The following is a 54,875-nucleotide window of genomic DNA, read 5'->3' as shown; positions in this document are numbered from 1 at the left end:
CACTCACGAAGGAGACAGGATGACCACGCGCACCGCACAGGCCGACGATGGCAAGCACGGCGGACAGCCGTCCGACACGCCGTGGAAGCCGGACCCGGCTCCGGCTCCGTCCCCCGACGGCAGCCAGCCTCAGAAGCGCGCGCAGTGAGCACGGCACAGGAGACCGGTACGTACCCGGCCCTCGTCCAGGACCTCGCCAACCGCGGGCTGCTCGATACCCGCTGGCGGCAGGTCTGGGAGGCAGTACCCCGCAGCCAGTTCGTCCCGCCGGACATCTGGCGTCAGCTCCCCGACCGGTGCGAGCCGGTGGTAGGGACGGACGGCCGACTGGCCCTGGTGAACAGCGACGAGCCGGTAGTTACCCAGCTCGACGACGGGGCCGCGGAGGGGCCCGGCATCGCGACGTCGTCGAACTCGATGCCCTCAATGGTGGCCCGAATGCTCCAGCTCCTCGGCGTCGAGGACGGTCACCGGGTCCTCGAGATCGGCACCGGCGCCGGGTACGCAGCCGCGCTGCTCAGTGAGCGGCTCGGCGATAAGCACGTCTACAGCGTCGAGCTGGACCCTGTGCTCGCGCAGCAGGCTGCGGAGAACCTCGCCGAGGCGGGATACCGGCCGCACCTCCACGTCGGCGACGGTGCGGAGCTGATCCCCGGCATGGACCCGGTCGACCGGCTGATCGCCACGTGCGCGCTGCGGTACATCCCGTACGCGCTGGTCGGGCAGGTCCGGACCAGCGGGGTCATCGTCGCCCCGCTCGCCCGGGACTTCTGGTCGGGCGCCCTGGTCCAGCTCCACGTCCAGAAGGACGGAACCGCGGTCGGCCCGTTCTGCGGCTCGGCGATGTACATGCCGATGCGGTCGCACCGCCCGGTCCACCACGAGATCACGGGCAGCGGTCGGGCCCGGGCCGCAGGCCTGGACCCCGCGCGGATTCTCGACCTCGGGTTCGCCTTGTACGCGGGGGCCCGACTGCCCGGTGTCCGGGTCTCCGGCCACGAGACCGCCGACGGCGCCCGGGTCTGGGTGAGCAGCGCGAACGGGGCGGGAGTCATGGCCGCCACGGGCGGGGAGGTGCTGCAGTACGGGCCCGGCTTCCTGTGGGAGGAGATCGAACAGGCCTGGCGGGAGTACGGAGAGGCTGGCCGCCCCGACGTCGACCAGTTCGGGTTGACCGTGACGCCTCGAGGCCACCAGGTCTGGCTGCGCGATCCGCACCTGATCGTCCAGCCCAGCAGGGCGTAGGCACAGGTAGGCCCCCGGCCGAGCAGTTGGCCGGGGGCCTACCTGCGTACGAAGATCTCGAGCTCGACGCCCAGCGCGTCGGCGATTCTGATCAGCGTGTCGGTCCTGGGCGATGCGTGCCCCTGCTCGATCCGGTTGTAGCTGTCGAGCGAGATGCCTGCCCTGATGCTGGCCTCCTCCTGAATGTAGCCCGTGTAAATGCGGGCTGCGCGGATGTTGTCCGCGATCTGCAGGCGCCGGGCCCGGACGCGGTCGGGAGGCAGCGGCTCGTGCTACACCCGGTAACCACATCCGGGACCATGATCGATTGTCTTCAGGGTTGACCTTAAATCTGCCGATCAAGCACGCTGCAGAACCCAGCACGGAGGTACGGCGCAGTGTCCAGCGAGCACGGATGGCGAGCACGCACCAGCCAGCGCGTGATGGTGGACACCAGATCCGGGCAGGTCGGCCGGCTCGTCGGGAGGTGCTCCCCGCGCGAGCGGGGACCCCTGGGAGTCACGCCGTCCCGCCTCAGCGACGGGTGCTCCCCGCACGCAACGGCGTCCCTTCTCCTCGGCCCCCTCCATGGCCCACACTCCGCGAGTCGACAACGGATCCCGGCGACCGGACCCACCCATGATAGGCAAGTCACCACTTGCCTATCATGGGGTCATGGCGGAAGATGTCTTCAAGGCCCTGGCCGATCCCACGCGACGGCGCATCCTCGACGAGCTGGTGGAACGGAACGGCCAGACCCTGTTCGAGATATGCGCGCGGCTGGTGACCAGGCACGGCCTGGGCCTGTCCCGACAAGCGGTGAGCCAGCACCTGGCCGTCCTGGAGGCGGCGGGTCTGGTCGTCTCGCGCCGCGAGGGCCGCTACAAGTTCCACGACCTGAACACCGAACCCCTTGAGCACATCGTCAGTCGATGGCTCGGACCGAAGGCACCGGAGAGCGCCCCATGAGGATCAATCTGACCAGCGTCTTCGTCGAAGACCAGGAGAAGGCCCTGCGCTTCTACACCGACGTACTGGGCTTCCAGAAGAAGCACGACGTCCCGCTCGGCGGCGAGGACCGCTGGCTGACCGTGGTCTCGCGGGAGGACCCCGACGGCACCGAACTCCTCCTGGAGCCGAACAAGCACCCCGCCGTGAAGCCGTACACGACGGCCCTGGTCGAGGACGGCATCCCGGCCACCGCCTTCGCCGTGGACGACGTACGGGCGGAGTTCGACCGGCTGAGCAAGCTCGGCGTGCGGTTCACCCAGGAGCCGACGGAGATGGGACCCGTCACCACCGCCGTCCTGGACGACACCGTCGGCAACCTGATCCAGATCATGCACAGCGCGTAGCCGGACCGCCGAGACGCCTCAGGGGCCACCGGACTCACCCGTGGGCCGGACGGCCGCCACCTCCGCCCACACGGTCTTGCCGATCGGGTTCCGGGGCTCCCATCCCCACCGCGACGCCAGGCACTCCACCAGGAACAGGCCGCGCCCCGACTCCTGGTCGTCCGGCGGCAGCTCCGGATCCTCGGGCGTCCGGCCGAACACGGCGTCCGACACCTCGATACGGAAACGGCTCGCGGGGCCTTCGTAGTCCACCCGCACATGGAAGTCCCGCCCCCGGAGCCGCCCGTGACACACGGCGTTGGCAGCCAGCTCCGCCACCACCATGGCCACCGAGCACGCGGCGTCCGTCATCGGCCCGAACCCCCAGTGGCCCAACTGCCGCACCACGGTACGGCGGGCGAGCCGCGCACCCCGGGGCGTGGAGGGGAACTGCCGGGACAGGGAGCCGTAGCCGTTGGCGGTGAGCCCGAAGCCGCGTGGGACGGGCGGGGCCGCCTCCCGCCCGTCGGCCTTCATCGCCGTGGTCGTCCTCTTGCCGGTCATGCCGACCATCCGTTCGCTCGACGCTCCTCACGTCACCCACACGTGCGGGTTCCGTGACGTTCCGTACTCAAGAGTCGGCAGAGCGGCCTAGCCTCGGAAGGTGACAGCGCCTTACCTCGCAGGCCGTAAGAAACGGAAGTAGCGCCGTGGCCAAACCCATTGATCCGCAGTCCTCCATGGCCGCGCTCTTCGGATCGCGCGTACGCAAACTACGTACGGCGGCCGGGCTCACCCAGACCGACGTGGGCGCGCTCACGCATGTGGTCGGCAGCCGCATCGCCCAGATCGAGCGCGCCACCGGGGCGAAGCCGACCCTGGAGCTGACCAGGGCCCTCGACAAGGAGCTGGTGGCGGACGATCTGCTGATCGACCTCTGGCCGTACGTGTACCGGGAGGCGTATCCGGACTGGTCGCGGGCGTTCATCGCCCACGCCGGCCGAGCTGCGGTGATCCGGGAGTACACCTCCCACGCTATGCCCGGCCTGCTGCAAACCCCGGAGTACGCCAGGGCGTTGCTGAGCGTGGGCCACTCGCTGCGGGACGCCGAGCACTTGGAGGAACGCGTCGCGGCCCGACTCGACCGCCAGGTGCGGCTGACCGGCCCGGACCGGCCGGAGCTGTGGATCATCCTCGACGAGGCCGTGCTCCGACGGCCGGTCGGCGGAGCAGCGGTCATGCGCGGCCAGTTGCAGAAACTGCTGAGGATGGCCGAGGAGCCCAACATCACCATTCAGGTACTGCCGTTCGACCAGGGCGCGCACGGCGCACTGGCCGGTTCCCTCTCCGTGCTGGTGATGCCGGACGGCACCGAAGTGGCTTACACGGAAGGCGCGCACCACGGCCAGTTGACCGAGGAACCGGACGAGGTCGAGCGGTTCGTTCTCATCTACGATCACCTCAGGGCGATGGCTCTCCCGCCGCTGATGTCGCTCGACCTGATCCGATCCGTGCTGGAGGCTGATTACCGTGCAGCGAGTATCCCGTCTCGATCTGACCGCCGCCGCCTGGCGCAAGAGCAGCTACAGCAACGAGGAGGGCGGCAACTGCGTTCAGGTGGCGGACGGATTCCCCGGACTCGTCCCCGTCCGTGACAGCAAGAACCCCCACGGCCCCGCCCTGGTCCTGACCAGTACCGCTTGGACCGCGTTCGTCACCGGAGTCGTCGGCCGCTGACGCACCTTCCGGCCGGCCGTCCTGCGTGCGCTCGGGCGCTCGGGCGAGAACCGATGACCACCCCGTTTACTGGTGTCACCGCGCACTTACCGGTGCCATCCCGGAGCTACCGGTACCGCAGGGCCGGTCGAACGGTCCGGCAAGGTTTCCAGATTGACCGAAAAGAACTCCTCCGCGGGCGTCGTCTCCGCCTCGTGTTCTCCATCCGCGGCCGACCGGCGGGACGCAAACGCGCACACCAGGACCGCCCTCCGGTGGCCGGTGCCCGCCCCTGCGCCCACCATCGCGAACGCGCTCCTGCGCGAGTACCACAGCACCCAAGGGCAGCCGGTCACTTCTCGACAAATTCACTCTGCCTACGGACTGCGCCGCCGACCGGATCATCCGACTCGCAAGCATGTCTACGATGTGGTCAACCCCTGACAGGAAAGGCTGCTTCCGCTTTCCTCCGATGCACCAAGGTGAACTGCACCTTCTCGGAGCGGCCGCATACCTTCTGCCCGGTAGAACTGAGGGACCGCATCCATGCCGAAACCCGCACCAGCCAGTCAGCACCGGCCGACGAAAACGCCGAGAGTCGCGATAGCCCCGCTCGTGGCCGTGTTGTCGGCGAGTGCCGTCGCCGGAGCCGTGGCGGCGACTCTGGCGCCTTCGGAGGCGCGCGGCTGGGTGGTCGCGGTGGTTCTCACCGCCTGGGTGGTCCTGGCCGTCGCGCTCACCGTCGCTCACGGCGTCACGCGGCGGGCACGGCGCTCGGCCGCGTCCCGGCTCGCGGAGACCGAACGGCTCAAGGCCTCGCTGGCCGCACTCGAAACGGACACGGCGCACACCACCGACGTGGCGCTGCCCGCGTTGATCCAGCTGGTACGCGGCGGGGCGGGGGCCACCGACGCCCTCGGCCGGATCCCGCTGCCGCGCAGCCCGCGTCAGCGCAAGTTGCTGCACGTCCTCGCGACCACGGTCGAGGGGCAGACGCAGCAGACCCTCTCGCTGCGGGCGGAAAGCACCCGGGTCCACGACGAGCTGGGATCGGAGAACGTACGGCTCCGTGAGGAACTGCACGCGCTGACCTCCGAGGTGGAACGGTTCACCCGCGAGACGCTGCCGGGCGTGGTCGCCAGGCTCCGTGACGGCGAGTCCGGCACCACGGTGCAGGCCGAGGTGTACCTGCCGGAACAGCCGCTGCTGCGCGCGTCGATCGAGGCGGTGCTCCGGGAGCTCGCGCTCAGCGAGCGCCGTGCTCTCGCGGCGACGACCGCGTCGGCCAAGGCGCTCAGCCGTGTCCAGGCGAAATCCGTCAGCATGCTCGCCGACCTGCGGACCATGCAGGAACGTCACGGCGAAGAGGTGTTCGGAGATCTGCTGAAGCTGGACCACAGCACCTCGCAGCTCGGCCTGATGACGGACCGGCTGGCGCTGCTGATGGGCGGCCGGCCGAGCCGCGCATGGAACAGGCCGATCGTCATGGAGAGCATCCTGCGCGGCGCGGTCGGCCGCATCGCCGCCTACCAGCGCGTACGGCTGCACTGCGCCTCCGGCGTCTCCGTCTCCGGCTTCGCCGCCGAAGGCGTCATGCACCTGCTCGCCGAACTGATGGACAACGCGGCCAACTTCTCGCCGCCCATCGACGAGGTGCACGTCTACGTCGAGGAGCGCGGCACCGGCATCGTCGTCACCATCGAGGACAGCGGTCTGAAGATGGCCGACGCGGCGATGCGACGGGCGGCGGACTCCGTCGCCGGCCGGACGACCGACCTCGCGACCCTCCAGGGCACCCGGCTCGGCCTCGCCGTGGTGGGACGGCTCGCTCTCAAGCACCGGATCAGCGTCAACTACCGCCCGTCCTCACGCGGCGGCACCGGCGTGGTCGTCCTGCTGCCCCGGCACCTGATCGCACAGGAGCCGCGCGAGCACCACCCGGCCCCGGCCCACCGGACAGCCGCCGCGCCCGCGGCGACGCCGGCCGTGCCCACATCCGCGCTGCCGCCCACACCCGCGACGCCGACCGTGCCCACACCCGCGCTGCCGCCCACGCCCGCCTCCCCCACACCGCCGCTCGCACCCGCCTCCCCGGCACCGCCGCTCGCACCCGAGCCCGAATCCGCCCCCGCAGCGCCGTCACCGGTCTCCGCGACGCCGCCCGCCGCGCCCGCGCCCCTGACGCCCTCCGTGCCGGAAGCAGCCGCACCCCTCCCCGTAGCACCTCCGGCCCCGCTCCCCCGGCCGGCACCCGCGACGGCGGAGAACCACCTCGTGGTCGGTCCGCGCGAGCCCCGGCGGAAGGCCGCCGGCCCGGCGGCCGGCTCCACCCCCGGCGGCCTGCCCGTGCGCACGCCCGGCCGCACCATGGCGGAGGCGGACCGCGAGCGCGGCCGTCATCGCGGCTCGCCCGCGCCCGTCTCTCCCGGGGACCCGCGCGGCAGCACGCCGCGGAACTCGCCGCCACGGAGCGCGAGTCAGCAGTTCGGCGCCTTCCGGCGCGGTACCCAGCCCGGAGGCAAGGCCGGAGAACCCGACGGCAGGGCCGAAGGACCCGACGGCGGGGCCGTACCGCCGACCACCGCTCCGTAACCCGGAACGCCCATCCGTACGGTGTCCGGTCCACCGGACGCGCCCGCTCGAACATCCGAGATTGGAGGTACGGGCCCTTGCCGCTCCCTCAGCGCCACGGTCCCGTCACTCATCATGCAGACCACAGACAACAGCCTCACCTGGCTCCTGCAGAAGCTCCTCGAGCAGACCCCCGGAACGCGGCACGCCCTGGCCCTGTCACGCGACGGGCTCAAGCTCTGCTGGACCGAGCACCTCACCCTCGACCAGGCCGATCAACTGGCGGCCATCTGCTCGGGCATGCAGGCGCTCGCGCAGGGCGCCTCCATCGAGTTCGGCGACAGCACCGGAGGCGTCCGGCACTCGATGACCGAGTTCCACGGCGGCCTGCTCTTCATCGTCGAGGCCGGTGAGGGCGCGCATCTGGCCGTCGTCGCCACGGAGGAGGCCGACCCCAGTGTGGTCGGCCACCAGATGACGGAGATGGTCGAGCAGATCGGCGAGCACCTGCGCGCCGCACCACGCGGCGAGGGGCCGAGGAGCGCGTCATGACGCTCCGCCCCGTCGATACCGGAGCTCCCGACCGGCTCTACACGGTCACCGGCGGACGCAGCCGCTCCGCGGACTCCTTCGATCTGGTGACCCTCGTGGTCAGCGAGTGCCGGCCCACCGCCGGAATGCAGTCGGAGCACGCGCGGATCCTCGACCTGTGCCGCCACCCGACCGCCGTCGTCGAGATCGCCGCCGAACTCTCGCTTCCCGTCACCGTGGTGCGCATCCTGCTCGACGACCTCCACGACATGGGCCGTATCACCGCCCGCCACCCCCGCACAGCCGCCTCACCCAGCGCGCTCCTCGACTCCGACCTGCTGAAGGAGGTGCTTCATGGACTCCGAAAGCTATGAGCTGCCGGCCCAGCGCACGCCGCTGGCCGACGCCGCGGAGACCGGCCTGAAGATCGTGGTCGTCGGAGGGTTCGGCGTCGGCAAGACCACGCTCGTCCACTCGGTGAGCGAGATCCGACCGCTGAACACCGAAGAGGTCATGACACAGGCGGGCGTCGGCGTCGACGAGACGGACGGCGTCGACGCCAAGACGACCACCACGGTCGCCTTCGACTTCGGACGCATCAGCCTCAACGAGCGCATCGTGCTCTACCTGTTCGGCGCTCCGGGCCAGGAACGCTTCTGGTTCCTGTGGGACCGGCTGTTCTCCGGCACGCTCGGCGCCGTGGTCCTGGTGGACACCCGCCGGATGGACGACTCCTGGTACGCGATCGACCGGCTGGAACACCACGGCACACCGTTCGTCGTGGCGGTCAACCGCTTCGACGACGACCTCGCCCACTCCCTCGACGAGATCCGTCAGTCCCTGGCGCTGCCCGAGCACATCCCGATGATCGACTGCGACGCCCGGGTCCGGCGGTCCAGCAAGAACGTCCTGATCACGCTCGTCGACCATCTGCGCACCATGGCCATCGCCCGGGAGACGACACCATGAGCACCTCCAGCCCCTCCTTCGGTACCCAGGCCCCGTCCGGCTGCCCGGTCGGCGCCGGCGCCGGCGCGGTGCGCCTGTCCGGAGCCTCCTACCAGCAGACGCCCACGGAGCTCTACCGTTCGCTGCGGCGGGACCACGGGGCCGTGGCGCCGGTACTGCTGGACGGGGACGTTCCGGCCTGGCTGGTGCTCGGCTACGCCGAACTGTCCTACGTCCTCACCCACGACGAGCTGTTCGCGAGGGACTCGCGCCGCTGGAACCAGTGGGAGACCATTCCCCCGGACTGGCCGCTGATGCCGTTCGTCGGCTACCAGCCGTCGGTGCTCTTCACCGAGGGCGACGAGCACCGGCGCAGGGCCGGTGTCATCACCGAAGCCCTCGAAGGCATCGACCAGTTCGAGCTGGCACGCGACTGCCGGCGCATCGCCGACCGGCTCATCGCGGACTTCGCCGGAAGCGGCCGGACGGAACTGATGAGCAGTTACGTCCACGCCCTGCCGATGCGGGCCGTGGTCCAGATGTGCGGCATGCCGGTGTCGGGCTCCGACACCCAGCAGTTGGTGGACGACCTGCGCATCTCGCTCGACGCCGGCGAGGGCGACGATCCGGTGGCGGCCTACGGGCGTGTCGGCGACCGGCTGCGCCAACTGGTCAAGGACAAGCGCGCGGCCCCCGGCCCCGACGTCACCTCCCGCATGGTGACGCACGGGGCGGGCCTCACGGACGAGGAGATCGTCCAGGACCTGATCTCGGTGATCGCCGCGGCCCAGCAGCCCACCGCGAACTGGATCTGCAACACGCTGCGGCTGCTCCTGACGGACGAACGCTTCGCGGTGAACGTCTCGGGCGGCAGGCTCAGCGTCGGTGAGGCGCTCAACGAGGTGCTGTGGCTGGACACCCCGACGCAGAACTTCATCGGCCGCTGGGCCGTACGGGACACCCAGCTCGGCGGCCGGCACATCCGGGCGGGCGACTGCCTGGTCCTCGGGCTCGCCGCGGCCAACACCGACCCGGAGATCTGGCCGGAGAGTTACGTCGGCGCCGAGAACTCCGCGCACCTGTCGTTCAGCGGCGGCGAACACCGCTGCCCCTATCCCGCACCGCTGTTGGCCGACGTGATGGCCCGTACGGCGGTGGAGACGCTGCTGGAACAGCTGCCGGACCTGATGCTGGCGATCGACCCGAAGGAGCTCTCCTGGCGTCCTTCGATCTGGATGCGCGGGCTGTCGACGCTGCCGGTCCGGTTCAGCCCGATGGCGCGGTAGCGGCCCTCAACGGTGCCGGCCGCCGGTACGAACCAGCGGCGCGAACCAGCGGTACGAACCAGCGGTGCGAACCAGCGGTGCGGTGCGAGCGGCCGGAGTCCATGGATCCGGCCGCTCGGGAACGGTGCCGCGGTCAGCCGGAGACCGGCGTGAAGCGGACCGGCAGGCTCTGCGGTCCTCGGGTGAAGACACCACGCTCGACCGCGTCGAAGCCGTCGGCCAGCCGCAGGTCCGGCATCGCGTCGAGCAACTGGCCCACCCCGATCTCGACTTCGGCCTTGGCCAGCAGCGCACCGACGCAGAAGTGCCGGCCGAGTGCGAAGGCGAGATGGTCGGCCGCCGCCGAGAAGGCGTTCGTGGCGGTCAGGTCCTCGCGGAAGATGTCGAAGGCGTCGGGGTCCCGGTAGCGGTCCTCGTCACGGTTGGCGGCGCCGATCAGGCAGGTGACGGTGGAGCCCGCCGGTATGGTCCCACCGCTCAGCTCCACCTCGGTCGCCGACTGCCGCATGATCATGTGGACCGGCGGTGTGTAGCGCAGCGTCTCGGCGAAGGCCCGGGGTATCAGACCGTGATCGGCGCGGACCGCCTCCAACTGCTCCGGATGCCGCAGCAGATTGGCGAAGATACCGGCGATGGCCTTGTCGGTGGTCTCGCCCCCGGCGGCCAGCAGCAGACTGCAGAACGCCTTGATGTCCTCGTCGCCCATCCGGACGCCGTCGACCTCCGCGGTGCACAGGGTCGACAGCAGGTCGTCTCCCGGCGCTTCCCGGCGCTCGCGGATGATCGGCAGCATGTACTCGGCGAACTCGACACGCGTACGCTCACCGGCCCGCGCCACGTCCTGGTCTCCGGAGAGATTGCCGAGAAATGCTATGACGGCCGTGTACCAGCCGTGAAATCGCCCATAGTCGGACTTGTCCAGTCCCAGCATGTCGGCAATGACGTTGACAGGGAAACGGGTGGCGTAGTCGGCGACCAGATCGACGGAACCGGAATCGCGGAACCTGTCGATCAATTCGCGCGAATTACGCTCGATGACCGGCAAGAACTTCTCCCGCAGATCGCTGCCCCGGAAGGCCGGTGCGACCAGGGCCCGACGCACGGCATGCTCACGCCCGCTGAGCTGGAGTATCGTCCGCCCGTGCACGGGTTCGATCTGCCAGTCGTAGTTCTCCGTGGTGAATTCGCCTTCTTTGTCCTTGAAGACGCGCTCGACGTCCGCGTAACGCGAGACGATGTAACTTCCGGTGGCCTCGTGCCATATGAGAGGCGTGTCCTGACGCATCAGGCGATACGCCCGGTAGGGATCTCTCTCGAACTCCGGTGACAGAATGTCCGGCGCTGGGACCGACATGAACACTCCCTGCTGAACGGGGAACGGAAACGTGTGAACTGAACGCTCCCATCACCTCCCGAGAACACGCGTTCGTCAAGAGTTGCCACCCGTTGCGAGCTGCCAGGTCCCAGGTTCCAGGTCCCACCGTTGCGAGCTACCAGGTCCCAGGTCCCGGCACCCGCTCAGGCCTCCGGCCCGTCCGACCCCGACGCCACCCGCCCCGTCAGCGCCGCCAGCGAACTGCGCACATGCGCCATGTGCGCCTGGACCTCCTCACGGCCCTCCTCGTGCTCCCGCAGGATCCGCTCCGTCTCCCGCACCACCCGCTCCTCACGGACCCGGGCCCCGGCCAGCAGCTCCGCCGCCCGCGCCTCCGCGTCCTCCTGGCCGTGCCGGGCCGCCTCCTGCGTGGCGGCGAGGTCCCGGCCCGCCTCCGCCAGCAGCGCCTCGGCCCGCTCGGTCAGCCCCGCGAACCGGGTCTGCGACGCCGTCTCCCGGTCGGTCAGTGCGGCCTCGGCGGCCTTGAGGCGCTCCGCGTGCTCCTGCTCCTGGTGGGCCAGCACGCTCGCCGTACGGTCACGGGTCTGGGCCATCGCGGAAGCGGCATCCGCCCGCACCTCCCCGGCGTCCTGCCGGGCCGAGGCGAGTATGCCCTCCGCCTCCCGGACCGCCCCGGCCACCCGCTCATCGGCCGCCCGGTCCGCCGCCGCGCGCATCTCGCCGGCCGCCTCGCGCGCCGCGCCCCCGGCGGCCCGGCCCGCCGCCTCGGCCGCGTCCCGCAGCGCCTGGCCCGCCTCCGCCGCCGCGGCGTCCAGCGCCTGGGCCTCGCTCTCGGCCAGGGTCAGGATCCGCCGCGCCCGCTCCCCCAGCTCCGCGTAGTCCTGCACGGGCAGCGTCGCGACGGTCTCCGCCAGCCGGGCGGACTCGGCGAGCAGCTCCTGGACCCGGTCCCCCAGCCGCGCGAGCTCGTCGAGCGCTCCGTCCCGCTCGGCCATCAGGGTGACCGCCGCCCGGTCCACCTGATCCGGCCGGTAGCCACGCCCCCGTACCCCGACGACGTCGTACGCGGACACCGGTCCAGCACTCATCCCTGAAACCTCTCTCCAACCCACCGACACGCTCTGCCACGCTCTGCCACGCTCCGACGCCCGTACTACGTCAAGGATGCGGCAATTGGCGCCGGAAGTCGGAATCGATCAGCGGCATTCAGGCCGGAAGCGACCGGCATCACAGACCCGGGGGCGGACCGGCGATCACCGGCCATGATCCACGGGACACCCCGTGTCCGAGGCGCCCGGCCCCTTCCGGGTCCGGGCGCCTCGGACACGCTCGCCGCTCAGCCCCGCGTACGGCTCAGATCAGGCCGTCCCACATCTGTTCCAGCAGCACCGACCACCAGCTCTCGGGTGACGCCAGCGCCGCCGGGTCCAGCGCCACCAGCTGTGCCTGGAAGTCCACGGTCCAGCGGCCCGCCTGCTCCGGATTCAGCCCGAACCGCAGGCGCCACATCCGGCCCAGCAACGCCATCGACCGGACGAACTCCGGCAGCCCGGTGTTCACGAACTGCGGCGGCACCGACTGCCCGCCGGGACCCGCCTCCACCGGTACGGCCACGATGTTCGCCGTCCCGTACTGCACACAGATCGCCCGGCCGAAGTCCGTGCCCATCACCAGATACGACCCCGCGTCCGGCGCAGCCTGCACCTGACGCTGCGCCGCCAGCTCGCCCAGCGTCGGCACCACCGGCTGCCCCGGCTGCGCCCAGAAGAACGGCCCGAAATCGGCGGGCAGCCCCGCCCACACCAGGGTGTGCGCGACGATCTCCGGCACCCCCTGACGGGACACCGCACGCTGGTCGAACCGCAGGATGCCCTGCGGACCGAACGCCTGCGCCAGCTCCTCGGCCACCGCCTCCGGCGGCAGCGCGGGCGCGGGTGGCATCTGCGGCAGCGGCGCGCGCACCGGAGCGGGCCGCGCCGGGCCGTCCGCGACCTGGTGCAGCTCGCCCTGGTGCGTCAGCAGATGCCGCATGCCCTGCTGCCGGCTGGCGTGATCCGTGCCGTACGGGGCGACGCTGGTGATCCGCACCTGCGGCCAGGTCTCCCGGATCATCCGGGCGCAGTACCCGCCCGGCAGTTCACAGGACTCCAGCTCGGTGTGCAGCTCGATGACCTGCTGCGGCGGCACGTTCATCGCCCGCAGCTCGTGCAGCATCTGCCACTCGGGGTGCGGGGTGCCCGGCGCCGAGCGGCGGATCAGCTGCTGCTCGCTGCCGTCCGGAGCCCGGAACCGCAGCACGGCCTGATAGCCGGGGCCCACGGCCGGCCGGCCGGGGGGCTGCTGCGGATAGCCGTACGCCGGAGGCGGCGGGTTGTGCGCACCGGGCGGACCCGGCGGCTGCGGTACGAAACCGGGGGCCCCGCCCAGCGAGCCGCCGGGGGCCCCGGGCGGGCGGGGAGGACCGGGCGGCCCGGCCTGCCCCGGGCTCGCGAACATCGTCTGCTCGTGGTGCACCCCACCACCGGGGGGCGGCGTGGCACCCGGCGGCGGCCCCGGCGGACCGGGAGGCTGCGGCGCACCCGGAACACCGGGCGGACCGGGAGGCTGCGGGACTCCCGGAACACCGGGCGGACCCGCGACACCCGCGCCGATGCTGCTCCCGTCGGCGAACACCGTCGCGGCATGGTGCATCCCACCACCCGGAGGCGGCGTGGAACCAGGCGGCGGCCCGGGAGGCGGGGTGGAACCCGGCGGGGGCCCCGGAGGCGGAGCGGCACCGGGCGGGCCGAGCTGGGAGACGAGCTGCGTCGGGATGTAGCCGCCCGCCGGCACACCGGGCGCACCCGGACCCGAAGGCGGCGGCGTCGCACCGGGCGGCATCCCGGGAACCCCCGGAGCGCCGGGCGGCGGCGGGGCCGACGGACCGCCCCCGCGAGCCCCGCGCGGCGGCACGACGGCCTTGCTGGTGGCCGCGTCCGCGATGTCACCGGCCCCGCCCACAGGGCCCTGGTCCAACCGGAGCGGCTGCGCCACCTGCGTGAGCGGCAGCTGACTGCCCCCGGACATCAGGGCGGTGGGCGCCTCCGCCGGGACGACCGGCGGCGGGGCCCCCTCGTCGTCTGTGCCCGACAGCGGTGGCGCGAACACCGTCACGGGCAGCGGAACGGCCCCGTCGTCGGAGTCGGAGTTGGTGTCCGTACCCGCCCAGGGGGTCGCCCCGGCGGGCACGCCGTCGGAGGCCGTGGGCTCGTGGGCGTCGCCGCCGGCGGCGGGCCACGACGCGGCGGAAGAACCCCCGGCGGGAACGGGAGAGGGCGGCGGCGTGTCCGCGACAGCAAAGGACGCGGGGCCGGGCTCGGGCTCGGGAACAGGAGCGGCATCGGCAACGGCGACGGGCGCACCGGGCTCGGCCCCGGACGCTTCCGCCGACTCCCGCCGTTCAGCACGATGATCCGGAATTCCCAGCTTGTCCGCCGCCTCCTGGAGCCACTCCGGCGGGGTCAGCAGGAACGACGTCTGGTTCAGATCCACCCGCCGCGGCGGCTCGGGGGCGGCGACCGGCGCACCGGCCGGAGTCCCGTACTCCTCCTCGTACCGCCGGATCACCTCACCCACCGGCAGTCCCGGCCACAACGTGGCCTCACCGCTGTCCCGCGCGATCACCAGCCGCTGGCGGCCCCCGTCCGACACGGGGCCCTCCGACCGGTCCTCGGCCCACACCACGAAACCCAGCTCGAACTCACGGACCCGCACCTCACGGTGCTGGTACGCGGGCACGTCACCGTTGACCCACTCGTCCGCCCGCTCCTGCGCCTGCGCGAAAGTCACCACCGCGCTCACCCCTCCACCGGGACGGCGCGCGCGAAGCCGCCGTCCACCATCAGGTTCGCCACGGTCTCCAGCTCCGGCGGATTGCCCGCCAGCCGCTGGAGGAAGGCGTCGAAGTCCGCGCCGCAGGGCAGCAACAGCCGCTCCACACGCTCCTGGACACTCCAGCCGTCCTGGTCCCGGGCATCGTCGTACGGGCAGAACCACACCGAACCGGGGTCCTGGCCGCGCACCTTCACGGCGAGAATCCCGCCCTGGACGAACGCGACGCCCAGGAAGTCCTTGGTGAAGTGGTCCCGCAGACACTTGTTCACGTACACCAGATCATTCACCGCGGCCTCGTCACGCACCGTGAAGAACGGCTGGTCCACCAGCAGCCCCAACTCCGCGTCCAGCGCCGCACCCACCGGGGCCGAACCGCCCGCCGCCTTCAGGAACGAGCGGTACGCGCCGGGCAGCCGGTAGCCGAGGTCCTCCTCGACACCCTGGACCTGCTGCTCGCTCACCGCGGACGCGCCCCTGGGCAGCCGGAAGTGGGCCGGGCGGGTCTCCCGCAACGGGCGGGTGCCGCGCCGGTTCTGGTCCACGTCCGTACCCGCCAGACCGCCGTGATGACGCAGCAGTGCCTTCACCTCGACCGGCACCAGCTCCATCCGCCGGCCGCCCGGCACGTGGTGCCAGGTCCAGCCGTGCGGGGTCGCCACCGCGGGAATCGTGTCCCACAGGTCGTGACCGCTCGCCGCCATCGCCGCGTTCGCCGACACGTAGTCGGTGAGGCGCAGTTCATCGATGCCGAAGCCCGGGGGCGGATCGGCGATCTCGGCGGCGGCTCGCGCGTACGGCGAGAGAACCGGGTGGCCGCTCCGGTCCATTCGCACCCCTCGGGGGTGGCGGGACGCCCGGACCGGGTCCGGGAAGTTCACGACCTGCCCGGCGTAGGCGGCGTTCGGTGGCGCGGCTTGCTGCCCGAGCCGACCTGTCGTCATGGCTGTTGCCCCCTGCTGCGTCCGGTGTTGTGCACAGCCTAAGCGGTGGGGCAACAGCGGATCCCGTCCCGCCGGATCCATCACGAACGGTCACATTCGGGTGACGGTGAGGCGGTGGTGTCGCACCTTCGGGCGACACACGGTCGCGTTTCTCCGACCCAGCTTCCCCACCACCTGGCACATTTGGCAGGCTGTCCCCGCAACTCGGGGGATTGCAGGGAGGGACGTCAGCACGATGCATTCCACACAAACCGTCACATCAGGGGATCCGCGCCTCAGCTGGAGCAGCAACGAGTCCAGCCGTACGCCCCGACTGATCCACCGCCGCGACGGGATTCTCCCCGCCGTGGCCGCCGCGCTGTCCGTGCGCGGCGAGACGCTGACCTGCACCGCGGGCAAGGGGGACCAGCCACCGGTGCTGCACCCGCTCGTCCAGGACTTCCTCGACACCCTCACCAGCGGCCAGCGCGAACGCTTCACCGGCCGCTGCCCCGAAGCCATACTGCTCTCCCGCCAGCTCACCGCCGCCGAGAGCGGGCGCTCCAAACGCGCTCAGCGAAAGCCCCTGACCAACGGGGAAGCGCGCCGCGCGCTCAAGCACTCCCGGCTCACCGCCCGCCGTATCCGCGAGGACGGCGACCCCCTCCACGGCAGCTACGCACCGCCCTGCCGGTCCTGCTCCGCACTCCTGTCCCACTTCGGCGTACGCCCCGTCGATCTGACCTCCACCGGCGACGCGACCACCGCCGAGAAGGGCTGAGGGCCCACCGATGCACGACCGCCCGCAGCACTCCTCCACCCGGTTCCCCGTCGCCGTCGACGCCGCCCTGCGCGAAGCGGGGTGGCGGCCCGGGCGCTGGGACATCCGCCAGGCGGAGGAATGGGCCGACGCGCTGCGCGCCCACGCCTCCCCGGCCGGCCACCGGCACGCGGTGTTCCCGGCCGCGGTCGAGGCCTGGGCGGAGTTCGGCGGCCTCCGCATCACCGCGTCCGCACCCGGCCGCCACATCGCGCCCGCCGCGGTACGCATCGACCCCCTCAGCGGCCTCCACCTGGCCCGGACGCTCGGGGACCTCGGCCGCGCCCTGGAGACGGAGGTCAGTCCACTCGGGGCGGAGGGCGAGGAGCAGGCGGTCCTGGCCATCGACACGGAGGGGCGGGTGTACAGCATCGACCACACGGGTGACTGGTTCCTGGGCCAGGACATCGACGAGGCCCTGGCGACCCTGGTCACCGGCGTCCAGCCGGCCCGCCTGACATCCGCCTGACATCCGCCTGAAGCCCTTCGCGCCCAAGGACGGACCGGCACCGCCCCAGCCCGTCCGCCGCTCGAAGACGGAACCGGCCGCCTCGAGCGGGCGCACCGGGGCGGGCCGGCTTCAGACGTCGTCGCCCGAGCCGTCCGGAAGCACCGCCGAGACCCGGAAGCCCCCAGCGTCCGTCGGACCGGACACGAACACACCTCCCAGCGCCAGCACCCGCTCCCGCATCCCCACCAGCCCGTTGCCCCCGCTCGGCAGCCCCGCGTCCGCCGCCGCCGAGTCCGAGAGACCGTTCTCCACCTGCATCGCGACCTCGGCCTCCCGATGCGCGAGCCGTACCCATGTCTTCGCGCCCGCCGCGTGTTTGTGCACGTTCGTCAGCGCCTCCTGCACCACCCGGAACGCCGTCTGCTCGACCTCCGGCGGATACGGCCGCGGCTCACCGTCCACCGACAGCTCGACGATCATCCCCGCCTGCCGCGACTGCGCCACCAACGCCTCCAGCTCGTGCAGCCGGGGCCCGTCATCGGACGCGGTGGCGGCCGCGACGGCCGCCTTCCTCACCGACGCCAGCGGAACCGCGCCCGCGCCGGCCGGCGCGGTCAGCGCGTCCCCGGAACGCAGCACCCCCAGCATCTCGCGCAACTCCGTCAGCGCCTGCCGTCCCATGTCCCCGACCAGTGCCGCGTTACGCACGGCCTTCGCCGGATCCTTCGGCGCGACGGCCTGGAGGGCGGCGGCGTGGACCACCATCAGGCTCACCCGGTGGGCGACCACGTCGTGCATCTCCCGGGCGATCCGGGTCCGCTCCTCCGTACGTGCCCACTCGGCCCGCTCCTCGGCCCGGTCCGCGAGCAGCGACAGCTCCCGCTCCAGCGAATCGGCCCGTTCCCGGAGGCTCTCCATCAGGCGGCGTCTGGCTCCTATGTAGAGGCCGAGCAGCACGGACGGGGCCGTGAGCCCCACCGCCATGAAGGCGGACATCAGAGGGACGTACCAGTCCCCCGGCCCGAAGTCGGCCTGCTCCGCCACGCTCTGCCGCAGCCTTACCCAGGTGACGATGAACGTCCCCACCAACGCCATCCCCGCCAGCACGACGGTGATCCGGCGCGGCACCTCGGACGCGGCCAGGGTGTAGAGGCCCACGAGGGCCATCAGGAAGCCCATCTCGGCGGGCGTCATCGCGATCGTCACGAGCACCACGGCGATGGGCCACCGCCGGCGCACCAGCAGCACCGAACCCGCCAGCAGTCCGAACACCACGCCCACCGGCACCGGTATCCCGGTGCGCCGGGCGAACTCCACCCCCTCCAGTCCACACTCCAGCGCCGACACCAGCGCCAGTCCCACGTCCAGGGCGACACCGCGTCGCCGCTCCCACCACCAGTAGCCGCGGGTGGTCGATCCCGCCGCTTCCCGGTCTGCCCCCGTTGCGGTCATGGCATCCAGCGTACGGGCGGACGCACCTCGTTTTCGGGCGACCGGCAACAGCACGTTCCGCATGCGAACAAGCACGAAACGCATGCCGATCGCCTGAAATGGCGATCCGATCGCACTTTCGACCTGGACGTTCGCATTCCGGACGGCGATCGCTATGACGGAAACCACAGGCGAGTACGCCGGAACCACAGGCGAGTACGCCGGCTCCCTGAGGGTGACGCCCAAGAGGCACCACCGGAGGACCGACCGCGAGAACACCGGCGAGGCCTGTCGACGCCCGCCTCGTCATCCATGTGACCAAGAGCGCCGGGCTCTGTCGTCGCGTAGAAGGCGCTTGGTACGGCATAGTGTTGGGTGCTGATCCGGCGAACCGACACAATGTCCGGTTTAGTTGGAATTGATCCCCCATGGTGTAATCAGGCAGCACTGCGGTTTTTGGTACCGTATGTCCAGGTTCAAATCCTGGTGGGGGAGCTCCAGCGCGCGGGCCCCGACCACGCCGGTCGGGGCCCGCCCCCGTTTCCGGCGGAAACACCCCCGGTATCCTGCGGATGACCACCACCCGAAGCCGAAGGGCACATCCGTGAGCGCAACCAGCCCGGCAGCCGTCGTCGTCCTCGCAGCGGGTGAGGGCACCCGCATGAAGTCGAAGACCCCCAAGGTTCTGCACGAGATCTCCGGGCGCTCGCTCGTCGGACATGTCGTCGCCGCCGCCCGTGAGCTGGCCCCCCAGCACCTCGTCGTGGTCGTCGGCCACGCCGGCGAGCAGGTCACCGCGCACCTGAACGCCGCCGACGCCCCCGTGCGCACCGCGTTCCAGGCCGAGCAGAACGGCACCGGACATGCCGTCCGCATGGGGCTGGAGGAGCTCGGCGGGGCCGTCGAGGGCACCGTGATCGTCGTCTGCGGCGACACCCCGCTGCTGTCCGGTGAGACGCTCGGCGCGCTCGCCGCCACCCACGCCGCCGACGTCAACGCGGTCACCGTCCTGAGCGCCGAGGTCCCCGACTCCACCGGCTACGGGCGCATCGTGCGCGACTCCGCCACCGGCGCGGTCACCGCGATCGTGGAGCACAAGGACGCCAGCGACGAACAGCGGGCGATCCGCGAGATCAACTCCGGGGTGTTCGCGTTCGACGGGCGGCTGTTGGCCGACGCGCTGGGCAAGGTGCGCACCGACAACAGCCAGGGCGAGGAGTACCTCACCGACGTGCTGTCCATCCTCCGTGAGGCCGGACACCGCGTCGGGGCGTCGGTGGCGGGCGACCACCGGGAGATCCTCGGCATCAACAACCGGCTCCAGTTGGCCGAGGCGCGCCGGCTGCTGAACGAGCGGCTGCTGGAGCGGGCGATGCTCGCGGGAGTGACCGTGGTGGACCCGGCCTCCACGCTGATCGACGCGACGGTGACGTACGAGCGGGACGCGGTCGTGCACCCGGGGACCCAGCTGCTGGGGACCACGCACCTCGCGGAGGACAGCGAGGTGGGGCCGAACTCGCGGATCGAGAACACCGTCGTCGGGGCCGGCGCCCGGGTCGACAACTCCGTGACGGACTCGGCCGAGATCGGCGCCGGGGCGCTGGTCGGCCCGTACGCCTACCTGCGGCCGGGCACCCGGCTGGGGACGAAGGCCAAGGCCGGTACGTACGTGGAGATGAAGAACGCGACGATCGGCGAGGGGACGAAGGTCCCGCACCTGAGTTACGTCGGTGACGCGACGATCGGCGATCACACCAACATCGGTGCGGCGAGCGTCTTCGTGAACTACGACGGTGTCGCCAAGCACCACACGACGATCGGCTCCCACTGCCGTACCGGTTCGGACAATATGTTTGTGGCGCCCGTCACGGTCGGGGACGGGGTCTACACCGCCGCCGGGTCGGTCATCACCAAGGACGTGCCCGCCGGTTCGCTGGCCGTGGCACGGGGCCAGCAGCGGAATATCGAGGGCTGGGTGGCCCGGAAGCGGCCGGGCAGCGCCGCCGCGCAGGCCGCTCAGGCGTCACCGCAGGGGACCGACGGGTAAAGCTGACCGGAAACAGGCGCGCCGGTGACGGCGTACCGTGATAGATGCTCACCCATTTCGGCTGGCTCGTTGCACATCGGGACCTATGCGTGCGGCGCCAGATACACGTCCGAGGAGACTGTGCTGTGACCGGGATCAAGACGACCGGCGAGAAGAAACTGATGCTCTTCTCCGGCCGCGCCCACCCCGAGCTGGCCGAGGAGGTCGCCCATCAGCTGGGAGTCGGTCTCGTGCCGACGAAGGCGTTCGATTTCGCCAACGGTGAGATCTATGTGCGGTTCCAGGAGTCGGCACGTGGCGCGGACTGCTTCCTGATCCAGAGCCACACGGCTCCGATCAACAAGTGGATCATGGAGCAGTTGATCATGCTGGACGCGCTGAAGCGCGCTTCGGCCCGCTCCATCACGGTGATCGTGCCGTTCTACGGGTACGCCCGCCAGGACAAGAAGCACCGTGGCCGCGAGCCGATCTCGGCCCGCCTGGTGGCGGACCTGATGAAGACGGCGGGTGCGGACCGGATCCTCACCGTCGATCTGCACACGGACCAGATCCAGGGCTTCTTCGACGGCCCGGTGGACCACCTGTTCGCGCTGCCGATCCTGGCGGACTACGTGGGTGCGAAGGTCGACCGTTCCAAGCTGACGATCGTGTCGCCGGACGCGGGCCGCGTGCGGGTCGCCGACCGCTGGTGCGACCGGCTGGACGCGCCGCTGGCGATCGTGCACAAGCGCCGCGACAAGGACGTGCCGAACCAGGTCTCCGTCCACGAGGTCGTGGGCAACGTCGAGGGCCGGGTCTGTGTGCTGGTCGACGACATGATCGACACCGGTGGCACGATCTGCGCCGCCGCGGACGCGCTGTTCGCGCACGGTGCGGAGGACGTCATCGTGACGGCGACGCACGGGGTGCTGTCGGGTCCGGCGGCGGACCGGCTGAAGAACTCGAAGGTGAGCGAGTTCGTGTTCACGGACACGCTGCCGACCCCGGGTGAGCTGGAACTGGACAAGATCACGGTCCTCTCGATCGCGCCGACGATCGCGCGCGCGGTGCGCGAGGTGTTCGAGGACGGTTCGGTGACGAGCCTCTTCGAGGAGCAGGGCTGACCGCCTGAGGGCGGCCCCAGGGGCCCTGTGGAGATCCACTTTGGGGTGCGGCCTCCCCGCCGGGTAGACTCAGCGAGTTGCTCGGCGAGGGAGGCCGTACCTGTGTGTACGGCGGTCCGTTATCGACGCGCTCTTCGTAGCAGGCCTGTCGTGGGCCGGGTGACCGTTCGTGTTCCGTCTCCCGACGGCTCACCCACCTGACGAGGAGTGCAACCATGGCTGAGATCAAGCTCGCCACCGAGGTCCGTACCGAGTTCGGCAAGGGCGCTGCCCGCCGTGTGCGTCGCGCCAACCGTGTTCCCGCGGTCGTCTACGGCCACGGCGCCGAGCCGGTCCACGTCACGCTGCCGGGCCACGAGCTGCTGCTGGCGCTGCGTACGGCGAACGTCCTGATCGGTCTGGAGATCGACGGCAAGGACGCGCTGGTCATCCCCAAGGCCGTGCAGCGTCACCCCCTCCGCAGCACCATCGAGCACGTCGACCTGCTGACCGTGAAGCGCGGCGAGAAGGTCAACGTCGAGATCGCGGTGCACGCCGAGGGCGACCTGGCGCCGGGCTCCAACCTGCTCGAGTTCGTGCTGAACACGCTGCTCGTCGAGGCCGAGGCCACCCACATCCCCGAGTCCGTGACGGTCTCCGTCGCGGGTCTGGACGCCGGTGACTCGATCCAGGCCAAGGACATCACGCTGCCGAAGGGCTCCGTGCTCGCCGGTGACGAGGACGCCATCGTGATCCAGGTCGTCGCCGCACAGTCCGAGGAGCCGTCCGCGGACGAGGCCGGCGAGGGCTCCGAGGCCTGAGCCTCACCTCTCACCGTTCCACCTGCTTGACTGACGGGGTGGTGGTTCCCTTCCGGGAGCCGCCGCCCCGTTTGCCTGCCATCCCCCCTGCGTGCGAGGAGACCGAGCGCTGATGTCCGACGCCACCGACCCCTGGCTCATCGTGGGCCTGGGCAATCCCGGCCCCGACTACGCGGCGAACCGGCACAACGTCGGGTTCATGGTCGCCGATCTGCTGGCGACGCGGATCGGCGGGAAGTTCAAGCGGGCGCAGAAGGCGCAGGCGCAGGTCATGGAGGGGCGGATGGGCCCGCCGGGTCCGGCGAGCCGCCGGGTGGTCCTGGCGAAGCCGATGTCGTACATGAATCTCTCGGGCGGGCCGGTGACGGCGCTGCGGGATTTCTACAAGGTGCCGATGGATCATGTCGTGGCGGTCCACGACGAGTTGGACGTCGACTACGGGATGCTGAGGCTGAAGCTGGGCGGCGGCGACAACGGGCACAACGGGCTGAAGTCGATGACGAAGGCCCTGGGTCCTGACTATCACCGGGTGCGGTTCGGGATCGGGCGGCCGCCGGGTCGGACGCAGGTCGCGGATTTCGTGCTGAAGGACTTCTCCTCGACCGAGCGCAAGGAGCTGGAGTTCCTGGTGGACCGGTCGGCGGACGCGGTGGAGTGCCTGCTGGCGGAGGGGCTGGAGCGGGCGCAGAGCGCCTACAACTCCTGAGGGCCCGCTCGCCCCGCTGTGCGCGCCCCCGCCGGCTCCCCTGCCCGGCGGCTCACCCTGCGCCGACCGGTCCCCCGCCGCGTACAACTCCTGACATTCCTGGTGCTGATGGGACGTTTTCCGGCCACAGGTTGACCGGGGGTGCGGGTCTGGCCAAGGATCGGCCCCCATGAAGCGGAGCTCTTCCCAGCGTGCGGCGCTCGCGGGCCGTCGGGCGGCCATGGGGTTGGTCGTCCTGGTGCTGCTGGTCGCGGGTGCGTGGTCGTCGTGGAACACCGCGCACCACATCGTTCTGGCCAAGGGCCGTGATCACGGCACCGTGACGGTGACGGGGTGCGGCGAGGAGACGTGCACCGGTTCGTACGAGCCGGACGCGGCGTCGCGGGAGCGGCCGCGGGTGGGTATGGACCGGTCCGTGGCGGCGCGGACGGGGGATCGTTTCCCCGTGGTGGTGAAGCCCGGCACCGATGCGGTGGTCCGCGCGGGGGTGCCGGGCTTTCTGCACGCGTGGATGCCGCTGGGCGGGGCGATGGTGCTGGCCGCGTTCGTGATCGGCGGCGGGCTGCGGATGGCGCGGACGGCGTGGGGTGCCGGCCTGGTGGGGGCGGCCCTGCTGGTGGCGACGTTCGTCGCGCTGTAGCGGGACCGCCCCTTTCCGGCGTGCGTGCGGTCAGCCGGTGTTACGGAGTCCTGCCGCGACACCGTTGACGGTGAGCAGCAGGGCGCGGGCGAGCAGCGGGTCGGGCTCCTCACCGCGGGCCGCCGCCTGGCGCTGGCGGGCGAGCAGGGAGACCTGGAGGTAGGAGATCGGGTCCAGGTAGGCGTCGCGGATGGAGAAGGTCTGCTGGAGCACCGGGCTGGTGCCGAGCAGTTCGGTGGAGCCGGTGACCTTGAGGACTTCCCTGACGGTCAGCGCGTGCTCGGCCTCGATGGCGTCGAAGACGTGCTTCAGCTCGTCGGGGACGAGCGTGTCGACGTAGTGCCGGGCGATGCGCAGGTCGGTCTTGGCGAGCGTCATCTCCACGTTGGAGAGGAAGTTCCGGAAGAAGTGCCAGTGCTCGTGCATCTCGTCGAGGACGGTGTGGAGTCCGGCCTCGCGCAGGGCCTTGAGGCCGGAGCCGACGCCGAACCAGCCGGGGACGATCTGCCGCGACTGGGTCCAGCCGAAGACCCACGGGATGGCGCGCAGGCCGTCGAGCGAGACGCCCGAGCCGGGGCGGCGGGAGGGCCGCGAGCCCAGGTGCAGGTCGGCGAGCTGGTCCACCGGGGTGGAGGCGAGGAAGTACGCGGGCAGGTCGGGGTCCTCGACGAGCTTGCGGTAGGCGCCGTGGGCCGCGTCGGAGACGGTGTCCATCGCCGCGTCCCAGCGGGCGAGGGCTTCGTCGGACTGGCGGGGTGCGGTGTGCAGCGCGGAGGCCTGGAGGGTGGCCGCGACGGTCAGTTCCAGGTTCTCGCGCGCGAGGGCGGGGATGAGGTACTTGTCGGAGATGACCTCGCCCTGCTCGGTCACCTTGATCTCGCCCTCCAGGGTGCCCCAGGGCTGGGCGAGGATGGCGTCGTGGGAGGGGCCGCCGCCGCGGCCGACGGTGCCGCCGCGGCCGTGGAAGAGACGCAGGCGTACGCCGTAGCGGTGGGCGACGTCGCGGAGGCGGCGCTGGGCGCGGTGGATCTCCCACTGGGAGGTGGTGATCCCGCCGAACTTGGAGGAGTCGCTGTAGCCGAGCATGACCTCCTGGACGTCGCCGCGCAGGGAGACGAGGCGCCGGTAGGAGGGGTCGGCGAGCATCTCGTCGAGGATGACGTCGGCGGCCTTGAGCTCGTCGGTGGTCTCCAGGAGCGGGACGATGCCGATCTTGGCCCAGCCGGCGTGGAGGTCGAGGAGTCCGGCCTCGCGGGCGAGGACGGCGGCGGCGAAGACGTCGTCGGCTCCCTGGCACATCGAGATGATGTAGGACTCGATGACTTCGGGACCGAAGCGTTCGAAGGCCTGCTTGATGGTGTGGAAGACGCCGAGGGTCTTCTCGCCGGCCGCGTCGAGCGGGGCCGGGGTGGGGGCGAGCGGCCGGCGGGAGCGCAGTTCCTTGGCGAGGAGCTTCTGCCGGTACTCGCGGGGCATGTCGGTGTAGCGCCAGGACTCCTCGCCCAGCCGGTCGAAGAGCTGCCCGAGGGCGTGGTGGTGGGCGTCGGCGTGTTCGCGTACGTCCATGGTGGCGAGCTGGAGGCCGAACGCGCCGAGCGTGCGGATGGTGCGGTCCATCCGGCCGTCGGCGAAGAGGCCGCCCTTGTGCTCGCGCAGGGAGGTCTGGATGAGCTCCAGGTCGGCGATGAGCCCGGCGGTGCCGAGGTAGTCGCAGCCGGGGCGGTGGGGGGTGCCTTCGGCGAGGCGCTCGCGGGTGTTGACGAGCTTCTGCCGGATGCAGGTGGCCTTGAGGCGGTAGGGCTCCTCGGCGTTCAGCCGCTTGTAGCGGGGGCTGATTCCGGGGAGGCGTTCCAGGTCGGCCTGGAGGGAGCTGAGCAGTTCCTCGGTGGCTCCGGCGTAGCGGATGGAGTTGGAGAGGAGGCCGCGGAGGTAGTCGATGAGCTCCAGTGCGTCGGTGATGCCGTGCTCGTGCTGGAGGATCAGGACGTCCCAGGTGACGGCGGGCGTCACGTTGGGGTTGCCGTCGCGGTCGCCGCCGATCCAGGTGCCGAAGGTGAGGGGGCGGGTGCCGGCGGGCAGTTCGACGCCGACGCGTTCCAGCTCGGCGGCGAGGTCCTCCAGGACGTCGCCGACGGCGCCCGTGTGCAGCTCGTCGAGGTAGTAGATGGCGTTGCGGGCCTCGTCGGCGGGTTCCGGGCGGACGACGCGGAGTTCGTCGGTCTGCCAGATGAGGTCGATGTTCTCGGCGAGCCGGAGGTCCAGGCGGCGGCGGTCGGCCTCGATGACCGGCGTCTCCAGGAGTTCCGCGATGCGGCGCAGCTTGTTGAGCACCGAACGGCGGGCGGCCTCGGTGGGGTGCGCGGTGAAGACGGGCCGGACGTTGAGGTTCTTGACCGTCTCCCGAAGGTGCTCGGGGTCGGCGTCCTTGAGGCGGTCGGCGGTGCGGGCCAGCAGGCCGCCCTCGGCGGCGCGGCGATCGCGCATCTCGTGGGCGCGGTGGACCTGCTCGGTGACGTTGGCGAGGTGGAAGTAGGTGGAGAAGGCGCGCACGAGCTGTGCCGCCGTCTCCAGGTCCGTGTCGCCGAGGAGTTCGGCGGCGGCCTCGCCGTCGGTGCGGGTCAGGGCGCGGACCCGCTCGACGAGGTCGAGGAGCTCTTGGCCCTCCTGGCGTACGAGGGTCTCGCCGAGGAGGTCGCCGAGGCGGCGGATGTCGGCGCGCAGCGCGGGGCTGGCGGCAGGGGTCTGGTCGGCACTGCTCACAGTGTGCGGCTCCTTGCAGTGAATGAGGAGGTGCGTTCGCTTCGCCGTCCCCACATGGGTGGTGGTGGGGATGGGTGGCGGAGTCCGGGGCCCTGCGGCTGGCAGCGGTGCTGCGGCCGCGCCCCGACGAGCGGGTGCGGACCGCGCTGTCCGACCCTCTCAGGATAGGTGTCGTCGCAGGCGGTGTGTCCGCTGCCCCGGCGGGGGTGGCGGTCGCCGCGTGGGACACCTCTTAGCCCTTACCCCGGGGGCAGGTGGGCTACCGCGTGGGACGGGTGGGAGCGGCCTCTCGTGATGTGGGGCCCGTCACTGCCATACTTACCAAGCCGTAGGTTACGGAGCCGTAGCCACGGCTGTCCGCGTACCGCTCCCCCACCCTCCGAGGTGTCCCCCTATGCCGAGCACTCCCCATGCTCCCCATGTGATCGACGAGACCGAGCCTCCCGGGGCGGCCGGGGCTTCGCTGCCCACCGCCACGCTGGGTGGCGACAACAAGCGGTCGATCGAGCAGTTCGCGCTGCTGGCGTTCATCGTGGTGCCGTTCATGGCTCTGCTGGCGGCGGTACCGCTGGTGTGGGGGTGGGGGGTGAGCTGGCTGGACGTGGGGCTGCTGGTGGCGATGTACTTCATCGGCTGCCACGGGATCACGATCGGCTTCCACCGGTACTTCACGCACGGTTCGTTCAAGGCGAAGCGGCCGTTGCGGATCGCGCTGGCCGTGATGGGTTCGCTGGCGGTGGAGGGGCCCCTGGTGCGGTGGGTGGCCGATCACCGCAAGCACCACCGGTTCTCGGACGCGGAGGGTGATCCGCATTCGCCGTGGCGGTTCGGGGAGAGCCTACCGGCCCTGATGAAGGGGCTGTGGTGGGCACATATCGCATGGATGTTCGACGAGGAGCAGACGCCGCAGCAGAAGTACGCCCCCGATCTGATCAAGGACCCGGCGATCCGGGGCATCTCGCGCCACTTCCTCTCCTTCACGATCCTCTCGCTGTCGATTCCGCCGCTGGTCGGCGGTCTGGTGACGATGTCGTGGTGGGGTGCGGCGACGGCGTTCTTCTGGGGTTCGCTGGTGCGGGTGGCGCTGCTGCACCACGTGACCTGGTCGATCAACTCGATCTGTCACGCGGTGGGCAAGCGGCCCTTCAACTCCCGTGACCGGTCGGGGAACGTGTGGTGGCTGGCGGTGCTGTCCTGCGGCGAGTCGTGGCACAACCTGCACCACGCGGATCCGACGAGCGCCCGGCACGGTGTGATGCGGGGGCAGATCGACTCCAGCGCCCGGCTGATCCGCTGGTTCGAGATGCTGGGCTGGGCCACGGATGTGCGGTGGCCGGATGCCGGGCGTATCGAGTCCCGGCGCACGTCCGTACCGGCCGACGCGGCATGATTGACGACGTGGCGACCGACTCCAGCACGAGCAGCGAGAAGAGCAGGACCTCCCCCTCCCGCCGGGCCCGGCGGGTCCGGATGACGGGGAAGGAGCGCCGCGAGCAGCTGCTGGACATCGGGCGGGCCCTGTTCGCCGACAAGGGCTTCGAGGGCACGTCGGTGGAGGAGATCGCGGCGCGCGCCGGGGTGTCGAAGCCGGTGGTGTACGAGCACTTCGGCGGCAAGGAGGGCCTGTACGCGGTGGTGGTCGACCGCGAGATGCGTCGGCTGCTGGACATGGTGACGGGGGCGCTGACAGCGGGCCATCCGCGCGAGCTGCTGGAGCAGGCGGCGTTCGCGCTGCTGGACTACATCGAGTCGTACACGGACGGTTTCCGGATCCTGGTGCGGGATTCGCCGGTGGCGCAGTCGACGGGCACGTTCGCGTCGCTGATCAGTGATATCGCCACACAGGTGGAGGACATCCTGGGCCTGGAGTTCAAGGCCCGGGGGTTCGATCCGAAGCTGGCCCCGCTCTACGCGCAGGCGCTGGTGGGGATGGTGGCGCTGACGGGTCAGTGGTGGCTGGACGTGCGTAAGCCGAAGAAGGCCGAGGTGGCCGCCCATCTGGTGAATCTGTGCTGGCACGGGCTGGAGAACCTGGAGGCGAAGCCCCGGCTGATAGGGCACCGGAAGAACTGAGCGCGTCACCCTTCCACCGTTCGTCACCCGTTGTGATGACGGGTGCGGATCTCCCGCCGTAGGGTGGTCGGGAGGGCAGAGGATTCGTCCATGGGAGGAACCATGACCGCCGAGCCGACCACCGCGCACAGCTCCCGCTGGCCGGTGCCCCCGCAGGACGGATACACCGTGGACGATCTGTTCACGCTGCCCGATCTCCCGCCGCACACAGAGCTGATCGACGGGAGCCTGGTTTTCGTGAGTCCGCAGCGAGACTTTCACAGCACGATGATCGATCTGCTGGTGACGGGACTGCGCAGTACGGCCCCGCCGGAGGTGAGGGTCCGCCGCGAGATGACCGTGGTGCTGGACCGGCGGAACGCTCCGGAGCCGGACGTCTCCGTCGTACGGACCGAGGCGGTCACCGGGCTGGACGTGACGCGGTACCAGGCCGCCGACGTCCTCCTCGCCGTCGAGGTCGTCTCCCCCGACTCCGAGGCCCGCGACCGCGAGGCCAAGCCGCACAAGTACGCGACCGCCGGGATCCCGCACTTCTGGCTGGTGGAGATGGTCGGCACCGACCAGCACCCCGTCGTGCGGGTCTACGAGCTGGACCCGGTGACGAAGGCGTACGCGCTGACCGGGATCCACCACGACCGGTTGAAGACGGGTGTGCCGTTCCCGGTGGACATCGACGTCTCGGCGGAGGCGCTCGCGGCGCTGTAGAGCGGACCGGTTACGCGTCCGGCTCCAGGCACTCCGGTCGGTCGCCCACCGGGTCGTGGGCGGCGGGGCCCACCGGGGCGGTCATGGCTTCTCCTTGCGGGCGACCGCGAAGATGCGGCGGAACGGGAAGACCGTGCCGTAGGGGCCGGGCGGGTAGGCCTCGCGGAGCAGGTCGCGGTATGCGGTGAGGAACGCCTCGCGGGCCGCCGGGTCGTCGGCCAGGGCGGTGAGAACGGGGCGCAGGGCGGTGCCCTTGACCCAGTCGAGGACGGCGTCGTCGCCTTGCAGGGTCTGGAGGTAGGTGGTCTCCCAGACGTCCGCCGTGCAGCCCAGGTCCCGCAGCCGGGTGAGGTAGTCGGTGGGTTCCAGGACGGAGGCGGTGCGGTCGCCGATGCCGTGGAGCAGGGGGCGCCAGCGGTCGGATCCCCGGAGGCCGGCCAGGAGGGTGTGGCTGGGGGCGGTGAAGTTGCCGGGGACCTGGAAGGCGAGGGTGCCGCCGGGGGCGAGGGCGTCGAGCCAGCGGGTGAAGTGTTCGGCGTGGCCGGGGATCCACTGGAGTGCGGAGGTGGAGACGATCAGGCCGTACGTCTCGGTGGGCGCCCAGGTCGCGGCGTCGGCCTCGGCGAAGTCGAGCAGGGGCGGCCGGGCGTGGGCGGCGGCTTCGGCGAGCATCTCGCGCGAGGTGTCGTAGCCGGTGATCCGGGCGGCCGGCCAGCGGTCCGCGAGGAGGGCGGTGACGTTGCCCGCGCCGCAGCCGAGGTCGGCGATGCGGGGTGCGGGGTGGCCGGGGAGGTCGCCGATGCGGGCCAGGAGGTCGTGGAAGGGGCGGGTCCGGTGGTCCGCGTGGCGCAGGTACTGCTGCGGGTCCCAGGCCGGCCGGTCAGGTGCGGTCATGGGCCCAGGATCACGCCAGAAGTCTCTTGATGTCAAGACACTTGAATTCAAGAGACTTCATATCGAGGGACCCTCTACACTGATCGACATGGAGGACGAGGTCGACCGACTGGTCGCTGCATGGCGCCGAGAGCGCCCCGACCTCGACGTGGAACCACTCGAGGTACTCAGCCGCGTCTCCCGCCTGGCCCGCCACCTCGACCGGGCCCGCCGCACGGCCTTCTCCGAGCACAACCTGGAGCCGTGGGAATTCGACGTGCTGACGTCGCTGCGCCGGGCCGGCGCCCCCTATCAGCTCTCACCCGGGCAACTGCTCACCCAGACCCTGGTCACCTCGGGCACGATGACCAACCGTATCGACCGCCTGACCAAGAAGAACCTCGTCGAGCGGCTGCCCGACCCGAGCGACCGGCGCGGTGTCCTCGTCCGGCTCACGGCCGAGGGACGCGACAGGGCGGATCAGTCGCTGGCCGGACTGCTCGACCAGGAGCGCACCATCCTCGGCGAGCTCTCCCGCCACCAGCGCGGCGAACTGGCCGCACTACTGCGCCAGTTGACCGCCCCGTTCGACAACATCCCCTAGCGGGCCGGCGGGGCCGACCCCCGCCCGGCGAGCCAGCGCCACCGCCGCCAGCGTCGAGTGCACCCCGAGCTTGCCCAGCACGTTCTGCATATGGGTGCGCACCGTGTGCGGCGACAGGAACAGCCGCTCGGCGACCGCCTTGCGGCCAAGACCCGCCACCATGCAGCGCAGCACCTCGCGCTCCCGGGGGGTCAGCGACTCCACCAGCCGCTCGCTCTCGGAGCGGTGCTTGCGGGCGGCGGCCAGCTCGCGAAGCACACCGGTGAGCAGCGCGGGCGGCAGATGCGTCTCGTCGCGCAGCACGCCCCGTATCACCGCCAACAGCCGTTGCAGCGAGCAGTCCTTGGCCACCCAGCCCGAGGCCCCCGCCCGGAGCGCCCGTGCGGCGGTCCGCGGGTCGTCCTTCTCGGCGAGCACCACCGACCGTACGGTGGGCCGGCCCGAACTGACCCCGGCGACCAGGGAGATGCCGTCGACGACGCCCGCCTCCTCCTGCCGGGGCACGGGGACGGCGGGCGCGGCGCCGGTCGCCAGGGCGCCCAACTCGGCGTCCACCAGCAGCACGTCGTAACCGCGCCCCTCGGCGGCCGCACGCTCCAGGGCGCGCAGCGCGGCCGGTCCGCTGCCCGCCGCGGACACGTCGACGTCCGGCTCGGCCGCGAGGGCCGCCGCGAGCGACTCGGCGAAGATGCGATGGTCATCGACCACCAGAACCCGGATACGCGCCACAGAACCCCCATCGGTGGGGGCGGACAGCTGCGGGTACGACGCCCGGAGGCCTCGGCGCGGCCCACTGTGCTCCGGCCGCCGCCTTCGCACCGCCTGCCGCACCGCCCCCGGGCGCCGTACCCGGCTCTCTCGCTCCCCTGAATCGGCACCGGCCCCCACCGGTGCTGAGCATCAGAGTACGGGTGGGGGCCACAGGGGGAAGGCGATTCACCGAACTGGTCGCCCCGGGTGTCCGGACCCACCGGCGGTGCGGGGGTGAGGAAGCATCGCTGGGGGCGTGCGGTTGCGAGGCGGAGCATGGGGGCACGGCGGAGCCCTGGCGATGGACGAGGCCGCCGCGGACGCGCGTGCCCAGCCATCCGACGCCGCCCCCATCACCGGTGGGTCCTAGGGTGTGCTGCATGTTCCGTCTTGAGACAGAAGTAGACCGAGAACGTCGCATTCTGCTGAGCGGGCGTCTGCACGAGGACAACGTCGCGGCCTCCGCCGGCCTGCGCGCACTGCTCTCCACCTCCGCCGAGCACGAAGTCCCGCTGGAGGTCTGGGCGTTGGACGAGCACGGGGCACTGGCCGGTGGGCTGACCGGGCGGACCTGGGCGTACTGGCTGCATGTCGATCTGCTCTGGGTCGACGCCCCGCACCGGGGCTCCGGCCTCGGCGCGCGCCTGCTCGCCGAGGCCGAACGGACCGCCCGCACCGAGCACGCCTGCACCCGTTCACGACTGGAGACCTGGGACTTCCAGGCCCCCGGCTTCTACCGCGGACAGGGATACGAGGAGATCGGCCGGGTCGCGGACTACCCTCCGGGCGTCACCGAGTTCATCCTGGTCAAGGACTTGTGAGCGCGGTGCCCCGGGGGCTCACCGCAGTCGGCGCGCCCCGGCGGACGGGATGGCCTCGAAGACCCCCGGGGCCGCGAGTCCGGCCGCCGCGAACGCCTCGCTGACGGCCTTGGCCACGGTGCCGGCCACCGCCTGCTCCACCAGGACGACCGCCGAGCCGCCGAAGCCGCCGCCGGTCATCCGCGCACCGAGCGCCCCGGCCTCGTTCGCCGCCTCGACCGCCAGGTCCAGTTCGGGGCAGGAGACCCGCAGATCGTCCCGGAGCGAGCGGTGGCCCTCGTTCAGGACGGGGCCCGCGGCGCGGGCGTCGCCCGCGTCGAGCAGCGCGATGACCTGCTCGACCCGGCGGTCCTCGCCGACGACATGGGTGACGTAGCGGACGACGGACTCGTCCGCCCCGGCGTCGGCGAGCGTGGTGAGCGCCGCGGCGAGATTCTCGTGACGCAGGTCGCGCAGCATCGGTATGCCGAGCAGCCGGGCGCCCTCCTCGCAGCCGGCCCGGCGCTCCGCGTACGCCCCGTCGCCGAGCGCGTGCTTCACCCGGGTGTCGACGACCAGCAGCGTCAGTCCCTGGGCGGCCAGGTCGAAGGGGACCTGGCGCAGGGAGAGGTCGCGGGTGTCCAGGTGGAGGGCGTGGCCCTCGGTGCAGCAGGCCGAGGCCATCTGGTCCATGATCCCGCAGGGCACGCCCACGAAGTCGTTCTCGGCCCGGCGGCCGACGACAGCGAGTTCGGGCCCGGTGAGGCCGAGGTGGAAGAGGTCGTTGAGGGCCAGCGCTGTGACGACTTCGAGGGCGGCGGAGGAGGAGAGTCCGGCGCCCGTGGGCACGGTGGAGGTCAGCGCGATGTCCGCCCCGGTGACCGGGTGCCCGGCCTCGCGCAGCGCCCAGAGCACCCCGGCGGGGTAGGCGGCCCAGCCGTGGCCGGAGTGCGGGGCGAGTTCGTCGACGCGCAGCGGGACGACGCCCCCGGGGACATCGCAGGAGTAGAGGCGCAGGACGCCGTCGTCGCGGCGGGAGACGGCCGCGCGGGCGGTGTGCGGGAGGGCGAGCGGCAGGACGAAGCCGTCGTTGAAGTCGGTGTACTCGCCGATGAGGTTCACTCGTCCGGGTGCCGCCCAGATGCCGTCGGGCTCACCCCCGTACAGCTCGGAGAAGGTGGCGGCGGGGTCGGTCCCGGGCGCCTCGGGGGTCTCGGTCATGGGGTGGCCGTGTCCTCTCGGCGGGCGAACCGCCAGGCGTCGGCGATGATGCCGGCCAGGTCGGCGCGGGACGGCTGCCAGCCGAGGCGCTCCACGGCGGTGGCGGCGGAGGCGACGAGGACGGCCGGGTCGCCGCCGCGCCGGGGGGCGGCGGTCTCGGGGACGGGGTGGCCGGTGACCTTGCGGACGGTCTCGATGACCTCGCGGACCGAGAAGCCGTTGCCGTTGCCGAGGTTGCAGATCAGGTGCTCGCCGGGGGCGGCGGCCCGAAGGGCCAGCAGATGGGCGTCGGCGAGGTCGGCGACGTGGATGTAGTCGCGGACGCAGGTGCCGTCGGGGGTGGGGTAGTCGTCGCCGTACACGGAGATCGACTCGCGCTGCCCCAGGGCCACTTGGAGGACCAGTGGGATCAGGTGGGACTCGGGCGCGTGGCGTTCGCCGCAACTGCCGTAGGCCCCGGCCACGTTGAAGTAGCGCAGCGAGACGGCGGCCAGGCCGTGGGCCCTCGCCTCGCCGCTGATCATATGGTCGACGGCGAGTTTGGACGCGCCGTAGGGGCTGGTGGGGGCGGTGGGGTCGGTCTCGGTGATGGGGGTGGAGACCGGTTCGCCGTAGGTGGCCGCGGTGGAGGAGAAGACGAGGGTGCGCACACCGTGCTCGCGCATCGCGGAGAGCAGGGCGGTGGTGCCGCCGACGTTGTTGACCCAGTACTTCTCCGGGTCGGCGACGGATTCGCCGACCTGGGAGAAGGCGGCGAAGTGCAGGACGCCGTCGTAGGTGGGGTCCAGGTGACGGGCGGCGTCCTGGACGCGGCCCTCGATGAACACGGCGCCGGCCGGGACGCCCACGCGGAAGCCGGTGGAGAGGTCGTCCAGGACGGTCACCGTGTGCCCGGCCTCCAGCAGGTGCTGGGCGACGACGCTCCCGACGTAACCGGCACCGCCGGTGACCAGGTACTTCTTCGGGGGGTTGCTCGTGTTCCGGGGGTTGCTCACGTTCCGGGGGTTGCTCACTTGCTCGCTACCTCTCGCAGTCGCCGGGCCGCGGCTTCCGGCGGCACGTCGTTGATGAACACGCTCATGCCGGACTCGGACCCCGCGAGGAACTTCAGCTTGCCGGAGGTCCGGCGAATGGTGAAAAGCTCCAGGTGCACGGCGAAGTCCTGCCGTCCGGGGACCCCGAACGGCGCCTGGTGCCAGGCGGAGACGTACGGGGTCGGCGGCTCACCGGGTCCGAAGATCCGGTCGAAGCGCCTCAAGAGCTCCAGATAGACCTGCGGGAACTCCGTCCGCGCCTCCTCGTCCAGTTCCCGCAGGTCGGGGACGCGGCGGCGGGGGTGGAGGTGGACCTCGTAGGGCCAGTGCGCGGCGTAGGGGACGAAGGCGGTCCAGTGGCCGGTGGCGAGGACCACACGCGAGCCGTCCTTCTCCTCGCGGGCGACCACGTCGTCGAAGAGGTTGCGGCCGGTCTCCTCGCGGTGGCGGGCGGCGGAGCGGAGCATCAGCTCGGTGCGCGGGGTGACGAAGGGGTAGCCGTAGATCTGGCCATGCGGGTGACCGAGGGTGACGCCGATCTCCGCTCCCCGGTTCTCGAAGCAGAAGACCTGGGTGACCTGGTCGAGTTCGGCGAGTTCGGCGGTGCGGTCGGTCCAGGCGGCGAGGACGAGGGCGGCCTGTTCCTCGGTGAGGTCGGCGAAGGACGCGTCGTGGTCGGAGGTGAAGCAGACGACCTCGCAGCGACCGGAGTCGCCGGCGAGGGAGGGGAAGCGGTTCTCGAAGACGGCGACGTCGTAGTCGCTGTCGGGGATCTCGCCGACGCGTCCGTCGCGCGTGGGGCAGAGCGGGCAGGCGTCGGCCGGCGGGTGATAGGTGCGCGCCTGGCGGTGCGAGGCGATGGCGACCGCGTCACCGAGCAGCGGATCCCGGCGGATCTCGGACGAGGTCGAGACGGGATCCAGCGGGCGATGGTCGACGGCATCGTGGACGGCGTCGTCGGCGGAGTCGTAATAGATCAGCTCACGGCCGTCGGCGAGGGTCGTAACCGTCTTCTTCACCAGGGTCCTCCACCAGATCCTCCCAACATAATCGCACATAACAAATCACAAACAAACATACGCGTCAATGGCGAGAGGGCGGGAGGGAGTCTCGGAGCCAGAACCAGAGCGAGAGCCGGAGCCGGAGCCGGAGCGCGAGTCCTTGGCCTCGGCCCGCCTCTTCGACGTCCGGCGGACCAGGGGGGCCTGTTCGTGCGCTGCGGAGTGATCGTCACCGTCGCCGACGGCGGCCCGTCCGATGCCGGCCGGGAGAAGGCCGGGGGCGTCCACATCACCCTGTGGACGGGCCTCGCCGTGCCGGGCCTCGGCCTGTACTTCCCGGCCCGGATGAAGCCGGGCCGCCCGGCAAAGGCCCCGGCGGCCCCGAGCCGGAGCCCGCACCGGAGCCCGACGCGGGCCGACACGTCCTGGGGCGTCAGGGGCCGTATGTCACCCGCGCTGTCCGGGGATGTGCGGCCCCCGCGGCGTACCGTCGTTCCCCGCGGCCCTCTCCAGCAGTCCCGTACGGGCCGCGAGGGCGGCCGCCTCCAGGCGGGAGCCGACCCCGAGCTTCATCAGGACCCGCTGGACATGGGTGCGGGCGGTGCTCGGGGCGATGCCCATGCCGGCCGCGATCAGCCGGGTGCCCTCACCCTCGGCGACGCGCACCAGCACCTCCGCCTCGCGCGGGGTGAGCATCCGCAGTAGCCGCCGCCCCTCGTCGTCGGGCTGGGCGGCCGGGTTGAGCAGTTCGGCGAAAGCCGCCCGCAGCAGCTGCGGGGCGATGGCGCTCTCCCCCGCCCGCGCCTTGACCAGGGCCCGCTCGACGCCCTCGATGCGCTCGTCGTGCCGGACGTACCCCACGGCCCCGGCCGCGAACGCCGCGGCGATCCCGCGCGGGCTGGGCACCGGCCCGAGGACCACCACCGCCACCTGCGGGCGCTCCTGGCCGATGCGCGTGATCGGGTCGAAGACCCCGGGAGCGGCGGGCGATGCCGTACCGAACAGACAGACCTCCGGGGCCCTGCTGACCACCAGTTCCGCCGCCCCGGACGTCGGCGCCGCCGCCGCGAGCACCCGGTGCCCGCGCAGTTTCAGCGCCGAGGCGAGCGCCTCGGCGAGCAGCCGGTGATCGTCGACCACCATGAGCCGCACACCCACGCCCCTCACCCCCAAAACCCCTGTACGCCCGGCCCCCGGACTCCTGCCCCGGCAAGGTACACGCTTGCTCGACGCCGCGCGGCCCTTACGTGGGAGACGCCCCTCTGAATGCCGAATTCTGTGCCATTCACTCCTCGTTGACCTGCGTTCAGAGTTCGTTGACCGGCACTTCGCGATCGCTTCACGGGCGGAAAACGATCGGCCCCGCCGGTGAGGTGAACGACCGGCGGGGCCTGGCACTGCGAGACGCCCCCCGGGGGAGCGGGGTGATCAGCCGGTTCGGTAGGCGACGACGAGGTAGCGCTTCTCGTCGGGGTTGACGGTGCTGGGCTGGTGGACCGACCTGCCCGCCATGAACAACCGGCCCTCGGTGTAGAGGAGTTCGGCCGAGTCGACGGAGAACCGCTTCTCCGCCTCCCGGGCGGTCTCCTCGCTCGGGTTCTCCATCAGCAGGGTCTGCTCCAAGGTCTCGCCGTCGATGGAGACGACCTGGCCGCCCTTGTCGTACGGGCCCTCCTTGTAGGCGATGATGCTGGTGCCGTCCATCCGGAGCGGGGTCAGGGTGTGGCGGTCACCCGCGTCCGCCCGGCCGCCGAGGAGCTTTCCGGTGGCCAGGTCGAAGGCGACGACCTCGTTCGTGTCGCCGTACTCGCTGGTTCCGTCGTGCCTCTCGGTCGGCAGGTAGAGCCGGTTGTTGCCGACGGCCATGTGCTTGCACTGCTCGACCTCGGTGGAGCCGCAGCGTGCCGCGTACTTGTCCGCGTCGGCGGGAATGCGGACGATCAGCTTGCCGGTCGCCGCGTCGATCGAGAAGAGGTCGGAGATGCCGCTGCCGTCGCCGGCGGTGTCGCCGACGTCGGCCGCGACCACCAGCGGCTTGGTGGAGACGATGCTCGCGTAGTCGACGCCCGTGGGCATCTGGAACGACGACAGCGGCGCGCCGGTCGTCGGGTTCAGCGCCTGCACGGTGAGCTGCGGGCTCTCGGACGTACCGCACCTGCGGACCACGGCGAGGGCTTCGCCTCCCGCGTAGCCGCGGTCGTAGCAGCCGTCCGCACCGACCTTCGGCTTCCAGAGTTCGGCGCCGTCGGCCAGCTTGAAGGCCGCGCCGCCCGAGGTTCCGCCCGCGGCGACGGTGGTCCCGCTGAGCGTGACCTCGTCGAAGCGGATCGGCCTGTCACCGCCGGTGGCGGAGGTGACGCTCTTGCTCCACAGGAGCTTGCCGGCGCTCAGGTCGATCACACCGACCTGGTTGCACGACGGGTACTTGTTCTCCTTGGTCGGCTTCGTCTCCTGGAAGACGACGGCCGCCTTGTAGTCCTTGCTCATGTGCCGGGACACGGAGCAGATCTCGCCGGCCAGCGGGAAGGACCAGAGCTTGGTGCCCTTGTCGCGGTCGTAGCCGGTGACCTCGGCGATGCCGGACTTCACGTACGCCTTGTCGGTGACCCAGGAGCCCGCGACCGTGGTGATGTCGGTGACCACCGGCTCCGGGAACTGGAAGGCGACCTTGGACCTGGTGTTGGCGGGCGCCTTCTCCTCGCCACCGGCCAGAGGGCCCTCGCCGCCCTTGGCCCCGCCGGTGGCGCCGGACGAGGAGGCCTCGTCCGTGCCGCCCTTGTCGTCGCCGGCGGAGGAGTAGACGATCCCGCCGCCGACGATCAGCACCACGGCGACGGCCGCGGCGACGATGATCCGCATCTGGGTGGAGAACTTCCTTCCGCCGTCGCCGTCCGGCTGCGGGGCCCCGTACTGCGGCTGCATCGGCTGGGTCGGGTAGCCGTACCCCTGCTGGGGCATCCCGGGATGCCCGGCGGGCCCCTGCGGGTAGCCGTAACCCTGCTGCGGGGCCTGGGGGTAGCCGTAGCCGTTGGGCTGCGGCGCGGGCGGGGTGGGGTAGCCGCCCGCCGACGGGGGCGGGGTGCCGTAGCCCCCGGGGGGCGCGTCCTGCGGGGTGGCGGGCTGCTGCGGCGGCTGCTTGCCGAAGGGGTCCGCGGGCGGCGGGGCCGGTCGGCCGAACCCTCCCGGCGGCGGGTCCTGCGGAGCGCCGAACCCACCTGCGGGCGCTGCCGGGGGCGTGTTCGGCGGCTCGCTGGGCGGCTGCTGCGGTGGCTGGGGCGGCTGGGTCATGGCGTGCGTACCTCGGGAGACGAGTGGGTGTGGGGGCGCGTGGGGCCGGGAAGGGCCGGCTGCGGCCGGCTGCCGCGGCGAACCGTCACTTGGTGAACACGAGCATCGTCGACTGCTCCCGCTCTTCCTTGTCGTTGGTCGCGCTCACACGCTTGCTGAAGATGTAGGAGCGGCCGTCCTCGTAGAGGACCCTGGACGAGAAGAAGCCGTTCTCGATCCGGCCGGCCGACTCCGGGTGCTGGAGCAGCGTCCTGGGAGTGCCGCCGGTCGGCGGGAGGGTCACGAGCGCGCCGGCCGCGTCGTACTTCGGCCGCATGTAGAGCAGCACGTCGCCACCCTCCATACCCAGCGGCTTCAGCACGCGTTCGGCCGGGGCGGGCGCCTCCCACTTGGGCTTGCCGGTGTTCAGGTCGAAGGCGATGACCTTGTTCGTCCGGGCGGTCCCGCTGCTGTCGTCCTCGGTCCCGATGTAGAAGGTGTTGGCGTCGGCGGCGACGCCGCCGCACCCTTCGAGCTTCTGGCCGAAGACCGCGAAGCCGCTCCCGCAGTCGGCGGTGAGCTTGTCGCCCTTGGCGGGCGCGAGCTGGGAGCGGAGCTTGCCGTTCTCGGTGAGCGCGGCGATGGAGTACTGCTTCTTCTCTTCGTGTTCGAGCCTGACGACGAGCGGGCCGACCGAGTAGACCTTGCTGATCTCCCAGCCGCGCGGCGGCTGGTAGGTCCACCGGGGCTTGCCGGTGACCGGGTCCAGCTCCTGGACCTGGTGCTGCGGGTTCTTGACGTCGTCGGTGCGGCAGGCCGCCGCGGCGATCAGCTTCGCGCCGCCGGCGAAGGCGAAGGGCTTGCAGTCGCCCTCGGGGTTGCCGAACAACTCCTTGCCGTCGCTGACGCGGTAGGCGTCGGAGTTGCCGGTGCGCCCCACGGTGACGGTGTCGCCGCTGATCGCCAGACCGATGTCCGACAGGAAGTCCCAGGTGCCGTTCTTCTTGACCGCCTTCTTCCAGCCGGGCTTGCCGGTGTTGAGGTCGATCATCTGGAGGACGGAGCAGTCGGCCTTGTCCGTGGTGCCGTTCTCCACACCGATGACGATTCTTCCGTCGGCGGTCGGGGCGTTGGGAGCAGCGCACACGTCGGCGGGGAGCGGCACGGTCCACTTCTGCTTGCCGTCGGTGACCGAGTAGCCGGAGACGCCGCGGTACATGGCCTTGGCCACCACGTCGCCGGCGAACCAGGGGCCTTCGACGGACGCGCCGCCGCGCGGCAGGTCGACGTCGTTCTTCTGGAGCCAGGCGACCTTCGCCTCGCCCGGCTTGCGCCCGGCGTTGAGGTCGTCGTTCCCCTCGCGGCCGTCGCCGCTGCCGTCTCCCTCGTCGACCGTCGGCGACTCGCCGGGGGGGCCCGGGTCGTTGCCCGGGCCGGCGACGGGCTTCTTGGGGTCGCCCCCGCCGTCGCTCACGAGGAACCAGGTGCCCGCTCCGGCGACCAGGACGACGGCGAGCGCCGCCGCGACCACGATGCCGGTCCTGTTCCTGAGGAACCCGCCCCCACCGGAACCCGGTCCGCCGGAACCCGGTCCGCCGGGGGCGCCGGGGTGCTGCTGCGCCGGGTAGCCGTAGCCGGGCTGCGGCTGCTGACCGTACGGCCCCGGGGCCTGCTGACCGTAGGGGCCGGGCTGCTGGCCGTACGGTCCGGGGGCCTGCTGGCCGTACGGGCCGGAGGCCTGCTGACCGTACGGGCCGGAGGCCTGCTGGCCGTACGGGCCGGAGGCCTGGCCGGGCTGCTGCGGGTAGCCGTAGCCGGGCCCGGGCGGGGGCTGCTGCTGCTGCGGATAGCCGTACGCCGGAGTGCCCGGCGGGGGCGTCTGCGGCGGGCCGGCCGGGGGCGCCGGGGGCTGTGCGGGGGGCGGCCCCTGGGGCGGCTGACCGGGCGGCGTCCGCGGCGGCTTGGCCAGGTCCGGCTGGTCCCGGGGCTGCTGCGGAGCTCCGTTCGGCGGCTCCTGCGGAGCTCCGAAGCCTCCCTGCGGCGGTTGCTGGCTGGGCGGCTGGCTCATATCAGCACGTCCCCCTTCGTGCGGCCCGGTGCGCGAATCGGTCTCCCCCGCATTCCCAAGAGAGTCAATTCCCCTCGGAAAGGAGCGAATCGCGCATGGCTTCCGCGGTGTCACGACAGTCGGGCGGGGCTTCTTTCTACCACCCGCCCGCCACCGGACACCGTTTTGGGCCAACCTCTGTTCCCAAGGGAGAACCGCCTTGTGATGCCCCCGTTATGCCCCGGCGGGAGGTGATGGTCAGTCACCGAAAGCGATCATCGCCGGCAGCTCCATCTCCTCCTCGTCGGTGGCCCCGGAGACATGGGTGAGCGTGAGCAGCGAGCGTCCGCCGGCGTAGAGGACGAGCGGATCGGTGAAGGTGCGCTCGGTCGCCGCGGCCGACGCCGGGTGACGCAGGACAGGCTGCGGCGCACCGCCGTCCGGCCCGAGCGCCATGATGCCGCCGCCCGCGCCCTTGGCCTTCGGGCCGGGCGGGCCGAGGTACATCAGCACCTTGCCGCCTTCCACCCGCAGCGGCATCAGGGTCTGGCCGGAGGGTGCGGCGACCTTCCACTTCTTCTTGCCGGTGCTCATGTCGAAGGCGACGACGTCGTTGGTCAACGCCCCGTCCGTATGCCGGTGCTTCGTGGCGGTGTAGAGCGTGCCCGCGTCGGCGGCCACGCCGACGCAGGTGTCGAGGTTCGCGCCCACGTCCCGCCGCATGCCGGTGCACCGGGCCTCGGGGACGTCGTCGCCGGGGACGGGTCGGGAGCGGAAGGTTCCGTCGGCGTTCAGGACCACGGTCGCCCACTCGGCCTCCACCACCCCGCCCTTGCGCAGCGAGATCACCGGCGGGTCGACGGAGTGGAACGCGTCGATCAGCCAGCCCTTCTCGGGCTTGTACGTCCACACGGTCCGGCCGGTGACCGGGTCGATGCGCCGTACTTCCTCGACGGCCTCGCTCGCCCCGGCCTCGTCGGCCGGCCGCTCGCGGCAGCCGACAGCGGCGAGCAGGACGGCTCCGCCGGCGAGACCGTACGACTGGCAGGGGCCGGGCAGTTCGTCCCACAGGTGCTTGCCGTCACTGACCCGATAGGCATCGGTACGGCCGACGCGCCCGATCGTCAGGACGTCGCCGCTGATCGCCATGACGATGTTCGCGAGCCCGTCCTGCGTCGGCGCGCGTTCGAAGGTCGCGGACCAGCCCGCCTCACCGGTGGCCAGATCGATCATCTGGAGCTTGTCGCAGACCGAATCCTCCGTGGAGGTGTCGGTCATGAGCCCGATGACGATCTTCCCGTCCGCGGTCGGCAGGGTGGGTGCCGCGCAGACGTCCGAGGGCAGGCGCAGGCTCCACTTCCGCGATCCGTCCTGGAGGGAATAGCCGGACGCCGTGCGGTACATGGCCTTGGCCACGATGCCGCCGGCGGTCCAGGGGCCGAGGGCGGAGGCGCCGCCCCCCGGCAGGTCCACGCCGTTCTTCTGGACCCAGCGGACCTTGGCCTCGCCGTCCTTGCGGCCCTGGTTGAGCTGCTCGGCGCCCGGGGCCGGCTTCGCCGTCGGGCCCGGGTCGGCGCCGGGCTGTTCCGGTGCGGAGCTCCCCGCCGCGGCGGGCTTCTCGTCGTCGGAGCCGTCACCGCTCACCGCGAACCAGACGCCCGTCCCGATGACGAGGACCCCGGCGAGCGCGGCGGCGACGATCCCAGCGGCCCGGCCCCGCGAGCGCCCGCCGCCTCCGGGCCCGCCGGACGGCGAGGAGGGCGAGGGCACCTGGTGGCCGTACGGAACGGTGGGCTGCTGGTGCCGGGGCGGCACGGGTGCTCCGTACCCACCGGGCTGCGGCGGCACGGGGGGACCGTACCCACCGGGCTGCGGCGGCACGGGTGCTCCGTACCCACCGGGCTGCGGTTCGAACGGGGCGCCGAAGCCCGCCTGCTCCCCCGGCCCGCCCTGCGGCGGTTGCTGCGGCTGCTGCTGCGGCTGCTGCTGCGGCATCAGTGTGTGGTCCCCCTCCGAACGTACGGTCCCTGCCGCCCCGTTCTACCACCTGCCGCACCGGCCTCCGTCAGGCGGCCTCGGCCAGCTCCAGCCAGCGCATCTCCAACTCGTCGCGCTCGGTGACGAGTTCGCGCAGTTCGGCGTCGAGCCCCGCGACCTTCTCGAAGTCGGTGGCGTTGTCCGCGATCTGCTTGTGCAGCGCGGTCTCCCGGGTGGAGAGCTTGTCGAGCTGCCGCTCGACCTTCTGCAGTTCCTTCTTCGCGGCGCGGGCCTCCTGCGCCGAGACGGCCGGGGCCGCGGCGGACACGGTGGCCGTACGGGGCGCGGCAGCGGCGGAGGGGGTGGACTCCTCCTCCATCCTCTGCCGGCGCTCCAGGTACTCGTCGATCCCGCGCGGGAGCATCCGCAGGGCGCGGTCACCGAGGAGCGCCATGACCCGGTCGGTGGTCCGCTCGATGAAGAACCGGTCGTGGGAGATCACGATCATCGACCCGGGCCAGCTGTCGAGGAGGTCCTCCAGCTGGGTCAGGGTCTCGATGTCGAGGTCGTTGGTGGGCTCGTCGAGGAAGAGGACGTTCGGCTCGTCCATCAGCAGGCGCAGGATCTGGAGCCGGCGGCGCTCACCGCCGGAGAGGTCGCCGACGGGCGTCCACTGCTTCTCCTTGGTGAAGCCGAACTGCTCGCAGAGCTGACCGGCGGTCATCTCGCGGCCCTTGCCGAGGTCGACCCGGTCGCGCACCTGCTGGACGGCCTCCAGGACCCGGAGGTTCGGGTTGAGCTCGGTGACCTCCTGGGAGAGGTAGGCGAGCTTGACGGTCTTGCCGACGACGATCTTCCCGGCGGCGGGCTGCTCCTCGCCCTGGGTGCGGCAGGCCTCGGCGAGCGCGCGCAGCAGCGAGGTCTTGCCCGCGCCGTTGACGCCGACCAGACCGATACGGTCGCCGGGACCGAGCTGCCAGGTGAGGTGGGTGAGGAGGGTCTTGGGCCCGGCCTGGACGGTCACGTCCTCCAGGTCGAACACGGTCTTGCCGAGACGGGCGTTGGCGAACTTCATCAGCTCGCTGGTGTCGCGCGGCGGCGGCACGTCGGCGATGAGTTCGTTGGCGGCCTCGATGCGGTAGCGCGGCTTGGAGGTACGGGCGGGGGCGCCGCGGCGCAGCCAGGCCAGCTCCTTGCGCATGAGGTTCTGCCGCTTGGACTCCTCGGTGGCGGCGATGCGCTCCCGCTCGGCGCGGGAGAACACGTAGTCGCTGTAGCCGCCCTCGTACTCGTGGACGGTGCCGCGCTGGACGTCCCACATGCGGGTGCAGACCTGGTCGAGGAACCACCGGTCGTGGGTGACGCAGACGAGGGCGGAGCGCCGGGTCCGCAGGTGGCCGGCCAGCCAGGAGATGCCCTCGACGTCGAGGTGGTTGGTGGGCTCGTCGAGGACGATCAGGTCCTGCTCGTCGATGAGGAGCTTGGCCAGCGCGATACGGCGGCGCTCGCCACCGGAGAGCGGGGCGATGACGGTGTCGAGCCCGTGCTCGAAGCCGGGGAGGGCGAGGCCGCCGAAGAGCCCGGTGAGCACGTCGCGGATCTTGGCGCTGCCCGCCCACTCGTGGTCGGCGAGATCGCCGATGACCTCCTGGCGGATGGTCTTCGTCGGGTCCAGGGAGTCGTGCTGGGTCAGGACGCCCAGACGCAGCCCGCCGTTGTGGGTGACACGGCCGGTGTCCGCGTCCTCCAGCTTGGCGAGCATCCGGATGAGAGTGGTCTTGCCGTCGCCGTTGCGGCCCACAACACCGATCCGGTCGCCCTCGGACACCCCGAGGGATACGCCGTCGAGCAGGGCACGGGTGCCGTACACCTTGCTGACCTGCTCGACATTGACCAGATTGACGGCCATTTCACTCCTGCCTGGGGGGTTGATCGACCTTCCCAGGGTACGGCGCGGCGGAGGGGGTCCGGTCGTGCGGCCTCGACAACGGGAGAGTGCGATACAGCTTCCTGTACGTACAGGATCACGTACAGAGGATGTGCCATGCGGACGATGACGTACACCGAGTCCCGCGCCAAGTACGCCGAGACCCTGAGCTCGGTCGTGGACGACCGCGAGGAGGTCGTGGTCACGCGCGCCGGGCATGAGCCCGTGGTGATAGTGGCGCTCGATGAATACGAGTCCCTCAAGGAGACCGCGTACCAGCTCCGGAGCCCGGAGAACGCCCGTCGACTGCTCTCCTCGATCGACCGCCTGGAGAGCGGCGGCGGCACGGTGCGGGAGCTCGCGGAGTGAAGTTCGTATGGGACCAGTCGTCCTGGGACGACTACGTCTGGTGGCAGAACCAGGATCGCAAGATCCTCAAGAGGATCAACACCCTGCTCCAGGACATCGCCCGGAACGGCAACGAGGGAATGGGCAAGCCGGAGCCCCTGAAACACGGCTCCCAGGGGTACTGGTCGCGTCGCATCACCGACGAGCACCGGCTCATCCACAAGGTGGTCGACGACGAGGTCCGCGTCGCCGCCTGCCGCTATCACCACGGCCGCTGAATCACTACGGCCGCCGGCCCCCGGCCCGTACGCCGGTCCCCCGCCCCGCCCGCTCCACCAGCGAGCAGACGGAGTCCTCGGAGCCTGGGGAGGCGGGGCCCGGCAGCGCGGCCGTACTCAGATCCGGGGTGAGTACGCGGAGGGCGGGAGGGACAAGGGGGAGGTCAGATCGCCTTCGCGCCCGGCGCGGGCGACATCGCCGTGCGCGCCTCCCGGCACGTTCCTGAGGCCGTCAGCGCGTCGGCCACCTTGCGGGCCGCCGACCCGTCCTCCACCAGGAACGCCGTGGTCGGGCCGGAGCCGGAGACCAGGGCGGCCAAGGCCCCCGCCTCCGTGCCGGCCGCCAGGGTCCGTGCGAGGGAGGGGCGCAGGGAGAGCGCGGCGGGCTGGAGGTCGTTGCTCAGGGCCTTCGCGAGCGCGCCGGAGTCGCCGGAGCGCAGGGCGGCGAGGAGGGCGGGGGACGCGGTCGGCTCCGGGACCTCGGTGCCGGCCGTGAGACGGTCGAACTCCCCGTACACCGCGGGCGTGGAGAGGCCGCCGTCCGCCACCGCGAAGACCCAGTGGAAGGTTCCGCCGACCTCGATCGGGGTCAGCTTCTCGCCGCGTCCGGTGCCGAGCGCGGCCCCGCCGACCAGGCTGAACGGCACGTCGCTGCCCAGCTCCGCGCAGATGGCCAGGAGTTCGTCGCGGCTCGCGCCGGTCCCCCACAGGGCGTCGCAGGCGACGAGGGCGGCGGCCCCGTCGGCGCTGCCGCCCGCCATGCCGCCCGCGACCGGGATGTCCTTGGCGATGTGCAGGTGGACAGCGGGTGTGATGCCGTACCGCTCGGCCAGTGCGAGGGCGGCGCGGGCGGCGAGGTTGGTGGTGTCCAGCGGGACCTGGGCGGCGTCCGGGCCCGAGCAGGTGATGCGCAGCTCGTCGGCGGGGACCGCCGTGACCTCGTCGTAGAGGCCGACGGCGAGGAAGACGTTGGCCAGGTCGTGGAAACCGTCGGGGCGGGCCGCGCCCACGGCGAGCCGGACGTTGACCTTGGCGGGGACGCGGACGGTGACAGCCGTGCTCACAGGGCCGCCTCCGGCTTGTTCTCCGCGATCGCCGCGAACTCCTCCACCGTCAGCGCCTCGCCGCGCGCCTGCGGGGAGATCCCGGCGGCGACGAGCGCCGCCTCGGCGGCGGGCGCGGAGCCGGCCCAGCCGGAGAGCGCGGCACGCAGGGTCTTGCGGCGCTGGGCGAAGGCGGCGTCCACCACGGCGAAGACCTCGGCGCGGCTCGCGGTGGTGGCGATGGGCTCGGTGCGCCGGACCAGGGAGACGAGCCCGGAGTCGACGTTCGGGGCGGGCCAGAAGACGGTGCGGCCGATGGACCCGGCGCGCTTGACGTCCGCGTACCAGTTGGCCTTCACCGACGGCACACCGTAGACCTTGTTGCCGGGGCGGGCGGCCAGCCGGTCGGCGACCTCGGCCTGGACCATGACGAGGGTCCGCTCGATGCTGGGGAAGCGCTCCAGCATGGTCAGCAGGACGGGTACGGCCACGTTGTACGGGAGGTTCGCGACGAGCGCGGTCGGGGCCGCGCCCGGCAACTCGGTGACCAGCATCGCGTCGGAGTGGACCAGCGTGAAGCGGTCGGCGCGCTCCGGCATCCGGGCCTGGACCGTGGCGGGCAGCGCGGCGGCGAGCACGTCGTCGATCTCGACCGCGACGACGCGGTCCGCCGCCTCCAGCAGTGCCAGGGTCAGCGAGCCGAGTCCGGGGCCGACCTCGACGACGGTGTCGTCCGGGCGGACCTCGGCCGTGCGCACGATGCGGCGGACGGTGTTGGCGTCGATGACGAAGTTCTGACCGCGCTGCTTGGTGGGGCGTACGCCCAGCTTCGCGGCCAGGTCGCGGATGTCTGCGGGGCCCAGGAGGGCGTCGGGCTCTGTGCTGCTCACCCGGTAAGCCTACGGCCGCAGTGGGGCCACGGACTCGCCCCCCGCTGCACGTACAGCTTCTTCGCCCGGTGCGTCTGCTCGGCGGCGGGTGCGTCCTGGGGGCGGCCACTGCCGCCGAGGGACTGCCAGGTCCGGGTGTCGAACTGGTACAGCCCGCCGTAGGTGCCGCTCGCGTCCACCGCGCCGGGACGGCCGCCGGACTCGCAGGCGGCGAGCGCGGACCAGTTCAGCCCGTCCGCCCCGGCGACCGGGCCGGGACGCGGCCGGGTGCCGGTGCGCACGACGCGGCTCACCGGCCGGTGGACCAGTTCCTCGGCGGTCCTACGCGGTTTCTGCCGGACGCCGTTGACGGTCCGGACGGCGTACGTGACCCGGCGCACCCCGTTGTGGCCGGCCCGCTCGATGACCTCGGCGCCCCGGAACAGCTCGGGGTCCTCGCTCCGTTCGACGTCGTACGGGACGGTCTCCTCGTGCACCTCGTGGGTGTCGGTGATCCGCATGACGGAGATCGTCTGGCCGTCGCGCGGGAAGCTCCCGGGGGCGACGGAGGTGGTGTCGTGGGCGCCCAGGGTGATGCCCGCCTCGGCGAGGGCGTCGCGGACGGTGGCGGCGTTGGTCCGCAGGGCGCGTTCCTGGCCGTCGGCCATGAAGGTCACGGCGCGTTCGGTGCGGACGGTGAGGGTCAGGCCGGTGCGGGCGATCCGTGCGGAGCGGGAGGCGGAGAGGCACGCTCCCTCGGCCCGGATCCCGAGGGCGCGCAGGGCCCCCGCCACGGTGTCGGCGGTCGTCCAGACCTGGCGGCGGACGCCGTCGAGGGTGAGGGTGATCGGCCGCCCGTGGCGGACGACGACCTCGTCGCCGTGGCCGAGGCCGGTGCCGGGGGCCGGGGCGACGACGTCGTGCGCGCCGACGGTGACGCCTTCCTCCGCCAGGAGCCCCGTGACGTCGTCGGCGAAGGTGTGCAGGGTCCGGGGTGTGCCGTCGACGCTCAGGCGGACGGCCTTGTCATGGGCGAGGAACGCGGTGGTGCCGCCGGCCAGGAAGGCGACGACGAGAGCCTTCGGGACGAGGCGCCGCAGGCTCTCGGGGTGCGCGACGAGCGCCCGGCGCCGCTTGGCGGCCCGTCGGGCGTCGGCCCGGGTGGGGCCCTGCCGGGGCACCACGGGCGGCGGCCCGGCGTGCGGGGTGCCGACCGCCGTCGGAGCGTGGGCGGGCCGGCCTTCCGCGCGGAGCCCGTCGGCCACGGCCGGCTGCTCGTGGAACGCTCCGGGGAGCGCCACCGGCAGCGGGGCGGCGTACGGGGACGGGGACGGGGCGGCCGGGAACGCGCACGGGACCGGGGAGGGAGGAGGCGGCGCCACCGCCGTACGCCGTCCGCCGCGCGCCGCCCGGTGACTGCCCTGCGAAGTGCTCACGCCGCTCCCGAAGATCCGCCCGCTGTCGCCCCGTCGTGCGCGGGGACGATAGCGGAGCTCCGGTGACTCTCCAAAGCGACACAGCTGCACAGCGTGGACGCGAAGCCCCGGCGCCGACGGCCGAAGAAGGCCCGGCCGGCGGTCAGAAATCAAACGCGCGCGCGGTGTTGTCGTAGATCGCGGCGGCCAGCACGTCCTCGTCCAGACCCTTCACCTCGGCCATGGCGCGGAGCGTGACCGGAATGAGGTACGGCGCGTTGGGCCGTCCGCGGTACGGGGCGGGGGTGAGGAAAGGGGCGTCCGTCTCGACGAGGACCAGCTCGGTCGGGGCGACGGCCAGGGCGTCCCGCAGCGGCTGGGCGTTCTTGAAGGTCACGTTGCCCGCGAAGGACATGAAGTACCCGGCCCGCGCGCAGATCCGGGCCATGTCGGCGTCGCCGGAGTAGCAGTGGAACACGGTCCGCTCCGGCGCGCCCGCGTCGAGCAGGACCCGCAGGACGTCCTCGTGCGCGTCGCGGTCGTGGATGACCAGGGCCTTGCCGTGCCGCTTGGCGATCTCGATGTGGGCCCGGAAGGACTCCTCCTGGGCGGCGACGCCCTCGGGTCCGGTGCGGAAGAAGTCCAGGCCCGTCTCGCCCACCCCGCGCACGTGGTCGAGGGCGGCCAGCGCGTCGATCTCCGCCAGTGCCTCGTCCAGCGCCGCCCTGCCGCCGGGCTCCCTCGCCCCCTGCCGCGCGGTGCCGCCGGTGCCCTCGACGTACCCGTGGACGATGCGCGGGGCCTCGTTGGGGTGCAGGGCGACCGAGGCGTGGACGGCGGGGTGGGCGGCCGCGGTGTCGGCGGCCCAGCGGGAGCCGGCCACGTCGCAGCCGACCTGGACGACGGCGCTCACGTTGACCGCGGCGGCCCGGGCGAGGGCCTCCTCGACGGTGGTGTCCTGCATGTCCAGGTGGGTGTGGGAGTCGGCGACCGGAACCCGCAGGGGCTCGGGCAGCGGCGGGGCTTCGGTACGGCTCATGCCGACGATCGTACGAGGGCCCCACCCTCGTACGATCGTCGGCTGCGGAAGCCACCCGGGTACGTCATCCGCGTCGGAGGGCCCACCCCATCCGCGCCGAAGGATCACGTCACCCGCAGTGGTCGGTCGGTGCCGGCCGCGGTCGTCGGTCCATGTCACCCGCGGTGGCTGATCGGTGTCACACCTTGGTGGCAGGAGCGGCTCATCCGCGGTGGCCGGTCGGTGTCACCTGCGGTGGAAGGGGTGGAGCAGGTCGGACAGCCGCCAGTGACGGTCCGGGCCGGCGGCGGCCGGCACCGTGCGGTCCTTCGCGGCGGTCGCCGCGGCGCGCGGCGTCGGCTGCTTGCGCATGAGGTTCTGGTAGCCGGCGACCCGCCCCGAGCGCATGATGCGCACCACGTGTCCGCCGCAGTTCGTGCAGGTGGGCGTGGAGAGCGGGGACGGCACGCGCTCGCCGTCCGCCGTGTAGACGACGAAGGCGTGACCGTGGACGTCGACATGGTGCTCTATCTCGTAGGACTGCTCCCAGCCGTACCCGCACTTCATGCAGGCGAAGGCATACGCCTCATGGACAGTGGTGGCTGCGATCTCGCTCATGCCTGCTCCTCTTGGCCGCGGGTCACGCGCTCCGGGGACGGTCCGCCCGCCCGAGGTTTTTCGAGCAGGAGTCCCGTCCCTTCAAGTGGACACCTGCACCCGTACGGACGCACCAGCTCAAGCCCAATGTTGGTGCGTTCTTGGCCTCCTTTGGCCGCTCTTTGCCGACGCATGGCATTGGACTGGACCAAGGGAGGGCAGCGCGTGACCACCGGGCTACCGAGCGCCCCCGAGTGCGCCGTGTGCCGTTGTGAACGCGCCCGCGCACCACCCTCGCCCGCCCGTCTCTCTTCCTTGCATTCCCGGGCTTTCCCCCACCCGCACCCCATGAATTCACTATTCAATTGAAATCGCGATTTACCCGGATGTCGCACGCCGATTTGCGGCGCCCTCATTTCTCCTTTTCACTCATTACGTCCACCCCATTTCCCACAGAACGGGGAACACCCCATGTTCACCACGGACACCACTGCCACCGACGTCGAGCTGGACCTCGACGTCGCCCTCAACCCGGGCGAGGTCGAGGGTCGGTACCGCGACTCCCGCGAGTGCGCCTACCTCGCGCTTCTCGCGGGCGGCGGCGCACTGCTGCTCTCGCCCCCGACCCCGCGCCCGAAGAAGGGCTAGTCGCCGGCACATGGACCAGACACATGCTTCGTCGCCCCTGGCGGGCGCCGTGCATGACCTGGCAACAGAGGTGGTCCTCGCTCTTCGGAGCGGGGACCACCTCGCCACGGTGTGCGGCGCGGCGGGAATCGACGAGGAGAATCGGACCGGAATCGCGGCGGCACGGGTCATCGGGGCCGACCTGCTGCTGCCCAGTGTTCTGTACGGACGTCATCCGCATCCGGGTGACGTCGCCGTGCTCGACCGGGCGGTGCGGGAGTTCCCGCCCAAGCCCGACGCTCCGGCCGCCACGGCCTGGAGCCACTGGCACATGATCTCCACGCTCCAGCGGATGGCGCCCTCTCCACCGGGGGCGGTCGCTCCCGCGGCGTACGCGGAGCCCGACGCCGCCTGGCTGGAGGAGGCGCCCTGGCAGGCGTTCACCCACCAGCTCTCGGTCCTCGCGCCGCTGGCCGTCCCGGCCGCCCCCTCGGCCGTGCGGCGCGCCGCGGCGAACCGGGCGGTCGACCTGTCGCGCGGCTTCGTCCGCGCGGTCCGACGCCGCGACTGGCTCCAGGCGGCGGGCGCGGGCCGCTGGCTTACGGCCATCGGCGGCGAACCGGCGACACTGGGCCTGGAACGCGGCCTGGACTTCGTCGAGCTGATGGGCGGCCACGACCCCCGGGTCACCCTCCATGTGCGGGCCGCCCGGCTGATGGCCGAGGCGAGGGCACGGTGACCACGACCGCGACCGAGGGCCCCTCCCAGGACCGCCCGGCCGTGGCCCCGCGGGGACGCCCGGGCCCGGGGCCCGGGGGCGCGGCCCGCCGGGAGCACCCGGTCCCCGGCGCCGCGCTCGCGGTCCTCCCCGGGGTCCTGCGCGAATCCCTCGCCTGGATCGACGCGCACCGGGCGGACTTCACGCTCCCCGACGACGTCCTGGAACCCCACACCCAGGTCAACGCCACGCTGAAGCCACTGGGCGAACTGGCCCAGCTCGGCTCCACGATCCGCCGCGCCACCACCCCCGGCACCCCGGAACACGAGCTGGCCGGGGACCTCGTCGCCCACGCCTGGGAGCAGGTGGCGGCGGGCGAGCTGCTCCTGGAGCTGCTGCGCGCCGAGCCGTTCGCCGCGTACCCGTACGAGATCTACGCCGCCTTCGCCGGGTACGGGCTGCGCCACGAGCGCTTCGAGGCCCTGGCCCGCCCGCTCACCGCGACCCGCGCCTGGGCCCACACCGAGCAGCACGCCAACCGGCAGCTGGGCCTGGTCAACTCCGAGCGGCGGGTCGGAGTGGTGGCGCACACCGACGCGGGCGCGGTCCTGTCCCGGACCTGGCTCGGCGGACTGCCGGAGCCGTGGATGTTCGAGGGCCCCTCCGGATACGCGCTCACCCACACCGTCTTCCATCTCACCGACTGGGGCCGGATGCCCGACCGGGTGCCCGCGAAGATCGACGGCTATCTGCGGACCTGGCTGCCGGCGTGGGCCGACGGCTGCGTGGAGAGCGGTCAGTGGGACCTCACCGGCGAGCTGCTGGCGGTGGCCGCGTCGCTGCCGGGGCCCGCGCCGACAGCCCTGCTGGACGCGGTGTGGCCGGTGCTCGCCGGCGTACAGCATCCGACCGGCTGCGTCCCGGAGACCGGTGTGCCGGTCGAGGACCCCGCGCCGGACCCGTACCCCTTCATCGACTGCTACCACTCCACGCTCGTGACGGCGTTCGCCGCGGCCCTGTCCCTGAGGTCGCCGCGGTCGCCGGGGCAGACGGACAGGACCGGCGAGGCCGTGCCCCGCCGGGAAAGGCGGACCGCATGAGCAGCGGCATCCAGCAGATCCACGACGTGGGGGCGAAGGCCCTGGGCTGGCTGTACGAACACCGGGAGGGGTTCCGGCTGGAGACCGACCCGTCGCCGGAGGCGGGGATGCTGGACCGGTTCAAGCCGCTGGGCGAACTGGCGCTGATCGGCAAGGTCATCTTCCGCGAGGGCGTGGCCGGCTCGCAGCAGTCCTCCCTCGCCCACAAGCTGCTGGACCACGCCTGGCACGAGGTGCTGGACTCCGGGGCCCGGCTGGTGGAGGGCCAGCGGCGCGAACCGCTCTCGCCGGTGCCGCTGGAGGTGTACGTACCGTTCCGGGAGCTGGGCTACCGGCAGCCGGACCTGGAGTCCGCGATCCGGCTCAACCACCGGCTGGCCAGCTGGGCGGCGCTGGAGGTGCTGCCGGTGCGGCGGCTCGGCCTGAGTGCGATCGAGCGGCGCTTCGGGGTGGAGCCGAGCATCCCGGAGACGGCGGCGCTGGCCCACACCTGGCTGGCGCGGCGGGCCGAACCGTGGACGGTCGAGGGCCATATCGGCTACGACATCACGCACACGGTGTTCCACCTCACCGACTGGGGCGAGAAACCGGCCGGGCTGCCCACCGACATCGCGGAGTACCTGGCGCTGTGGCTGCCGGTCTGGCTGGACGACTGGCTGGACCTCGAACGCTGGGACCTGCTGGGCGAGCTGCTGGTGGTCGACGCGTGCCTCCCCGAACCGACGCTGGACCCGGCGGCCTGGCAGGGTTTCGCACAGGCCCAGCAGCCGGACGGGGCGATGCCGGTGGTCGGCGGGATGCCGGACGGGGACGAGGAGTCGGTGTTCGACCTCGTCTACCACCCGACGCTGGTCGCCGCGTTCGCCTCTGCGCTCGCGATGTCCCGGGCCCTGTCCGACCTCAGCGCGGCCCCGGCCCCGGCATGACCGAGCTGACGGCGGCCCCGGCGACCGCCCCCGGCCCCTCGGCCACCGCACGCCTCCTGGCCGAGGCCGCCCGGACGGTCGACGCCCCGGACCTGGTCCTCGCGGTCAGCCGGAACGGGGTGCGCACGGTCCACACCGGCGGGAGCGCGGAGCCCGGCCCGGTCCCCCGCGAGCTGATGGGCTACGAGCTGGGCTCGGCGTCGAAGCCGTACGCGGGGCTGCTGCTGGCCCGGCTGGTCGCACAGGGCCGGGTGCGGTACACGGACCGGGCGGCGGACCTGCTGGCCCCGGGCCTCCCGGTGCACCCGGCGGTGCGCCGGATCACCCTGCGCCATCTGCTCACCCACACCTCGGGGCTGCCGGGACTGCCCGCCGACTTCTACCCACAGGCGGTGCCCCGCTGGTCGACCGACCCGTACGGCGGCTATCCGGCCGACCGGGTGGTCCGGGCCTTCCTCCGGGCCCGCCCGCGCCACCGGCCCGGGACCCGCTGGCACTACTCGAACTTCGCCGTCTCGGTCCTCGGCCACACCCTGGCGGCGGCCACCGGCACACCGTGGGAGGTGCTGCTGCACCAGCGGGTGCTGGCCCCGCTGCACCTGGACGCCACCCGGGTGCGCCCGGGCCCGGAGGGCACGGAGGCGGTCGGCCACCGCCGCGACGGGACGCCGGTGCCCGCACTGGACACCGGGGGCTTCACGGCGGCGGGCGCGGTCCGGGCGACCCCGCTGGACCTGCTGACCTTCCTGGAGGCGCACGTGGGCGGGCCCGGACCGACCGACCCCACGCTGGCCGCGGCCCTGACGGAGGTCCGGCGTCCCCTGCTGCGACGCGGCTGGCGGCACGCGCACACCCACACGCTCACGTGGTTCCACCACCCGTCCCCGTACGGTCCGGTCCTCTTCCACGCCGGCGCGACGCTCGGCCAGCAGGCGTTCCTCGGCTTCCGCCCGGACACGGGCCTGGCGGTGGCGGCGACAGCGACCCGGCGGGTGCACCGGGCGGACACGTTCGTAGCGGCGGCGTACGGCCTGCTGACGGAAACCCCGTAAGCACCGCCGTACGCACTAGACGAGTCATTCCGAATGATCAGTGGTCGTAGGCGATCAGCGATCGTGTGACCGGTTGGCGGGTCTTGTGGTTGTGCCAGATCGCGGCGG

General features: G+C 72.0%; 53 protein-coding genes and 1 tRNA gene. 31 read left to right on the top strand and 23 right to left on the bottom strand.

Going from position 1 to position 54,875, the window contains the following annotated elements; all coding sequences use genetic code 11:
- Nucleotides 1–19 precede the first annotated feature (19 nt).
- Complete coding sequence (locus ACZ60Q_RS26855) at nucleotides 20–148, top strand: hypothetical protein (RefSeq protein WP_469639673.1); 129 nt, start codon at nucleotides 20–22, stop codon at nucleotides 146–148.
- Entirely contained in the window at nucleotides 145–1,245 is a 1,101-nt protein-coding gene (locus ACZ60Q_RS26850; protein ID WP_469639671.1) for a methyltransferase domain-containing protein, read from the top strand. Before ACZ60Q_RS26855 ends, ACZ60Q_RS26850 begins: the two co-directional genes overlap by 4 nt.
- Before the next feature lie 38 nt (nucleotides 1,246–1,283).
- Here ACZ60Q_RS26850 and ACZ60Q_RS26845 read toward each other — a convergent pair whose 3' ends face one another.
- Nucleotides 1,284–1,460, bottom strand: a complete 177-nt coding sequence (locus tag ACZ60Q_RS26845) for a helix-turn-helix domain-containing protein (protein WP_469639986.1) — start codon at nucleotides 1,458–1,460, stop codon at nucleotides 1,284–1,286.
- A gap of 439 nt (nucleotides 1,461–1,899) precedes the next feature.
- Here ACZ60Q_RS26845 and ACZ60Q_RS26840 point away from each other — a divergent pair, with 439 nt between their 5' ends.
- Together ACZ60Q_RS26840 and ACZ60Q_RS26835 are read left to right on the top strand one after the other, a co-directional pair.
- Nucleotides 1,900–2,193 carry an ArsR/SmtB family transcription factor gene (locus ACZ60Q_RS26840; RefSeq protein WP_469639669.1) on the top strand — a complete coding sequence of 98 codons (294 nt, stop codon included), beginning with the start codon at nucleotides 1,900–1,902 and terminating at the stop codon, nucleotides 2,191–2,193.
- Complete coding sequence (locus ACZ60Q_RS26835; protein ID WP_469639668.1) at nucleotides 2,190–2,579, top strand: VOC family protein; 390 nt, start codon at nucleotides 2,190–2,192, stop codon at nucleotides 2,577–2,579. Before ACZ60Q_RS26840 ends, ACZ60Q_RS26835 begins: the two co-directional genes overlap by 4 nt.
- Nucleotides 2,580–2,597: 18 nt before the next feature.
- Here the strand turns inward: ACZ60Q_RS26835 and ACZ60Q_RS26830 are convergent, their stop codons facing one another.
- The gene (locus ACZ60Q_RS26830) at nucleotides 2,598–3,131 is read right to left on the bottom strand and encodes an ATP-binding protein (RefSeq protein WP_469639666.1); all 534 of its coding nucleotides are present in this window, start codon (nucleotides 3,129–3,131) and stop codon (nucleotides 2,598–2,600) included.
- Between the two features lie 167 nt (nucleotides 3,132–3,298).
- On the opposite strand from ACZ60Q_RS26830, the gene ACZ60Q_RS26825 reads away from it, so the two are divergent.
- From ACZ60Q_RS26825 to ACZ60Q_RS26795, 7 genes are all read left to right on the top strand, one after another.
- Complete coding sequence (locus ACZ60Q_RS26825) at nucleotides 3,299–4,213, top strand: helix-turn-helix domain-containing protein (protein ID WP_469639984.1); 915 nt, start codon at nucleotides 3,299–3,301, stop codon at nucleotides 4,211–4,213.
- Nucleotides 4,176–4,295 carry a DUF397 domain-containing protein gene (locus ACZ60Q_RS26820; RefSeq protein WP_469639664.1) on the top strand — a complete coding sequence of 40 codons (120 nt, stop codon included), beginning with the start codon at nucleotides 4,176–4,178 and terminating at the stop codon, nucleotides 4,293–4,295. Before ACZ60Q_RS26825 ends, ACZ60Q_RS26820 begins: the two co-directional genes overlap by 38 nt.
- 525 nt (nucleotides 4,296–4,820) lie before the next feature.
- The gene (locus ACZ60Q_RS26815; RefSeq protein ID WP_469639662.1) at nucleotides 4,821–6,866 is read left to right on the top strand and encodes an ATP-binding protein; all 2,046 of its coding nucleotides are present in this window, start codon (nucleotides 4,821–4,823) and stop codon (nucleotides 6,864–6,866) included.
- A gap of 114 nt (nucleotides 6,867–6,980) precedes the next feature.
- Nucleotides 6,981–7,397, top strand: a complete 417-nt coding sequence (locus tag ACZ60Q_RS26810; RefSeq protein WP_469639660.1) for a roadblock/LC7 domain-containing protein — start codon at nucleotides 6,981–6,983, stop codon at nucleotides 7,395–7,397.
- A complete protein-coding gene (locus tag ACZ60Q_RS26805) occupies nucleotides 7,394–7,750 on the top strand; it encodes a DUF742 domain-containing protein (RefSeq protein WP_469639658.1) in 357 nt (118 codons plus the stop codon). Before ACZ60Q_RS26810 ends, ACZ60Q_RS26805 begins: the two co-directional genes overlap by 4 nt.
- Complete coding sequence (locus ACZ60Q_RS26800) at nucleotides 7,731–8,345, top strand: GTP-binding protein (RefSeq protein ID WP_469639656.1); 615 nt, start codon at nucleotides 7,731–7,733, stop codon at nucleotides 8,343–8,345. Before ACZ60Q_RS26805 ends, ACZ60Q_RS26800 begins: the two co-directional genes overlap by 20 nt.
- Nucleotides 8,342–9,610 carry a cytochrome P450 gene (locus ACZ60Q_RS26795; RefSeq protein ID WP_469639654.1) on the top strand — a complete coding sequence of 423 codons (1,269 nt, stop codon included), beginning with the start codon at nucleotides 8,342–8,344 and terminating at the stop codon, nucleotides 9,608–9,610. The genes ACZ60Q_RS26800 and ACZ60Q_RS26795 overlap by 4 nt, the downstream gene beginning before the upstream one ends.
- Nucleotides 9,611–9,743: 133 nt before the next feature.
- On the opposite strand, the gene ACZ60Q_RS26790 is transcribed toward ACZ60Q_RS26795, so the two are convergent.
- The 4 genes from ACZ60Q_RS26790 to ACZ60Q_RS26775 form a co-directional block, all read right to left on the bottom strand.
- Entirely contained in the window at nucleotides 9,744–10,895 is a 1,152-nt protein-coding gene (locus ACZ60Q_RS26790; RefSeq protein WP_469639983.1) for a cytochrome P450, read from the bottom strand.
- 233 nt (nucleotides 10,896–11,128) lie between these two features.
- Nucleotides 11,129–12,034 carry a cellulose-binding protein gene (locus tag ACZ60Q_RS26785; RefSeq protein WP_469639652.1) on the bottom strand — a complete coding sequence of 302 codons (906 nt, stop codon included), beginning with the start codon at nucleotides 12,032–12,034 and terminating at the stop codon, nucleotides 11,129–11,131.
- A 265-nt stretch (nucleotides 12,035–12,299) separates the two neighbouring features.
- Entirely contained in the window at nucleotides 12,300–14,777 is a 2,478-nt protein-coding gene (locus tag ACZ60Q_RS26780) for an SUKH-4 family immunity protein (RefSeq protein ID WP_469639650.1), read from the bottom strand.
- A gap of 5 nt (nucleotides 14,778–14,782) precedes the next feature.
- A complete protein-coding gene (locus ACZ60Q_RS26775; RefSeq protein ID WP_469639648.1) occupies nucleotides 14,783–15,760 on the bottom strand; it encodes an SMI1/KNR4 family protein in 978 nt (325 codons plus the stop codon).
- A gap of 235 nt (nucleotides 15,761–15,995) precedes the next feature.
- Between ACZ60Q_RS26775 and ACZ60Q_RS26770 the strand changes: the two genes are divergently transcribed.
- Both ACZ60Q_RS26770 and ACZ60Q_RS26765 read left to right on the top strand, forming a co-directional pair.
- A complete protein-coding gene (locus ACZ60Q_RS26770) occupies nucleotides 15,996–16,520 on the top strand; it encodes a YwqJ-related putative deaminase (protein WP_469639647.1) in 525 nt (174 codons plus the stop codon).
- 10 nt (nucleotides 16,521–16,530) lie between these two features.
- Entirely contained in the window at nucleotides 16,531–17,028 is a 498-nt protein-coding gene (locus ACZ60Q_RS26765; RefSeq protein WP_469639645.1) for an SUKH-3 domain-containing protein, read from the top strand.
- A 111-nt stretch (nucleotides 17,029–17,139) separates the two neighbouring features.
- Here the strand turns inward: ACZ60Q_RS26765 and ACZ60Q_RS26760 are convergent, their stop codons facing one another.
- The gene (locus ACZ60Q_RS26760) at nucleotides 17,140–18,462 is read right to left on the bottom strand and encodes a sensor histidine kinase (RefSeq protein WP_469639643.1); all 1,323 of its coding nucleotides are present in this window, start codon (nucleotides 18,460–18,462) and stop codon (nucleotides 17,140–17,142) included.
- A 401-nt stretch (nucleotides 18,463–18,863) separates the two neighbouring features.
- Here ACZ60Q_RS26760 and ACZ60Q_RS26755 point away from each other — a divergent pair.
- From ACZ60Q_RS26755 to ACZ60Q_RS26730, 6 genes are all read left to right on the top strand, one after another.
- A tRNA-Gln gene (locus ACZ60Q_RS26755) sits at nucleotides 18,864–18,936 on the top strand.
- Nucleotides 18,937–19,045: 109 nt separating this feature from the next.
- Nucleotides 19,046–20,488, top strand: a complete 1,443-nt coding sequence (glmU, locus tag ACZ60Q_RS26750; RefSeq protein WP_469639641.1) for a bifunctional UDP-N-acetylglucosamine diphosphorylase/glucosamine-1-phosphate N-acetyltransferase GlmU — start codon at nucleotides 19,046–19,048, stop codon at nucleotides 20,486–20,488.
- 125 nt (nucleotides 20,489–20,613) lie between these two features.
- On the top strand, nucleotides 20,614–21,591 hold the full coding sequence (locus tag ACZ60Q_RS26745; RefSeq protein ID WP_007455203.1) for a ribose-phosphate diphosphokinase: 978 nt from the start codon (nucleotides 20,614–20,616) through the stop codon (nucleotides 21,589–21,591).
- A gap of 215 nt (nucleotides 21,592–21,806) precedes the next feature.
- Entirely contained in the window at nucleotides 21,807–22,391 is a 585-nt protein-coding gene (locus ACZ60Q_RS26740; RefSeq protein WP_469639639.1) for a 50S ribosomal protein L25/general stress protein Ctc, read from the top strand.
- A gap of 112 nt (nucleotides 22,392–22,503) precedes the next feature.
- The gene (gene pth, locus ACZ60Q_RS26735) at nucleotides 22,504–23,097 is read left to right on the top strand and encodes an aminoacyl-tRNA hydrolase (RefSeq protein ID WP_469639637.1); all 594 of its coding nucleotides are present in this window, start codon (nucleotides 22,504–22,506) and stop codon (nucleotides 23,095–23,097) included.
- Between the two features lie 169 nt (nucleotides 23,098–23,266).
- Nucleotides 23,267–23,737: a hypothetical protein gene (locus tag ACZ60Q_RS26730; RefSeq protein WP_469639635.1), complete on the top strand. Its 471-nt coding sequence runs from the start codon at nucleotides 23,267–23,269 to the stop codon at nucleotides 23,735–23,737.
- A 30-nt stretch (nucleotides 23,738–23,767) separates the two neighbouring features.
- Here ACZ60Q_RS26730 and ppc read toward each other — a convergent pair whose 3' ends face one another.
- Nucleotides 23,768–26,497, bottom strand: a complete 2,730-nt coding sequence (gene ppc / locus ACZ60Q_RS26725; RefSeq protein WP_469639633.1) for a phosphoenolpyruvate carboxylase — start codon at nucleotides 26,495–26,497, stop codon at nucleotides 23,768–23,770.
- Between the two features lie 394 nt (nucleotides 26,498–26,891).
- On the opposite strand from ppc, the gene ACZ60Q_RS26720 reads away from it, so the two are divergent.
- The 3 genes from ACZ60Q_RS26720 (at nucleotide 26,892) to ACZ60Q_RS26710 (ending at nucleotide 29,275) form a co-directional block, all read left to right on the top strand.
- A complete protein-coding gene (locus ACZ60Q_RS26720; RefSeq protein WP_469639631.1) occupies nucleotides 26,892–27,887 on the top strand; it encodes an acyl-CoA desaturase in 996 nt (331 codons plus the stop codon).
- Nucleotides 27,884–28,570 (top strand): TetR family transcriptional regulator, encoded by a 687-nt coding sequence (locus ACZ60Q_RS26715; protein WP_469639629.1) that lies wholly within the window; start codon nucleotides 27,884–27,886, stop codon nucleotides 28,568–28,570. The genes ACZ60Q_RS26720 and ACZ60Q_RS26715 overlap by 4 nt, the downstream gene beginning before the upstream one ends.
- A gap of 102 nt (nucleotides 28,571–28,672) precedes the next feature.
- On the top strand, nucleotides 28,673–29,275 hold the full coding sequence (locus ACZ60Q_RS26710; protein WP_469639981.1) for a Uma2 family endonuclease: 603 nt from the start codon (nucleotides 28,673–28,675) through the stop codon (nucleotides 29,273–29,275).
- Nucleotides 29,276–29,356: 81 nt separating this feature from the next.
- Here the strand turns inward: ACZ60Q_RS26710 and ACZ60Q_RS26705 are convergent, their stop codons facing one another.
- Nucleotides 29,357–30,169: a trans-aconitate 2-methyltransferase gene (locus tag ACZ60Q_RS26705; protein WP_469639627.1), complete on the bottom strand. Its 813-nt coding sequence runs from the start codon at nucleotides 30,167–30,169 to the stop codon at nucleotides 29,357–29,359.
- Nucleotides 30,170–30,257: 88 nt separating this feature from the next.
- Here ACZ60Q_RS26705 and ACZ60Q_RS26700 point away from each other — a divergent pair, with 88 nt between their 5' ends.
- Nucleotides 30,258–30,752, top strand: coding sequence for a MarR family winged helix-turn-helix transcriptional regulator (locus ACZ60Q_RS26700; RefSeq protein WP_469639625.1), 495 nt, complete (start codon nucleotides 30,258–30,260; stop codon nucleotides 30,750–30,752).
- On the opposite strand, the gene ACZ60Q_RS26695 is transcribed toward ACZ60Q_RS26700, so the two are convergent.
- The gene (locus ACZ60Q_RS26695; protein WP_469639623.1) at nucleotides 30,711–31,481 is read right to left on the bottom strand and encodes a LuxR C-terminal-related transcriptional regulator; all 771 of its coding nucleotides are present in this window, start codon (nucleotides 31,479–31,481) and stop codon (nucleotides 30,711–30,713) included. The two genes, ACZ60Q_RS26700 and ACZ60Q_RS26695, sit on opposite strands and share 42 nt — an antisense overlap.
- A 401-nt stretch (nucleotides 31,482–31,882) precedes the next feature.
- On the opposite strand from ACZ60Q_RS26695, the gene ACZ60Q_RS26690 reads away from it, so the two are divergent.
- Entirely contained in the window at nucleotides 31,883–32,323 is a 441-nt protein-coding gene (locus ACZ60Q_RS26690) for a GNAT family N-acetyltransferase (RefSeq protein ID WP_469639621.1), read from the top strand.
- 18 nt (nucleotides 32,324–32,341) lie between these two features.
- On the opposite strand, the gene galK is transcribed toward ACZ60Q_RS26690, so the two are convergent.
- The 8 genes from galK to ACZ60Q_RS26650 form a co-directional block, all read right to left on the bottom strand.
- Nucleotides 32,342–33,523, bottom strand: coding sequence for a galactokinase (gene galK / locus ACZ60Q_RS26685; RefSeq protein WP_469639619.1), 1,182 nt, complete (start codon nucleotides 33,521–33,523; stop codon nucleotides 32,342–32,344).
- A complete protein-coding gene (gene galE / locus ACZ60Q_RS26680) occupies nucleotides 33,520–34,518 on the bottom strand; it encodes a UDP-glucose 4-epimerase GalE (RefSeq protein WP_469639617.1) in 999 nt (332 codons plus the stop codon). Before galE ends, galK begins: the two co-directional genes overlap by 4 nt.
- A 14-nt stretch (nucleotides 34,519–34,532) precedes the next feature.
- Nucleotides 34,533–35,576, bottom strand: a complete 1,044-nt coding sequence (gene galT / locus ACZ60Q_RS26675) for a galactose-1-phosphate uridylyltransferase (RefSeq protein ID WP_469639616.1) — start codon at nucleotides 35,574–35,576, stop codon at nucleotides 34,533–34,535.
- Nucleotides 35,577–36,005: 429 nt separating this feature from the next.
- Nucleotides 36,006–36,716 (bottom strand): response regulator transcription factor, encoded by a 711-nt coding sequence (locus ACZ60Q_RS26670; protein ID WP_469639614.1) that lies wholly within the window; start codon nucleotides 36,714–36,716, stop codon nucleotides 36,006–36,008.
- Between the two features lie 270 nt (nucleotides 36,717–36,986).
- Complete coding sequence (locus ACZ60Q_RS26665; RefSeq protein WP_469639612.1) at nucleotides 36,987–38,846, bottom strand: outer membrane protein assembly factor BamB family protein; 1,860 nt, start codon at nucleotides 38,844–38,846, stop codon at nucleotides 36,987–36,989.
- An 85-nt stretch (nucleotides 38,847–38,931) separates the two neighbouring features.
- Entirely contained in the window at nucleotides 38,932–40,893 is a 1,962-nt protein-coding gene (locus tag ACZ60Q_RS26660) for an outer membrane protein assembly factor BamB family protein (protein ID WP_469639610.1), read from the bottom strand.
- Between the two features lie 237 nt (nucleotides 40,894–41,130).
- The gene (locus ACZ60Q_RS26655) at nucleotides 41,131–42,867 is read right to left on the bottom strand and encodes an outer membrane protein assembly factor BamB family protein (RefSeq protein ID WP_469639608.1); all 1,737 of its coding nucleotides are present in this window, start codon (nucleotides 42,865–42,867) and stop codon (nucleotides 41,131–41,133) included.
- Between the two features lie 70 nt (nucleotides 42,868–42,937).
- Nucleotides 42,938–44,758, bottom strand: a complete 1,821-nt coding sequence (locus ACZ60Q_RS26650; RefSeq protein WP_469639606.1) for an ABC-F family ATP-binding cassette domain-containing protein — start codon at nucleotides 44,756–44,758, stop codon at nucleotides 42,938–42,940.
- 135 nt (nucleotides 44,759–44,893) lie between these two features.
- Between ACZ60Q_RS26650 and ACZ60Q_RS26645 the strand changes: the two genes are divergently transcribed.
- Together ACZ60Q_RS26645 and ACZ60Q_RS26640 are read left to right on the top strand one after the other, a co-directional pair.
- On the top strand, nucleotides 44,894–45,145 hold the full coding sequence (locus ACZ60Q_RS26645; RefSeq protein ID WP_469639604.1) for a type II toxin-antitoxin system Phd/YefM family antitoxin: 252 nt from the start codon (nucleotides 44,894–44,896) through the stop codon (nucleotides 45,143–45,145).
- Nucleotides 45,142–45,402 carry a Txe/YoeB family addiction module toxin gene (locus ACZ60Q_RS26640; RefSeq protein WP_469639603.1) on the top strand — a complete coding sequence of 87 codons (261 nt, stop codon included), beginning with the start codon at nucleotides 45,142–45,144 and terminating at the stop codon, nucleotides 45,400–45,402. Before ACZ60Q_RS26645 ends, ACZ60Q_RS26640 begins: the two co-directional genes overlap by 4 nt.
- A 164-nt stretch (nucleotides 45,403–45,566) precedes the next feature.
- On the opposite strand, the gene ACZ60Q_RS26635 is transcribed toward ACZ60Q_RS26640, so the two are convergent.
- The 5 genes from ACZ60Q_RS26635 to ACZ60Q_RS26615 all read right to left on the bottom strand — a co-directional run bounded on the left by ACZ60Q_RS26635 (nucleotide 45,567) and on the right by ACZ60Q_RS26615 (nucleotide 50,365).
- Nucleotides 45,567–46,466 carry a 4-(cytidine 5'-diphospho)-2-C-methyl-D-erythritol kinase gene (locus tag ACZ60Q_RS26635; RefSeq protein ID WP_469639601.1) on the bottom strand — a complete coding sequence of 300 codons (900 nt, stop codon included), beginning with the start codon at nucleotides 46,464–46,466 and terminating at the stop codon, nucleotides 45,567–45,569.
- On the bottom strand, nucleotides 46,463–47,335 hold the full coding sequence (rsmA, locus tag ACZ60Q_RS26630; RefSeq protein ID WP_469639599.1) for a 16S rRNA (adenine(1518)-N(6)/adenine(1519)-N(6))-dimethyltransferase RsmA: 873 nt from the start codon (nucleotides 47,333–47,335) through the stop codon (nucleotides 46,463–46,465). Before rsmA ends, ACZ60Q_RS26635 begins: the two co-directional genes overlap by 4 nt.
- Complete coding sequence (locus tag ACZ60Q_RS26625; RefSeq protein ID WP_469639979.1) at nucleotides 47,332–48,615, bottom strand: ubiquitin-like domain-containing protein; 1,284 nt, start codon at nucleotides 48,613–48,615, stop codon at nucleotides 47,332–47,334. The genes rsmA and ACZ60Q_RS26625 overlap by 4 nt, the downstream gene beginning before the upstream one ends.
- A gap of 277 nt (nucleotides 48,616–48,892) precedes the next feature.
- The gene (locus ACZ60Q_RS26620) at nucleotides 48,893–49,768 is read right to left on the bottom strand and encodes a TatD family hydrolase (protein ID WP_469639597.1); all 876 of its coding nucleotides are present in this window, start codon (nucleotides 49,766–49,768) and stop codon (nucleotides 48,893–48,895) included.
- 225 nt (nucleotides 49,769–49,993) lie between these two features.
- A complete protein-coding gene (locus tag ACZ60Q_RS26615; protein ID WP_469639595.1) occupies nucleotides 49,994–50,365 on the bottom strand; it encodes a hypothetical protein in 372 nt (123 codons plus the stop codon).
- A gap of 450 nt (nucleotides 50,366–50,815) precedes the next feature.
- Here ACZ60Q_RS26615 and ACZ60Q_RS26610 point away from each other — a divergent pair, with 450 nt between their 5' ends.
- From ACZ60Q_RS26610 to ACZ60Q_RS26590, 5 genes are read left to right on the top strand one after another with little or no spacing between them, the layout of a single operon-like run.
- Nucleotides 50,816–50,992, top strand: coding sequence for a hypothetical protein (locus tag ACZ60Q_RS26610; RefSeq protein ID WP_469639593.1), 177 nt, complete (start codon nucleotides 50,816–50,818; stop codon nucleotides 50,990–50,992).
- A 10-nt stretch (nucleotides 50,993–51,002) separates the two neighbouring features.
- The gene (locus ACZ60Q_RS26605; RefSeq protein ID WP_469639591.1) at nucleotides 51,003–51,710 is read left to right on the top strand and encodes a hypothetical protein; all 708 of its coding nucleotides are present in this window, start codon (nucleotides 51,003–51,005) and stop codon (nucleotides 51,708–51,710) included.
- Complete coding sequence (locus ACZ60Q_RS26600) at nucleotides 51,707–52,789, top strand: DUF6895 family protein (protein WP_469639589.1); 1,083 nt, start codon at nucleotides 51,707–51,709, stop codon at nucleotides 52,787–52,789. The genes ACZ60Q_RS26605 and ACZ60Q_RS26600 overlap by 4 nt, the downstream gene beginning before the upstream one ends.
- Nucleotides 52,786–53,715, top strand: a complete 930-nt coding sequence (locus ACZ60Q_RS26595) for a DUF6895 family protein (protein WP_469639587.1) — start codon at nucleotides 52,786–52,788, stop codon at nucleotides 53,713–53,715. Before ACZ60Q_RS26600 ends, ACZ60Q_RS26595 begins: the two co-directional genes overlap by 4 nt.
- Nucleotides 53,712–54,767: a serine hydrolase domain-containing protein gene (locus tag ACZ60Q_RS26590; RefSeq protein WP_469639585.1), complete on the top strand. Its 1,056-nt coding sequence runs from the start codon at nucleotides 53,712–53,714 to the stop codon at nucleotides 54,765–54,767. Before ACZ60Q_RS26595 ends, ACZ60Q_RS26590 begins: the two co-directional genes overlap by 4 nt.
- Nucleotides 54,768–54,875: the final 108 nt, after the last annotated feature.

Source organism: Streptomyces sp. NPDC104313 (assembly GCF_055583985.1).
Note: the sequence above shows the minus strand (reverse complement) of the source record. Positions and strands in the feature narration are given on the sequence as shown.

What these genes read in the sequence shown, in the direction of transcription:
- ACZ60Q_RS26855 (WP_469639673.1), top strand. Translation starts at nt 20, where the DNA reads ATGACCACGCGCACCGCACAGGCCGACGATGGCAAGCACGGCGGACAG.
- ACZ60Q_RS26840 (WP_469639669.1), top strand. Translation starts at nt 1,900, where the DNA reads ATGGCGGAAGATGTCTTCAAGGCCCTGGCCGATCCCACGCGACGGCGC.
- ACZ60Q_RS26835 (WP_469639668.1), top strand. Translation starts at nt 2,190, where the DNA reads ATGAGGATCAATCTGACCAGCGTCTTCGTCGAAGACCAGGAGAAGGCC.
- ACZ60Q_RS26830 (WP_469639666.1), bottom strand. Translation starts at nt 3,131, where the DNA reads ATGGTCGGCATGACCGGCAAGAGGACGACCACGGCGATGAAGGCCGAC.
- ACZ60Q_RS26825 (WP_469639984.1), top strand. Translation starts at nt 3,299, where the DNA reads ATGGCCGCGCTCTTCGGATCGCGCGTACGCAAACTACGTACGGCGGCC.
- ACZ60Q_RS26815 (WP_469639662.1), top strand. Translation starts at nt 4,821, where the DNA reads ATGCCGAAACCCGCACCAGCCAGTCAGCACCGGCCGACGAAAACGCCG.
- ACZ60Q_RS26810 (WP_469639660.1), top strand. Translation starts at nt 6,981, where the DNA reads ATGCAGACCACAGACAACAGCCTCACCTGGCTCCTGCAGAAGCTCCTC.
- ACZ60Q_RS26805 (WP_469639658.1), top strand. Translation starts at nt 7,394, where the DNA reads ATGACGCTCCGCCCCGTCGATACCGGAGCTCCCGACCGGCTCTACACG.
- ACZ60Q_RS26800 (WP_469639656.1), top strand. Translation starts at nt 7,731, where the DNA reads ATGGACTCCGAAAGCTATGAGCTGCCGGCCCAGCGCACGCCGCTGGCC.
- ACZ60Q_RS26795 (WP_469639654.1), top strand. Translation starts at nt 8,342, where the DNA reads ATGAGCACCTCCAGCCCCTCCTTCGGTACCCAGGCCCCGTCCGGCTGC.
- ACZ60Q_RS26790 (WP_469639983.1), bottom strand. Translation starts at nt 10,895, where the DNA reads ATGCGTCAGGACACGCCTCTCATATGGCACGAGGCCACCGGAAGTTAC.
- ACZ60Q_RS26785 (WP_469639652.1), bottom strand. Translation starts at nt 12,034, where the DNA reads ATGAGTGCTGGACCGGTGTCCGCGTACGACGTCGTCGGGGTACGGGGG.
- ACZ60Q_RS26775 (WP_469639648.1), bottom strand. Translation starts at nt 15,760, where the DNA reads ATGACGACAGGTCGGCTCGGGCAGCAAGCCGCGCCACCGAACGCCGCC.
- ACZ60Q_RS26770 (WP_469639647.1), top strand. Translation starts at nt 15,996, where the DNA reads ATGCATTCCACACAAACCGTCACATCAGGGGATCCGCGCCTCAGCTGG.
- ACZ60Q_RS26765 (WP_469639645.1), top strand. Translation starts at nt 16,531, where the DNA reads ATGCACGACCGCCCGCAGCACTCCTCCACCCGGTTCCCCGTCGCCGTC.
- ACZ60Q_RS26760 (WP_469639643.1), bottom strand. Translation starts at nt 18,462, where the DNA reads ATGACCGCAACGGGGGCAGACCGGGAAGCGGCGGGATCGACCACCCGC.
- ACZ60Q_RS26740 (WP_469639639.1), top strand. Translation starts at nt 21,807, where the DNA reads ATGGCTGAGATCAAGCTCGCCACCGAGGTCCGTACCGAGTTCGGCAAG.
- pth (WP_469639637.1), top strand. Translation starts at nt 22,504, where the DNA reads ATGTCCGACGCCACCGACCCCTGGCTCATCGTGGGCCTGGGCAATCCC.
- ACZ60Q_RS26730 (WP_469639635.1), top strand. Translation starts at nt 23,267, where the DNA reads ATGAAGCGGAGCTCTTCCCAGCGTGCGGCGCTCGCGGGCCGTCGGGCG.
- ACZ60Q_RS26720 (WP_469639631.1), top strand. Translation starts at nt 26,892, where the DNA reads ATGCCGAGCACTCCCCATGCTCCCCATGTGATCGACGAGACCGAGCCT.
- ACZ60Q_RS26715 (WP_469639629.1), top strand. Translation starts at nt 27,884, where the DNA reads ATGATTGACGACGTGGCGACCGACTCCAGCACGAGCAGCGAGAAGAGC.
- ACZ60Q_RS26710 (WP_469639981.1), top strand. Translation starts at nt 28,673, where the DNA reads ATGACCGCCGAGCCGACCACCGCGCACAGCTCCCGCTGGCCGGTGCCC.
- ACZ60Q_RS26705 (WP_469639627.1), bottom strand. Translation starts at nt 30,169, where the DNA reads ATGACCGCACCTGACCGGCCGGCCTGGGACCCGCAGCAGTACCTGCGC.
- ACZ60Q_RS26700 (WP_469639625.1), top strand. Translation starts at nt 30,258, where the DNA reads ATGGAGGACGAGGTCGACCGACTGGTCGCTGCATGGCGCCGAGAGCGC.
- ACZ60Q_RS26690 (WP_469639621.1), top strand. Translation starts at nt 31,883, where the DNA reads ATGTTCCGTCTTGAGACAGAAGTAGACCGAGAACGTCGCATTCTGCTG.
- galK (WP_469639619.1), bottom strand. Translation starts at nt 33,523, where the DNA reads ATGACCGAGACCCCCGAGGCGCCCGGGACCGACCCCGCCGCCACCTTC.
- ACZ60Q_RS26665 (WP_469639612.1), bottom strand. Translation starts at nt 38,846, where the DNA reads ATGACCCAGCCGCCCCAGCCACCGCAGCAGCCGCCCAGCGAGCCGCCG.
- ACZ60Q_RS26660 (WP_469639610.1), bottom strand. Translation starts at nt 40,893, where the DNA reads ATGAGCCAGCCGCCCAGCCAGCAACCGCCGCAGGGAGGCTTCGGAGCT.
- ACZ60Q_RS26655 (WP_469639608.1), bottom strand. Translation starts at nt 42,867, where the DNA reads ATGCCGCAGCAGCAGCCGCAGCAGCAGCCGCAGCAACCGCCGCAGGGC.
- ACZ60Q_RS26650 (WP_469639606.1), bottom strand. Translation starts at nt 44,758, where the DNA reads ATGGCCGTCAATCTGGTCAATGTCGAGCAGGTCAGCAAGGTGTACGGC.
- ACZ60Q_RS26645 (WP_469639604.1), top strand. Translation starts at nt 44,894, where the DNA reads ATGCGGACGATGACGTACACCGAGTCCCGCGCCAAGTACGCCGAGACC.
- ACZ60Q_RS26620 (WP_469639597.1), bottom strand. Translation starts at nt 49,768, where the DNA reads ATGAGCCGTACCGAAGCCCCGCCGCTGCCCGAGCCCCTGCGGGTTCCG.
- ACZ60Q_RS26615 (WP_469639595.1), bottom strand. Translation starts at nt 50,365, where the DNA reads ATGAGCGAGATCGCAGCCACCACTGTCCATGAGGCGTATGCCTTCGCC.
- ACZ60Q_RS26610 (WP_469639593.1), top strand. Translation starts at nt 50,816, where the DNA reads ATGTTCACCACGGACACCACTGCCACCGACGTCGAGCTGGACCTCGAC.
- ACZ60Q_RS26605 (WP_469639591.1), top strand. Translation starts at nt 51,003, where the DNA reads ATGGACCAGACACATGCTTCGTCGCCCCTGGCGGGCGCCGTGCATGAC.
- ACZ60Q_RS26595 (WP_469639587.1), top strand. Translation starts at nt 52,786, where the DNA reads ATGAGCAGCGGCATCCAGCAGATCCACGACGTGGGGGCGAAGGCCCTG.
- ACZ60Q_RS26590 (WP_469639585.1), top strand. Translation starts at nt 53,712, where the DNA reads ATGACCGAGCTGACGGCGGCCCCGGCGACCGCCCCCGGCCCCTCGGCC.